Genomic DNA, 51,267 nt, shown 5'->3' with positions numbered 1-51,267 from the left:
AGCCTGCCGCCAGCGTTCAATCTGAGCCATGATCAAACTCTTCAGTTTAAAATCAATAGTACCTTAAAGGGTACCAATCTTGGCTCATCAATTACTGACAAAAATTTGCTCAAATAAACTTCGAGTATTTTCCACCATTAATCAATGAAAATAATTTCGATCGATCAATCAGTAAAAATCCACACAAGTTGTTCTTCATAATCTCTTAATGATCTTTCTAACATCTCGTCAATGCTAGAAGCTGGACTTCGATAAACTTAACAATTCAACGCTTCGCGTTTCGTTCGTTTCCGTCTATCTCGTCGGTATGGTGCTCATTATAGGGCAATTTCTTACACGTGCAAGTGCTTTTCACTCACAAAGAACATGAGTGTTTCATTTTTATGCACCATTATGGTTCAAAAAACACACTTTATTCACATAAATACATGATATTTATTACAAATATCATGTAAAATATTTTTCCTATTTTGTGTGCTTAGTTTTTTACAGGTGCTGCTTTAATCACCACACTCTGTATAACCACTGGGTTTACAGGGACATTTTGGTGCATTCCATAGTTCGCAGTTGGAACTTTTACGATTTTATCGACGATATCCATCCCTTTAGTGACCTTACCAAAAACAGCATATCCCGCATTCATTGCACTTTTATTGAGAAAGTCATTGTCTGCAACATTAATAAAGAACTGACTACTTGCTGAATCAGGATGATTCATCCGTGCCATTGCCAATGTGCCGCGCTTATTGCTCAAGCCATTACTTGATTCATTCTTAATAGCCGCTTTTGTTGGCTTCTCCTGCATTTTGACATCCATGCCCCCACCCTGAACCATAAATCCAGGAATCACGCGATGAAAGATCGTGCCGTTATAAAATTTTTCTTTTGCATAGCTTTCAAAGTTTTTAGCTGAGATAGGTGCCTTGTCATTGAATAGCTCAATTTCAATATTGCCTTGAGAGGTTTTCATTTCGACAATAGTATTGGCAGCAAAACTGCTTAAGCTCACACAGCCAAGTGCTGCGGTAAATAAAATCTGTTTTAACATTTGCTAACTCTTCTGGTTGATCTCGTATTTGTTATTGACTGTATATTAGTCTTTGATGATTAAAAAGTAATTATTCTGCCATTATTAAAACGAGAACAATGATGACGCAAATAATACCGTCGGACACTGCATTGACACATTTACCGCCTTGGCAACTGCGTGGCGATGCTTTTATTTTGAATTATTGGATCTCTCCGAGTTTTATCCAACAAGCGCAGATGTTCCGTTTAGCGACATCGCCTTTAGGTCGTGTGGTTCAGGTGTTATTGGTCCGATACCATGATTCACCTGTGGGCCCTTATGACGAATTGCTAATTTTAGATCACCCTTTATGGAGTAAGAAAAGGTTAAGTTCGATTCCTAAGATTTATGTTTCGACAGATATCTCTGTCATTCATGGTCAAAAACTCTGGGGTATTCCTAAAGAGTTGGCAAAGTTTGAATGGCAACAACATGACAATGAAGTGGTCTGTACTATAGAAGTTGAACAACACAAAATGCAGATCCGTTTAAAAAAATCACGTTCACAGCGTTCTTTCTATATTAATAGTCATCATATCCCTGCAGCGATGTTGCAAATCAGACAAGCGTGGGAAGGTAAGCGTTATCAATTTTCACCGAAGTTTCGTGGACGGCTCTCTAAACTGAAACAGGTAGAATGGCACAACACACAGGACATTTTTCCAAATTTTTCTGAAGCACGATTATTGCAAAGCTTTTATATCCCAGAATTTAGCCTCGTTTTTCCTGCTGCAAAAATCCAAGATAAATAACCCAATAAATAAAAACCCAGTGTTTCACGTGAAACACTGGGTTTACTTTATATAAAGGAATGATTAGCTACGTTTATCCCAAAATTTACGGAACTTCGTACTGATCTCGATCACGTATTTTTTAGCTCGGTGCGAAACCGGGGTTAAATTGATAAAACCATGGGTTTGATCGGTATATTCTTGATAAAACACTTTCACCCCTTGCTGACGGAGTTTATGCGAATAAATTTCACCTTCGTCATGTAAAACATCATGCCCTGCCGTCACGATATACGCGGGTGCGATACCTGCCAATTTTCCATAGGTCGGTGAAATTAATGGATCATCCAAGGCCACTGCATGTTGTTCTGCATATAAAGCCGTTACGACATCAATATCTTTTTCAGTCAGAACTAGACCATCTTTATAAGCATAGAAAGATGGGTGGCGACTCTTGAAATCCACTACTGGGTAAATTAATAGTTGAGCTTGCGGGGCAAAAACTTTTTGAGCACTGCGCTGTGCAACCGCAGTAGCAATATTGCCGCCTGCACTATCCCCTGCCACCGCAATTCGATTTTTTAGAATTTTAAACTGACGACTATTTTGATAAGTCCAAGCCAATGCATCTTCACAACTTTGCATTAATTGAGCTGGGCTGGCTTCTGGTGTTAAAGGATAATCAATACTTAAAACTTGTGTTTTGGCATGCACAGCCAATAAACGACAAACTTCATCATGCGTGTCTAAACCACCCACCACAAAACCACCACCATGATAAAACACGATCATCGGTAATTTTTTATTTGGAGCAGGATGATAATGACGCGCAAACAGCGTTGCACTTTGTAAAGGTAGACGTATATCTTGCACTTGTTTCACAAAGGTCGGCTTGGTCTTGATCGACTCCATCTGTAAATCAAATAATTTACGAGACTTCACATAGTCTTCGGTCACAAAGCCTGACTTACCTTGCTTGAGTTGAGCCGCCATCATGCATTTCACCAGCGGATCTAATTCTGGAAAAATAAACGGATAATCGAGACGTTTTGCGAGGCTTTCTTTGGCAAAGTTAGGAAGACGATCAAGTAACCGAGCAGCCGTACCTTGGCCTTTATCTTTCATATTTTTAAGTGATTCATTCAATGCAAACATGCTCTATCCTTCGAATTATGCTCTTCATACTTTCTACATGATCTAGGTCAAATGTGACCATATTCACATATAAATCTCAACATCGACATACATAGTACAGACCTAGTTAAGCTAATCTTCTTTTATAGAGTTGTCATTGACAATTTACCCAAGTTTTATGGGTTGATTATGCTAACCCATTCTCGATAAAGGATACTCACCATGGCTAAAAAGATCATCCTTCTGTCTTTTGCGACTGCTTTTTTGGCTGTAGGCTGCGTAGCATTCCCTGAAGATGGTTACTACGATGGACGTTATGACCGCCGTTATGATAATAATGATCGACGCTATGACAATCGTTATGATCGCCGTTATGACAGTCGTTATGAACAAGACCGCCGTACATGGGAACGTCAGCAACAACAACGTAATCGTTTAGAGCTCGAACGTAGAAAGCAGCAACTTGACCAGCGTAACTGGGAACAAAATCGTAAAAATCAACAAGAGTGGGATCGTCGTAAAAACGAACTCGAACGTCAACGTCTAGAACAACAGCGTAAATACTCTGAAGCTGAACGTCGTAAACGTGCTGAACAAGATCGTCAAAAAGTCAGCAAAGAGCGTCAGCGCTTAGAAGAACAGCGCCGTAAAGCCAGTCAAGATCGTAGAAAACAAATTGAGCAAGAGCGCAAAAAAAATATTCAAGATTTAAGAAAGGCATCAGATCAACAACGTAAAGCGGCTGAAGAACGTCGTCGCGCGTGGGAAAATCGCCGTTAATTGATGTTTTTTTCAGATCGGTTAGAAGTAAAAAGCTCATCTACAGGATGGGCTTTTTTTTGCTCGCTAAAAATAGAAAAGGTCGTAAAAACAGCTATAGAAAAGAAAATAGACAGAAGAGGCATCCTATCTTCTGTCTATTCTTGACTGCCTGTTGTTACAGGTCAGAGAGCATTAAACAATCTTATTGCTGAACTGTAGGTTGTGGTGCAGGCGCAGATTGAACTTCAGCACCTTGAGCTGATGGATCTGCTTGAACCACAGCACCCGATTGCTCTGTCGTTACAGATGCTTCAGTTGCAGACGTTACTTGTGCGGTTTCTGGAGATTCTACAGTTTCTTGAGAAGTACAACCTACCGCAGCTAAACCAAAACCTAAAACTGCGACAGCGAATAAACCAATTTTTTTCATCTTCATTATTTCCTTCATTGAATCATTAAAAGCAAAGCTCAACTTTGCCCGAGTCATAATGGAAAATAATTCTGTGAAGTTCCCACCTTCTGAGTTGTACTTTGTACGAGGCACGGTACAGCTTATGAAATGTTTTATTAATCAGGCAGTTTTCTTTTATATTGAGGCTTTACATCATTTTTTTAACTCAAGTGCTTTGTTTTTTATTAAAAAAATAAATATAAATGATTTTTGAATAAAGCGTGATCACAGCTTTTGAATACAACAAAGTTCAACAAAACTTGCAACTCAGTTACTTAAGTGGCTGTTTTTATAAATTTCATGCAAAAAAAAGCCTGCTTATGAGAGAAGCAGGCCATGAAAAACACATTTGAAATAAATTAAGAAACTACAGCGATAGAATCTGAAACAAAGAATACTGTGCTGATCATTTTTTGTGAAATATTTAATAAAACTGATACTAAGAGTTTTTATGTATAAATATCAACCACTATTTTTGAGGCAAAAAAAAATGCTGATTCTTGGGAAATCAGCATGGAAAAGTGTTTCTAAAATCTAGAGGTAGTCACCATATCCCTCTCTCCAGTGGATATGGTCACTTCCGATAGATAAATTATGCAAATTTTCAGGCACAAAGAGAAACCGTTAAAATTTATGATGAAAATCTATAAATCCGATCAAAATATGATTATACATTCAAATCAATAATTTATATTTTCATAGAATTTAATTTTGCAGTCGATATTTGGCTGAAAAACCATTTATTTGAATAAAAAACTGCATTTAATCGCTGACTTCGCTTGAATTTTTATCCCCTGCCCCGATTTCTTTTATTAATCATGAATTCAAAACGCATGGCAGTTACGCATCGATGTCGTTTGAACGCACAGCTATAAGGACTGAACATGTTTAAGAACCCATTTAAACGGAGTAAATCAATGGCGACTGAGCAAAACCAAGACGCTCAAGATCTTCAACAAGAGCAAGCAGAACAGCAAACTCAAGCTGAAAACGAGCAAGCTGAAGTTTCAGTTGAAGATTTACAAGCACAAATCACCAATTTAGAAGAAAGCTTAAAACTTGAAAAAGCACGTACTGCAAATGCCGTATATGAAGCGCAAAAAAGTGTAGAGCGTATTCAACGCGAATCTGAAAAGCATAAAGATACTGTGCTGGAAAAATTTGCAAAACAATTGCTTGAGTCAGTTGATAACCTTGAACGCGCCATCGCTGCGGCAGGTGATGAAAAATCAGGTTTATCTGAAGGTGTAGAGCTTACGCTGAAATCATTGCTCAGCACTTTAGAAAAATTTGGTGTGGTTGCTGTGGATACTGCAAATGGTTTCAATGCAGATCTTCACCAAGCTGTGGGCATCGATCCAAATGCCAAATCGAATGAAATCGGGACAGTATTGCAAAAAGGCTATAGCTTAAACGGTCGTCTATTACGTCCAGCTATGGTTATGGTTGGTGCATAAACCCAAATTTTCTGAGACGAATTAAAAATTTTAACTAATATTACTTGAAAATTTTTGATTGGCTCTCATATCGGATAACAAGTAAATCCCTTTTTATTTCCCTTTGAGAAAGGGAAGAGTTTGGGAATAAAAGAATTTTAGAGGAAACATCCAAATGGCGAAAATCATTGGTATTGACTTAGGTACTACAAACTCTTGCGTAGCAGTACTTGAAGGCGACAAAGTAAAAGTAATCGACAACGCTGAAGGCGCTCGTACAACTCCATCTATTATTGCGTATAAAGATGGCGAGATCCTTGTCGGTCAATCTGCTAAGCGTCAAGCAGTGACTAACCCTAAAAACACATTATTTGCAATCAAACGTTTGATCGGTCGTAAGTACCAAGACCAAGCTGTGCAAAAAGATATCGGCCTTGTACCTTACAAAATCATCAAAGCTGACAATGGCGATGCTTGGGTTGATGTAAATGACAAGAAACTTGCACCACAACAAATCTCTGCTGAAATCTTGAAAAAGATGAAAAAAACAGCTGAAGACTACCTTGGTGAAACAGTAACTGAAGCGGTAATTACTGTTCCTGCGTACTTTAACGATGCTCAACGTCAAGCGACTAAAGATGCAGGTAAAATTGCTGGTTTAGATGTTAAACGTATCATCAACGAACCAACAGCTGCTGCACTTGCGTTCGGTATGGACAAAAAAGAAGGCGACCGTAAAGTTGCGGTTTACGACTTAGGTGGTGGTACTTTCGACGTATCAATCATTGAAATCGCTGACCTTGATGGCGACCAACAAATCGAAGTATTGTCTACAAACGGTGATACATTCCTTGGTGGTGAAGACTTCGATAATGCATTAATTGAATACTTGGTTGAAGAGTTCAAGAAAGAACAAAGCGTAAACTTGAAACAAGATCCGCTTGCACTTCAACGTTTAAAAGAAGCTGCTGAAAAAGCAAAAATCGAGCTTTCTTCTTCGAATGCAACAGAAATCAACCTTCCATACATCACAGCAGATGCGACTGGTCCTAAACACTTAGTGATCAACGTGACTCGCTCTAAACTTGAAGGTTTAGTTGCTGAATTGGTTGCTCGTACAATTGAACCATGTAAGATTGCACTTAAAGATGCAGGTCTTTCAACCTCTGACATCTCTGACGTAATCTTGGTGGGTGGTCAGTCTCGTATGCCACTTGTACAACAAAAAGTACAAGAGTTCTTCGGCCGTGAGCCACGTAAAGACGTGAACCCAGATGAAGCTGTAGCGATGGGTGCTGCGATTCAAGGTGCAGTACTTTCAGGTGATAAAACTGACGTACTTCTTCTTGACGTAACTCCGCTTACACTTGGTATTGAAACAATGGGTGGCGTGTTAACAGCGATCATTGAGAAAAACACGACGATTCCTGCGAAGAAATCTCAAGTGTTCTCAACTGCTGCAGACAACCAACCAGCTGTAGACATTTCAGTTTACCAAGGTGAACGTAAAATGGCTCAACAAAACAAATTGTTGGGTAACTTCCAATTGGGCGATATTCCACCTGCTCCACGTGGTGTACCACAAATTGAAGTATCATTTGACATCAACGCTGATGGTATCTTGAAAGTATCTGCAAAAGATAAGAGCACAGGTAAAGAGCAATCAATTCAAATTAAAGCTAACTCTGGTTTGAGCGATGCTGAAATTGAAGCGATGATCAAAGATGCTGAAGCGAATGCTGAAGAAGATCGTAAATTTGAAGAATTAGCGAAAGCACGTAACGAAGCTGATGCACTTGTTTCTTCTGCTCAAAAAGCAGTAAAAGATCTTGGTGAACAGGTAACTGCTGATGAGAAATCTGCAATCGATGCTGCTGTAGCTGAGCTCGAAGCAGCGACTAAAGATAACGATGTAGATGCAATCAAAGCGAAAACTGAAGCACTTCAAAACATCATTATGCCGATCACTCAACGTGCTTATGAAGCTGCACAAGGTCAAGGCGGTGCTGAAGGTTTTGATCCTAACGCTTTCCAAGGCGCTGAAGGTCAAGCTCAAAAAGCAGATGACGGCGTTGTAGATGCTGAGTTCACTGAAGTAAAAGATGACAAAAAATAATTTGTCGCTTTAACTGAGTTTTTCAAAGCTCAAAAAGACCGCGCGAAAGCGCGGTTTTTTATGTTATTTTTCATTATCTTTAAAATAAAACATAATTTACATGAAAAATTTTATCAAGCTTTTGCTCTTAGCTGCGGGAATGTCCGTGATGTTTCATTATCCGATGGGTAATCTATTAATCATTCTGCCTTCAAACATACTATTATCCCCTCTCAATTATCTACAATTTTTGGGGCTTGATGCGGCCTTCACACTTGGACTCCTCATAAGTTGCCTAATTTTATATATGTTTAATATTCAGCAGCGCTACACATGGAGCTTAGGATTTATCTCACTATTTATCGGCATTATTTTTTATACATTAGCTCAATGTTTTAAACTCGAAATATCGATCTATAGTTTGGAACACGTTAAAGAATATGGATTTAATTTCAAATATCTCATTGAATTGGTTTTTTTCATATTTATCTCTATAGGATTCATTCTTATTTATAAATCCAATTTACCAGCCAAATTAACTGGAAAAAAAGCGTAATGCTATTGTTAAGACAACGCTAAAATTTCAAGATGGTATATATTTGACTATGACGTGGACAAAATTCAAGCTAAATTAAACCCCTATTATTGTGTTCATTTACTATGCGCTTTGTCTCAGCACTCATAACAGTGGGGATACTGTATTTAGCTTATTTACAGTTTCAAGTTAAATCCCATCCACAGCTTCGCTTTAATTCTGCGTGGGATCGAATTTCCCATCCTTTTGACACACGATTACGCTTTCGTGTTGCAGACGTCGACCCACGCTTTGGTTTAACCCAGCAACAGGTGATCCAACTTAGCCAAGAGGCTGCAGAGATATGGCATAAAGGGACGCTCAAACCGTTATTTATCTATGACCCAGATGCACAACTGGCGATCCATCTAATTTATGATGACCGCCAAGAACAATACAATGCCTATAAGCAAGTCCAAAAGACCTTAGCCGCAGATAAAGCCCGTAATGATTTATATGCCGAGAACTTAGCAAATTCGAGAAAAGGTCTGGAGATGAATGAGCAACAGCTCCGATCAAAACAAGCCATGATCCGTGCTGAAATAGTACAACTGTCGCAAGAACGTATGGGTTGGAGCCGAATCGAGCATGCGCAAGGCCCCAATATGCAACGCGTTGAAAAAGAACTTGCGCAAGTCAAAGCACAAGCGATGCAATTAGACCAAGAAATAGATCGATTTAATCAGCAAAATGATCAATTTAACCAACAAGTCTCAAGTTATAACCAGCAAATCGATCAATATAATGCGGGCGTGATACAAGCCAGTCAGCGCTTTCCTGCACGAGAGTTTCATAAAGGCGTTTTTATGGGCGATCAGATTCAGATTTATCAATTTGATGCCGAAGATGATTTACGCCTCACCCTTGCCCACGAACTCGGACATGCTCTCGGCTTATCTCACCATAATGACCCTACTGCATTAATGTACCCAATCTTGGGCGCGCAACAATTAGAAAACTTTAAACTGATGCCAGCAGACCAAAGCTTACTGTATTATCGCTAGTGTGCCCTGATCATAAAAAACCATACAATTTATAAGGATATTGCAGGATTCACCAACAAAAATCAGCATTTCATGTTATTGTTGATATGCAATAATTTCCTTATATCAATGACATCTTCCGTGGAGAGCAATGTGAGTTACTACCATATCTTAATTGAAGTGAATGACCACATCAGCACGATTGAACAAACCCGTGATATTGAACTTTTTGATATTACCGAAATTCAACCTTATCTCCATGCAGTACTTTTACCATTTTTTAATGAGCAACTCATCGAACTCGAAGACGAAAATCTTGAGTTTAAAGATGTCTTGCATTTACAAGTCAAACAAACCCTATTGCCGATCCGTGACCTCATCGAAGAAGAACAACGCCTGCTTCCGAGTGATACCGATATCACCATTACGGCTTATGAAATTTTTAATAATTATCAATTGAGTCAAGACGTGACCACAGTGATTTTAGATCTGTTAGAAGCGCTAAAATTTGAAGCCTAATATCGATTTTAAACATTAAAAAAGCCCTCAAAATGAGGGCTTTTTTATGGCTCAATTCATCATCGTGATTAGATCGAGAATGAAGATCCACATCCACACGTGGTTGTCGCATTCGGGTTTTGTACCACAAAACGAGAACCCTCTAAACCTTCAATATAGTCGACTGTTGAACCAACTAAATATTGATAACTAAGTGAATCCACCAACATTTTCACGTCTTCATTGATAAATTCAGCATCATCTTCGTTTTGGCTTTCTGCAAAATTAAATCCATATGAGAAACCTGAACAACCACCACCAGTCACATATACACGTAACATGAGGTCTTGATTACCTTCACTGTCACGCAATTGGCGTACTTTATTGGCAGCATTGTCAGTCAGCACAAGTGCTTGAGCATTCATGATGGATTCCTCTGAGTCATTGGGGTGTCTTTAAAAAGAAAAGACCATGTTTCAAGTATAACATACTCAATATATGGTCAGTCTTCACAGTTTAAAGTTAAATCAGAGTATTTTTCTCAAGATTCATTTAAAACTTATTTATAGTTTTCGTCCTGTAATGCACATTCGAAGTTTTTCGGGTCTTGTTTACAGCGGAATTGCCATAATAATTTCATCATTCGCTTGTCGTAGATACCACGTTTAGTCAAATCAATACGCGCTTCACGCATCATTTTTTGATAACCAGCTTTGTCTGCAGTGGGAACATCCATCCAATATTTAGCTGGAATTTCTGACTTCATTTTGCCTAAAATCGTGAATGCACGAGGTAATTGTGTTTTGACCCAATCACGTGATTTTTGCCCATATCCCGCTGGGAATTTATCTGGGCGAATAATGATATTTCCCGTGACTTGTAAAATTGGATAATTGACGATTGCGCCTTTGCTGCCTAAACCTTTGTGTAATTCTAATGGTTTGAACACAGCTGCAGGAGCACCAATAATATCCACCTGACCATTGTTAAATTTAGCGCCAAAATTGGTTACATCGGCACTGACCGCTTGAGCCCCGACCTGCTGCACCATAATTTTCTGCGCTTCATCATAATCAAGCACCGCAATTTTTTTACCTGCGGCTTTAGCGACAGTATTGATACTACGATCATTCACCAACAGGTAGGCATCACCAACAGGTATCACACCTGCCACTTCATATTTACTATTGACCATGCTTTTAGCAAACGTTGGACTCGCAAGACCTTGCATAATTTTTACGGCCAATTTCAAATCTGGAATTGCACCAATCGCATCTAAAGAACCGGTAAAATTGTTGAATTGGCGGCCACGCATACCGGTGACGCTGATCCCATCACATTTCCCCGCTTTAAAGTCTTCCGCAATCACTGCTTCATTTTGACCGACGCGGAGCTCAATGTCTGCGCCCCAGTTTTTTGCCGCCAATTGGTAATCTCTCATCAGGGTAAAAACATCACCATTTTTACCAACCAAATCAAATACACACACCACTTGCTTTGCTTGAGCTACGCCATTCACCGCCATTAACGCAGCAGCAATACTCAATGCCTTTGTCCATTGTTTCATACTGACTTTCCTTGTTTTTTACTGTTTTTGTTTTAACCATTTTTTGATTTTTGGGTCATGCGGAGTATGATTAAATATACTCACAGCCCTCGATTTCAATTTAGATTACCTGAATATTTTGCTGACTCAATGGCGAAAATGACCTGTGCATTTGCAAAAAAAAGCCCGGATAAATCCAGGCTTTTTTCTTTAAATATCAGTTTATTCGCCGCTAAGTGAACATTCAAAATTGGCTTTATCGACAGAACAACGTGCCTTTTTCAATACTGACATCATGCCCGCATCATAAATGCCACGTTTCGTCATATCCATACGACCTTCACGCAATAATTTTTGATATTTGGTTTTATCTTCTGCACTTAAGTTAAGTTTATATTTCGCAGGAATACCCGCCTCTAAACGGTTAATCATCGCAATACTCTTCGGTAAATGTTTCACAAACCAATCACGAGATTTTTGACCAAAGCCTGCTGGGAACTGATCAGGACGAATAATAAAGTCCGCGGTCACTTGTAAAACTGGGAAGTTAAACATCGCACCATTGGTACCTAAACCCTTATAAATCTCTAATGGTTTGTAGGCATACGCAGGCGCACCCACCATATCGACCTGACCATTATTAAACTTCGCCACAAAGTTAGATACATCTGAAACCACAGCTTGAGCGCCGACACGTTGCACCATAATTTTTTGTGCTTCGTCATAGCCTAATACTGCAAACTTTTTACCTGCTGCTTTTTCAATTGAGTCAATTTTTTTGTCTTTGACAAAGATGAATGCTGAACCCAGTGGAGCAATACCCGCCACTTCGTATTTCTTACCACCTAGGTTGCTGACCATTTTTGCAGCATTACGTTGGTCTAATGCAAAGGTAATCGCACGTTGCGCAATTGCATTGCTCGGTGCGCCACCAAGCGCATCAATCGAACCTGCAAATTTATTGTATTGACGAGCACGCATTGCCGTCATAAATACGCCATCACATTTACCCGCTTTAAAATCATTGTCGGCTACTGCTTCATCTTGACGCGGAATTAAGTTAATTTCAGCACCCCAGCCTTTTGCTGCAAGCGCCCATTCCTGAGCCATTTGGTATGACTCACCTGACTTACCCAGTAAGTCAAATACACAGATATCTACTTTTGCTGCCTGAGCTGAACCAGCAAAGCCAATTGCAGCAAATGTAGCCAATGATAGGAGCGTTTTTTTCATTCTATTTTCCTTTCAAATCTTTTTATGGTTCAGAGGTGTCCTTACACAACGCCGATATTAAGCAAGTTAATTTAAAAAAAATAGAGCATTTACTCCATTTATTTATGTCATTTTGGCACATTCTGTTTTTTTGTGATTAATATCACTTTTTTATTTAAGGCAAAATTATAAATATAATCATCATGTTGTATGCAAAAAAGGCTTTTTGCATTTACAGCCTTTTTATGAAACTTTACAAAGAAATACAGAAAAAAGCTTATTCACCCGCCACTGAACACTCAAAATTGGTTCGCTCAATCGTACAACGTGCTTTTTTCAGTACCGTCATCATGGTGGAGTCGTAGATTCCTTGTTTGGTTAAATCCATCCGTCCTTCACGCAAAATTTTCTGATATTTCAACTGATCATCTTTGCTGAGATTCATCTTATATTTGGCAGGAATTTCAGCTTCCATGCGTTTTACCATGGCAAAACTTTTCGGTAATTGTTTAACGAACCATTGCCGAGAGGGTTCAGCAAAACCATCTGGGAATTTATTGTTACGAATAATCAGGTCTGCCGTGACATTCACCACAGGAAAATTAACCATCGCCCCAGTAGTGCCTAAGCCTTTTGAAATTTCGAGTGGCTTAAAGGCATAAGCCGGCGCAGCCACAATTTCAACTTCGGCCTGATTAAATTTGCGAATAAAATTGGAAATTTCCGACATGACTGGCACAGCGCCGACACGGTCGACCATCTCTTTTTGCGCATAGTCATAATGCAAAATGGCAAATTTTTTACCTTCAGCTTTTTCTAAATTATTGATATTGCGATCACGGACAAAAATATAGGCTGAACCAATTTGCCCAATCCCTGCCACTTCATAACTATCTTTACCTGAATTGGTAATCAGTCGCTTACTGTTCCGCTTATCTAAGACATAGGTAATGGCTTTTTGTGCGATGGTATTGTTCGGTACACCGCCAATGGCATCAATCGAACCAGCAAATTTGTTATACGCACGTGCCCGCATCGAGGTCATATAAAATGCGTCACATTTCCCTTCTTTAAAATCTTTATCGACTTTGGATTCATCTTGATATGAAATCAGTTGAACTTGTGCTCCCCATGCCTTACTGGCCAGAGACCACTCTTCCATTAGCTTATAAGATTCCCCCGCTTTTCCAAGTAAATCGAACACACAAACCTTCTGATTGGCATAGCTTTGTGCAGACATCACACCTGAAAGAAGCGATAAAATTAAAATTCCTTTTCTCATTTCTTATATTTCCAATATGTTTTATTAATCCATTTAAAACAACAACTTGAAATATTTTTTTAATACTAAAGCCCGTTCAATATACCTAAATACGTGGAATCTGTCACATTTTTTCAGATGGTTGCGATGCTTTGTTTTTTCTTTTGCAAAGCCATCCATTAGAATAGCCCCACATTCTTCTTGTTTAGTTAGTTCCATGATTCAGTTAGACCAACTTTCCATTCGTCGCGGTGGGCGTGTTTTATTTCAAAAAGCATCTATGCAATTGCATCCAGGCTGGAAAATCGGCTTAACTGGTGTAAATGGTGCGGGTAAATCGACTCTTTTTTCTGCGCTTTTAGGTGGAATGGAATCTGATGGTGGTTCATTAACACGTCCTGCAGTATGGACCGTCGCGCATATGGCGCAAGAAATCAAAGCGTTGGATATGAAAGCGATTGATTTCGTTCTATCAGGCGATGAAGAATATTGGGATATACAACATAAACTTGAACATCCAGAACAATTAGACAATGAAGCGCTGGCACACTTATATGGCCGATTTGATGAAATCCATGGCTATACAGCTCCATCAAAAGCCTCACAACTGATGGCCGGCCTGGGTTTCTTTGAACATCAGTCCCAACTCAATGTTTCAAGCTTTTCTGGTGGTTGGCGTATGCGTTTAAACCTTGCGCGTACCCTGATGAGCCGTTCTGACCTATTATTACTCGATGAACCAACCAACCACTTAGACTTAGATGCGATTTTGTGGTTAGAAGATTGGTTAAAAGCTTATGAAGGCACACTGATCTTGATTTCACATGACCGTGATTTCTTAGATGCGGTGACTGATCATATTTTACATATCGAAAATCAAGAGCTGACGCTTTACACCGGCAACTATTCGACCTTTGAACGCACCCGTTCTGAGCGCTTGGCACAACAGCAACAAGCCTATGAAAAACAACTCGAAACCCGTGCGCATCTCCAAAAATTTATTGACCGTTTTAAAGCCAAAGCCACTAAAGCTAAGCAGGCGCAAAGCCGTATTAAGCAATTAGAACGCATGCAAGAACTTTCTGCCGCACATGTCGATACGCCATTTACCTTTAGTTTCCGTGAGCCAACCAAAATGAGCTCACCACTGTTACAAATGGAACATGTCGATATTGGCTATGGTGACAAACTGATTGCCACCAATGTGAATTTACAGATTACCCCAAACAGTCGTATTGGTTTACTGGGAATGAATGGTGCAGGTAAATCAACCTTAATTAAATCCTTGGTTGGAGACCTTCCCTTATTACAAGGGACACGCAAAGCCTCGGAACTGTTGAATATTGGCTATTTTGCGCAGCATCAAATGGATGCTTTAGATGGCAATGCCAGCCCTATGTTGCAATTATCTCGAATTGCTGACAAAAAAATCAGTGAAGCTGCATTACGTTCATTCTTAGGTAGCTTTGGTTTTAGTGGCGAACGCATGGATACGCCAAGTGAAGGCTTTTCAGGCGGTGAACGAGCACGATTGGCTTTGGCTTTGATTGTTTGGCAGCGCCCCAATGTTTTAATTCTAGATGAACCGACCAACCATTTAGACCTTGATATGCGTCATGCCCTGACTATGGCATTACAAGACTTTGAAGGCGCTGTGGTTTTGGTTTCGCATGAACGTCAATTGATTGCTAGTGTTTGTGACGAATTATTGTTGGTACATCATGGAAAATGTCGTGAATTTGATGGCGACCTTGTGGCTTATGCCGATTGGCTGCGTCAAGCACGGATTGACATGATGAAAAATAGCCAACAAGCCCCTACTACCATCAAATCTCAAGTTGAAACTAAACAGACGATTTCTAAAGTCGATAAAGAAGCGCAACGTAAAGAAGCTGCACGTCAGCGTGAATTGACCCGCCCGATTCGTAAAAACATTGAAAAAAATGAAGCGCAAATCAGCAAAATTCAGCCACGCTTAAACGAAATCGAGGAATTATTGGCAGACAGTGCTTTATATGAAGCCAGTCGTAAAGATGACTTACTCAAACTAATGAATGAGCAAACAGAATTAAAAGCCAAACTTGAATCTGTCGAAGAGCAAATGCTTGAATTAATGATGGAATTAGAAGAAATGGAAAGTAGTTTTGAAGCTTAATTTAAAAAGCAAAACCCTAGATTTGCATTATTAAGAAAACCTAACTTAAGCTCAAAAAATCAATCGCCGTGAAGTTTAAATGTTCCACGGCGATTTTTTATTTATACTTCACAATAATAATCACACTATAAATCTAAAAAATATTTAAAAAATCGAATGTTCATATCCAACTGGTTATTGCATCGTTAGGCATTTCTATTCGGAAAGAATCTAAAAATTCAGCGATAGCTATTACCCTAATTTTGTAAATGAATTCAAAAAATATACTTCACATCAAACTCATTGCCGCAGTTATCCACAAAAGCCATTTTTAAATTCAAATCTTAGTTTTAAATTCATTTTTATTTTTTAAATTCAAAATATCGAACCACCTTTTTATGGATAAATATTTTTAAATGATGTTATCCACAATTATAAATGACTTTGATGTTGAACACTATTAAATGTGAAAATTCACAAAACTTATCCACATTTGCAAGATGGATGCATTTTATCTCCACTCACGACATCAATTTAAACTTTTTATTGTTTAAGATAAGGCAGAAGGATGGGTTTTTGCCTTTAAAAAACGTAATTCTTGTATTTTCCAGGTCTGATCAAAATGCCAGATTTCCTGTATTTGCTGCTGTGTTTCAGCTAAACCAATTAAAATTTTGCACTCAGTTTGGTCACGATTAAACTCATAATCTTCAAATTCTACGTCTGGTTTTTGTGGTTTCCAAACCCCATTTTTCACTGCATGTGCAATACGTTCATAGCGGACATAATTACTTTCGACACGCCCGTCTTGCTCATAAACCACCTTAAAGTGCTCATCTTCGTATTCGGCTAAAACAGTATAATTTCCGGTAAAAAATGCATTTACCCAGATGTCACGAATGTGTTCAAGTTGATTGTCCATCATATATAGACCTCTTATTTTTAGCTGCTAAGTTCAAATTGATTTGAGCTTAGCATCAGAATAAGTCAATTTAATAAAACACAAATTGGCGATTTAATATTCAATTTTATTTAAGATAGCACAAAAAAAAGCACTCCGAAGAGTGCTTTTTTGAATGATTCTGTAATCAGAATTTAGGCATCAATATCCGCATTTAACGCATTTTCTTCAATGAAAGCACGACGTGGTTCCACATCATCACCCATCAAGCAAGAGAACATACGATCAGCTTCAATCGCATCCTGTACCGTTACTTGCAGCATGTTACGGTTCTCAGGATCCATTGTAGTTTCCCAAAGCTGTTCAGCATTCATCTCACCCAAACCTTTATAGCGCTGAATCATCATGCCACGGCGTGAGTCTTGTAAGATGTTTTGCCAAACCTGATGGAAGCTGCTCACTGGAATTTTGCGCTCGCCTTTTTGTAGGTAAGCACCTTCTTCCAATAAGGTGAACCAACTCTTCGAATTTTTGAGTAAACGCGCATATTCACCTGAACCCAATAGACCTGAATCTAACAAGTATTGGTGCGGTAAATTATGAACATAGATGGTAATACGCGGGAAATAGGTCGCTGACTTATTGCCTTCAGTATCTTCATGCTCAAACGTTTCTAAGCTTAATTCAGGACGTAGGCTAGGTTGAGTTTTCTCAATATTGGCACGTAGTTGCTCACCCCAAGTCTGTACATAGTCTTGGTTATTTGCTTGATCTAACTTAAAGCCTTCTACTGCCAATAAACCATCCAACACACTTGCAGGATAACGTACAGTCAGACGATGCAAGCTCTTTTGAGAGGTTTGATAATCCGCAATCACGCCAGCTAAAGCCTCACCACGAATGGCAGGTGCTTCTGCACTGATGTGTAATTCAAGCTCATCAATTGCATTTGAAATCAGGTACGTCTCAAGCGCATCATTATCTTTGATGTACTGTTCTTGCTTGCCTTTTTTCAGCTTATACAACGGTGGCTGTGCAATATAAATATATCCACGTTCCACAAGTTCTGGCATTTGACGGAAGAAGAAGGTCAACAATAGCGTACGAATGTGCGAACCATCGACGTCAGCATCGGTCATGATGATGATTTTGTGATAACGCAGTTTATCTGGGTTGTACTCCTCACGGCCAATACCACAGCCTAAAGCAGTAATCAACGTTCCCACTTCTTGAGAAGAAATCATCTTGTCAAAACGTGCACGTTCCACGTTGAGGATTTTACCTTTCAGCGGCAAAATCGCTTGCATCTTACGGTTACGGCCCTGTTTAGCTGAACCGCCCGCAGAGTCACCTTCGACTAAGTAAAGTTCAGACAATGCAGGATCTTTTTCCTGACAATCGGCCAATTTACCTGGCAGGCCTGCAATATCAAGCGCACTCTTACGACGTGTCATTTCACGTGCTTTACGCGCTGCATCACGCGCACGTGCTGCATCAATAATTTTGCCTGCAATCGATTTAGCAGCTTGTGGGTTCTCTAAAAGATATTCAGAGAACGATTTATTCATGGCTTGCTCAACCGCAGTTTTCACTTCGCTCGACACCAATTTTTCTTTGGTTTGCGAAGAGAATTTTGGATCAGGCACTTTCACCGAAACAATTGCAGTTAAACCTTCACGGGCATCATCACCAGAAACCGCCACTTTCTCTTTTTTGAGTAGGTTTTCGCTTTCCATGTAGCTGTTTAAGCCACGGGTTAATGCAGCTCGGAAACCCGCTAAATGCGTACCACCATCTTTTTGTGGAATGTTGTTGGTAAAGCAACGAACATTTTCCTGATAAGAATCGTTCCACTGCAATGCAACTTCCACACCAATGCCGTTATCCGCTTGAGTAGTGAAGTGGAAGATCTCGTTCAGATGGGTTTTGCCTTGGTTGATATATTTTACAAACTCAGACAAACCACCTTCATAATCATAAACGTGCTCTAAATTGATACGTTCATCACGTAGGACAATTCGTACACCTGCATTCAGGAACGATAATTCACGTAAACGACGTGCCAAAATATCGACATTAAAAATCGTTTGACTGAAGGTTTCAGCACTTGGCCAGAAACGTACACGTGTACCGGTACGATCTGTCTCACCCACCACTTTTAATGGATACACGGAATCACCGTGTTTATATTCTTGCTGGTGGATTTGACCCGCACGATGAATGGTTAATTCGAGCTTGCTTGAAAGCGCATTCACCACGGATACACCTACACCGTGTAGACCGCCTGAAACTTTATAGCTGTTATCGTCAAATTTACCGCCCGCATGCAGAATCGTCAAAATCACTTCTGCAGCAGAAACACCTTCTTCTGGGTGAATGTCGGTAGGAATACCACGACCGTTATCCGATACGCTTACAGATTCATCTTCATGAATGGTTACATTGATCTCGTCACAATGACCTGCCAACGCTTCATCAATTGAGTTATCGACAACTTCAAACACCATGTGGTGTAGGCCAGTACCATCGTCAGTATCACCAATATACATGCCCGGACGCTTACGTACAGCGTCTAGACCACGTAATACTTTGATGCTAGAGGAATCATAAGCTTTTTCTATGGTTTGTTCTGTTTGAGAAGCAGCTTGATCTTCTGAACTCATGGTTTCTCCCTAGTGAAAAATAGGTCTATCCAAAGGTGGTATTTCATTGCACAACAGCCTGCACCGTACCATTTTCAACTTTGAATAATTGATAAGAAATAGATAAATCATGTAAGTGTTTTTGCACTGAATCATGGTCTAAAGTGGTAATAAAAACTTGACTACCAAGATGGCTTAAACGCTCAATTAAACGCTGTTGTGCGGTTAAATCTAATTCTGCTGTCAGATCATCTAATAATACCACAGTTTCCTTATTACAAGCATGTAGCATTGCAATCTGTGACAGTTTTAACGCCATGATCAATAACTTTTTTTGCCCACGAGAGAGCACAACATCTGCATCCCCCATAGCGGTTTTTAACCTTAAATCTGCACGGTGCGGACCATACTCAGTATAGCCACGTTCGCAGTCTTTAAAGTGCTGATTGGTCAGATCATTCAGCAGTCCTGTTTCAGCATGAAAGCCTGCACTATATTCCAATGTCACTGTTAAATGCGGCAATAATGCTTGGAGATCTTGTTGGAAATATCGCGTCCACTGTTCCACCACATTACTGCGCAGACTATGTAATATCTCACCATAATCACTGAGCATTTTGTTCCACGGTTCTAGGTCAGACAAACTCAAATGACGTCGTGATTTCAGCAAACTATTCCGCTGTTTTAATGCCCGCGCATAATATTGCCATGCATGGTAAAACTCCGGTTCCACGTGGAACATCAACCAATCTAAAAGTTGACGTCGTGGCTTCGCACCATGATCAATAATATCGGTACTTTGTGGGTCGATGAGTTGTAGTGGTAAAATCTTAGCCAACTGCCCTTGTGTCCCCACAAGGTCGCCATTGACTTTAATCACTTGCTCGCCCGACTGCATTTTTTGCATACCAATGCGGTCTGTTGCAGACTGCGCAAAGACAACAGCGTCAGGGCTATTATTTTGAATATAGTTTTTCGGAATATGGGTTCGAAAAGAACGGCCGGTTGCCAGCAAATGTACTGCTTCTAATACAGAAGTTTTGCCAGAACCATTTTGCCCATAAAAGACATTAAACGGCTGCAACCCAGAGAGTGCAACCGTCTTTAAATTTCGAACACGTTCTACATGTAAACGCGTGATATGCATAATAATTGAGACGTCAGTCCGAATTAAACACGCATTGGCATCACAACATAGGTTTGATCTTGTTGTTGTGGATCTTGTACCAATACAGATTGGTTGGCTTCTGTCATGGTCATTGCAACATCATCACCATCCAACACATTCAGAACTTCCAATAAGTACTGTGCATTGAATGACATTTCCATCGGTGCATCAGCATATTGAATCGCGAGATCTTCGATCGCTTCATCTTGTTCAGGGTTATTGGCACGAAGTTGTAAAGTGTCCGCATCAAACTTCAAGAATACGCCGCGCAATTTTTCATTACTTAAAATCGCCACACGTTGTAGTGATTGTTTAAATACATCATGTGCAATGCGCACATTTTTATCACCACCACGTGGAATCACACGGCGGTAGTCAGGGAATTTACCATCGATCAATTTTGTGGTGAAACGTACGGTAATATCACCCTGCTCTTTATCACGGCTGGCAATGGTAATCGTTACATTTAATAATTCACGACCAATCAACAACGATAATTGCTCGTCTTCAACACTCAATAGACGCTGCAATTCACCTACAGCTTTACGTGGAACAATCGCTTGCATTGCTTGTGTCGCATTCGAGCTTGCCGCTGTTTCACACATCGCCAAACGGTGACCATCGGTCGTTACTGCACGCAATTGATTTTCATCAATTTCAAGCAAAGTACCTGTCAAATAGAAACGCACATCTTGAACCGCCATGGCAAAAGATGTTTTCTCAAATAAATGCTTTAACTCACGCTGAGTCACACCGACTTGAGTGCCTTGAGTATTTTCAGTGGTTAATAATGGATAGTCTTCTGCAGGCAAAGTACCCAATACAAAACGACTGTTTCCAGATTTTAAAATACAACGTTGATCTTCAGTAATTTGCAAATCAATCAATGCCGCTGACGGTAATGATTTACAGATATCCATCAATTTACGTGCAGGAACAGTCGTCACACCTGCTTGTAAACATGCACCTTCAGTAAGTGATGTGCTTGCAACCAGTTCCACTTCAAGATCCGACCCCGTAATGGTCAAAGCTTGCTCTGTTACCTGTACTTTTACATTGGATAAAATATTTAAGGTATGGCGACGTTCAACCGCTCCTACGACATGTGATAGAACATTCAGTAAGCTTTCTTTCGCGATTTTTAAACGCACGATACATTCCTCTAAAAACTGAAGACAGACAAAATAAATTAATTTTTTAGCAGTGTACTATGCGGCAGAATATACCGCATTGCAAGAACAGAATTTGAACGAAAAGACTTAACTTTGCAGCAGACGTTGCAAGTTTTTATAGTCCTCATTGAAGATTGGATCTTCTTCACGCAGGCTTTGTACTTTTTCACAGGCATGCATCACAGTACTGTGGTCACGATTACCAAAAGCCATACCAATTTCAGGAAAACTATCCCCTGTCAGCTCACGTGCTAGCCCCATAGCCAACTGACGTGGACGTGCATAAATGCGTGTACGTTTTGGACCAATCAATTCTTTCAGTGGAATACGGAAATACTCGCTGACCACACGCTGAATATTTTCCGTGCTGATGGTGCGCGCACGAATTGCCAATACATCTTTTAACGATTCACGCACCACATCTAGATCGATTGGGGTGCCTTTAAAACGAGAAATGGCTACGACTTTATTCAGCGCACCTTCTAGTTCACGGACATTGGCAACCACTTGTTGAGCAATAAACAACGCACAATTCCGTGGAAGTTCCACCCCATTGCTTTCCGCTTTTTTCAGTAAAATTTCAATACGGGTTTCAATATCAGGCGGTTCAACACCCACCGATAAGCCCCACGAAAAACGTGAAACCAAACGTGGATCAAGTTCAGTCAGTTCTTTTGGATAACGATCTGAGGTTAAAATGATTTGCTTAGATTCATCCAATAAAGCGTTGAAGGTATAGAAAAACTCAACCAAGCTGGCCTCTTTACCCGCCAACAAATGAATATCATCCACCAATAACAAATCTAACGAACGACAGTTTTTCTTAAATTCCTCGACCTTACCTTGCTGTAACGAGCTCACAAAGTCTTGTACAAAACTTTCAGCCGTCATGTACATCACACGTGCATTCGGCTTCGCTTGCAATAATGCATTACCTACGGCTTGCATTAAATGGGTTTTACCTAAACCAGTCGGTCCATATAAAAATAACGGGTTATGCTGCGAAGCACCGGGCTGCGTCAAGACTTTACGACAGGTTTCTGCCGCCATCTGATTGGAACGGCCTTCAACAAACAAGGAAAAGGTAAATAATGGGTTAAGCTGACGCTTACGGTTATTCTTTGATGACGTCTCTTCTTTTTCTTTTTTAGGACGAGTCGGTGCCGACACTTGTGGTGTTGACTCTAAAGCTGCGGTGGTTGTTGCCGGTTGCTCAGCTGCAGATAAAATTGCACCAGGCCGTGAATCGACCAAAATCTCAACTTTACGTACCCGACCTTCAGACAACTGTTCCGCTAAAATTGAAATAAGTTCTAAATGGTGCTCTTGAATATAGCGTGTCCAATACGGATTCGGTGCATAGAGTTTTAGACTATCACCTGCATCTTCTGCCACCAGTGGGCGTATCCACATTGTATAGACATTTCCTGAAAGCTCTTGTCGCAAGCGAGTTAAGCAGTCTGTCCAAAGCATGTGAAACCCCTATTTCAGTCCATTGTACGTAAAAAAATAATTCAACCCCGCCTAAGCGGGCAGCCATTCTAACCATCTTATCCACATCTGTCATGAACAAATCAGTCGAAATCGATCAAAAAAACGCAAATTGAGTTTAAATTTAAATCACGTGTGGATAAGTTTATCCGCAAGCTGTGGATAAATTGTAGCACAAAGTTATCCACAAACTATCAAAATTATAAAAACATCGTTATCCACAATATAATTATTTGTTTTTTAAATCTAAAAATGCGTTTTCCACAGAAAATATCAACACTAATAGTAATAAATTTAAATTTTAAAATTTGAATTTATTTATAAGATCGACCCATTCTGGGGATAACTCGAGGGTTGGTTTAAATTCAAATTTAAATTCATAAAAACCAATTCACAAATTTGAGGTTGTGGATAAATCTGTGAGTAAACTTGAAGATAACTTAAATAATTAATATATACAATGATTTAGTTTGTGAATATTTTAATTTAAAACTTTCTGACTGATTTCTAATCCTTATATTATCTTGATATATCACAGCCTAGATTTTGAAAGAAAGCGTGTTTTTCATTGACAGCTCAAGCAATGAGCACTAAAATCGCGAACCTTTACTGAAAGATCATTTGTGGAGTTTCGATATGAAACGTACTTTCCAACCTTCTGAGTTGAAACGTAAACGCGTTCATGGTTTCCGTGCTCGCATGGCTACTAAAGCTGGCCGTCAAGTATTAGCGCGTCGTCGTGCAAAAGGTCGTCACAGCTTAACTGTTTAATTTCAGTTAAGACTGTCAAGACTTGGGTGTTATGACAACACTTTACGGCTTTAGCACAGATGTGCGAATACACTGTGCTGCCGATTATAAAAGTGTGTTCGATGGTGCGCTTTTTAAAGTGCATCAACCCCATTTCTTATTTCTAGCAAAAATCTCCGAACAGCCGAATAGCCGTTTGGGTATTGTTGTTGCTAAGAAAAAAGTGCGCCGCGCACATGAAAGAAATCGAGTAAAACGACTTGCACGCGAAAGTTTTCGCCTGCATCAACAGCAGTCTAATGTATTAGATATTGTCGTTATGCCAAAAATGGGCATAGAGGCGGTACCGAATGCAGAGTTGCATCAGCAATTACAATTTGCTTGGCAAAAATTGCAGCGCCTTGCAAATAAGCATAAAAAAATAGCTACCTCCCCACAAGCGTAGAGATGACCAATGGTTCGTTTACTGCATTGGCTCATTCGTTTCTATCAGATTGCGATTAGTCCTTTATTGGGACCACGCTGTCGTTATATTCCAACATGTTCTCAATATTCTTTGGAAGCAGTCCATCAACATGGTGCTGTACGTGGAGTGTGTCTAGCTGTTCAGCGTATTTGCCGTTGTCATCCTTGGGGCGGTTCAGGCTATGATCCTGTTCCATCAAAAGCAATTCGTTTTATTTCATTTCAGCAAATAGATTCTCAAACGCTTCACGTTGCTGTACCCTTTCGTGAACGTTTATTGAACCAAAATCACTCTAACCACTTGGGGTAATACCTATGCAACAATGGGCCAGGATTGCAATTCTAGGGGCCATGTTTGTTGTCGCATATTTGCTCATTTTGGCTTGGCAGAAAGATTATGGAAATGCGGAACAAAAACCTCAGCAAAATGCTGCGGTGGTAACGCATGAAGTATCTGCCGATTTGCCAAATGGCCAGACAGCTACGGCTGCTACTGATGTGCCGCAAGCAAATAATGCTGCTACACAACAAACAACAGATGCCACTGCACCTGTTAGTCAACAGTTAATTTCAGTACAAACTGACCTTTACCATCTTTGGATTAATCCAAAGGGTGGCGATATTGTTCGTATTGAATTACTCAATCATGACAAAAATAAAGACAGCGACGAACCGTTTGTAATGCTTGAAAGCGATGCGAAACGGACTTATGTTGCTCAGTCTGGCTTAATTGGTCTTAATGGCCCTGACAGCAATCCGAAAGGACGTCCAACCTATGAGATTGAAAAATCTTCATATACGTTGAATGACGCAAAAGCTGTGAAGGGTAAAGATGGCCAAACAGCAAAAGTTTTGTCAGTACCAATGGTTTATAAAACAGCAGATGGTGTAGAGGTTATTAAAACCTTTAACTTCACTGAAGGTGAATACCCTGTTGTCGTGAATCATAAAATCGTGAACCGCAGTGCTCAGAACTGGCAAGGTCAGATGTTTGGTCAGCTTAAACGCGACAACTCTGAAGATCCAGGTAAATCTGATCAAGGTATTTTCACTTTAGGTACATTCCTTGGTGGTGCATGGGGTTCGCCTGAAGAACATTACAACAAACTTAAATTTGCTAACTTCAATGAAGAAAAATTGAATGTTGAAGCAACTGGCGGTTGGGTTGCAATGGTTCAGCATTACTTCGTGAGTGCGTGGATTCCTGGACAGATCAAATTAACGCAAGCTAATGGTCAACCCTACGCTGCGAAATTTGAGTCACGTAAATCTACCGATGATATGAACATTATTCAGTTCACATCGCCTGCAATCAATGTTCCTGCAGGAACTGTGGCAGAAGTAGATGCAACGTTCTATTCAGGTCCAAAAATCCAATCTGAATTGAAAGATTTGGCTGTTGGTTTGAACCAAACTGTAGACTATGGTTGGTTATGGCCAATCGCGAAATTGTTGTTCTTAGGCCTACAATTCTTCCATGGTTTAGTGGGTAACTGGGGTTGGTCAATTATTTTATTGACGATTCTAGTGAAACTGATCTTGTGGCCATTGTCGTCGAAGAGCTACCGTTCTATGGCGAAAATGCGTGTGATTGCACCTGAAATGCAACGCATGAAAGAAGAGTTCGGTGAAGACCGTATGCGCTTCTCGCAAGAAATGATGGCATTGTATAAACGTGAACAAGTAAACCCACTATCAGGTTGCTTGCCGTTATTGCTCCAAATGCCGATCTTCCTTGCTTTGTACTGGGTGTTAATGGAGTCCGTTGAACTACGTCATGCGCCGTGGTTAGGTTGGATTCAAGATTTATCTGCGATGGATCCGTGGTTTATTTTGCCGTTATTAATGGGCTTAACCATGTTTATTCAGCAAAGTTTGAACCCACAACCGGCTGATCCAATGCAGGCGAAAGTCTTCAAAATCATGCCAGTGATCTTTACGGTATTTATGTTGTTCTTCCCTGCGGGCCTTGTGCTTTACTGGATCTGTAACAACAGTATTACTATTCTTCAACAAGGTTTGATTAACAAATCTGTTGAAAAAGAACGTTTAAAACGTGAAGCAGCTGACTCAGCAAACTAAGCATTGCTGATGGGCTGAATAAATCCGCTTAAGATGGTAATCTTAGGCGGATTTTTCTTTATCTGTCGTTTGAAAATTTTTAGGTAAATTTTATGTTAAACCGAACCACCATCGCAGCAATTGCCACACCGCCGGGTCGTGGTGGTGTCGGCGTGATTCGCCTGTCTGGTCCCAAATCTTATGCCATTGCAGAAGCATTAACGCAGCAATCCTTACCAGAAGCACGTTTTGCTGGTTTCCGTAAGTTTTATGATGCATCGAATGAAATCATGGATGAAGGTTTGGTGATTTGCTTTCCAAATCCGCACTCGTTTACGGGTGAGGATGTTGTTGAACTTCAAGGTCATGGCGGACCGGTTATTCAAAATGCATTATTGGCACGGTTACTTGAATTGGGTGCTATTGCTGCAAAAGCGGGCGAATTTTCGATGCGTGCCTTTGAAAATGGCAAAATGGACTTGGTGCAAGCCGAGGCGATTGCCGACCTGATTGATGCTACCTCTCAAGCGGCGGCACGTTCTGCGGTACGTTCATTACAAGGTGCTTTTTCGAGCAAGGTCAATACAGTGCTAGAAAAACTTATCCATTTGCGTTTGCATGTGGAAGCAGCGATTGATTTTCCTGAAGAAGAAATCGACTTTTTGGCGGATGGTAAGATTTTGGGTTTATTGGATGAAGTGGCAAGCTCGGTCCATGCTGTGCAGCAATCTGCCCGTCAAGGTCAGTTACTACGTGAAGGTTTACAAGTGGTGATTGCTGGTAAACCCAATGCAGGTAAGTCATCGCTACTCAATGCTTTAGCGGGTGTTGAACGTGCGATTGTGACGGATATTGCGGGTACGACACGTGATGTTTTACATGAAAAAATCAGCCTCAATGGTTTGCCGATTACCTTGACCGATACTGCAGGTTTACGTGAAACCGGTGATATCGTCGAAAAAGAAGGGATTCGCCGCGCAATTAAAGAAATTGAGCAAGCTGACTTGTTACTTTTGGTCTATGACTTAAGTCAGGGCGAAGATCCACTACAATTGGCTCAAGCGTACTTTGCCGATCATATTGAACCGAAGCGGTTGATGTTGATTGGTAACAAATGCGATTTGACGGGATCTACCGCGGAAATTACCGATTTAAACGGTTTTCGACATATTAGGGTTTCGGCTAAACAAGAAACTGGCGTTCAAGCGCTTATTGATGCGATTACAGCGCATGCAGGCTTTCAACCAGAAGAAGATACCTTTATTGCTCGAACACGCCATTTAGATGCAATGAAGCGCACTCAGCGCTATCTTGCAGAAGCACGTGAGCAGTTGGTAGTTTATCATGCGGGTGAGTTGGTAGCCGAGTCTCTACGGTTGGCGCAAAATGCTTTAGGTGAAATTACGGGTGACTTTAGTGCGGATGATTTACTCGGCAAGATCTTCGGATCGTTTTGTATTGGTAAATAAATGCGCTAAAAATATGAAAAAAATCATGATTTGTTTTGCATGGATGCTTGCCGCTTGTTCTCAGGAGGAAGCGGCTTTAACTTCTGTTGATGATGTTGCAACATCAACACAGATACAAACTCAGCATCAAATGGATATAGATCCTAATCTTGCTAACGCTACTAAAGATACAAATTCTGAATTAAAAGCATATTTTATTCATGTCAAAATTTTATCTTTAGATGGCAACCATGATCCACAAACATCTGATGGTGGTGTGGTTTATTTTCATGAAACAACCGAACAGAACCCCAAAGAATCCTTTTTAAAACAATGAGAAGAAGATCCTGAAATGCAGGTTGACTATAAAAAAATGACCGCAATATCAAAAACTAAAAATTTGATTTTTTACATTCAGGATCAAATAGATGAAATTCCTCCTGAACAGGCATGGATGTATAGAGAAGAAAATTAATCGTATCTAAGGGTTTCATACTGTAAATTTCTTCATCGATAAATTTTGATACAGTAAATATAAACACAGCAAGCCGACACCAATACAAAAGCCCAGTACCCCTGTGATTAAACCAAAATGATCAGATAAATAGCCGGCTGCAATAATTGGAATAATGGTGCCTAGATATCCAATAAATAAATAGGTCGAGATCACCGCAGCACGGTTTTGATTGTTGGTCATTTGATGAACTAAGCCAAATGCGCCTAAAAGCCCCAGGCCATGCCCTACACCGACTAGAATATCGCTAATAAAAAACAATGCACTCCAGTGTTGGGTCATACATAGCGCAAGGAGCGCATAGCTCAGTATTAATACCATTAAGCCGGCATTGACACATTTTGCAGAAGGAATCGATTTCGCCATAAATTGCACGACAGCGGAAACCAGCAAGATACTTGCAATGGCACTACCACTGACCAAAGGGCCATGCCATGGGATTGCATCTTTGACGAAAGAGGGTGCGAGTGATGCAAATAAGCTAAAAGAGCCAAAGGCACAAAAGGCAGTTAGTCCGGCGATATAAAATCGTGAATGATCACGCTTTTCAGGCAATTCCAAATGTGGTGCCACTGAAAAAGGCTGTGGCTCAAAATTCGGTGTGCGAATAAAAAATAACCCTATTAGACACGCCAAACCCCCAAAGATCACAGGGATATAAGGGGTGACTAAAGGCTGTTCCGAAAATTGGGCAATCACCCCACCAATAAATGGGCCAAGTCCAAAACCAATCACGGTAATGATTGAACTCAGCTGCGGTGCATTATTTTTATGCTGTTCAGGGATGGTATAGACTAGACCAAGCATGGCTGAGGTGCTGATTAAACCCGAGGCAATGCCGATAATAAAGCGCCCGATAGATAACCACAGCGCATTACTGGCAAACACCGACAAGCTTAAACCTAAGATGATGCACGCCATACCGATTTGCAGGGTTCTTAAAAAACCAAAACTGTTACTGGCACGACCTAAAAACAGCAAGGTCGCTAGGCAACCAAACATGTAGGCAACAAAGATATAGGTGATATGACTCGGCAGCAGTCCCCAAAGTTGCTGATAAATGGGATACAGAGGACTAGCTAGCGCTGTACCAATAGTGCCCATACAGAGTGCAAGGCTCACCATGATAAACGGTCGCCAAGAGGGAGATGTGGTCATTTTAAAGTCGCAGAGGTACAGTCAATAGGGTCAATATTGTGCTGTATGAGAAAGAAGAATATATGGACTCAGTTTAATGCCGATTGTTTTCCATGGTCAAATCACAGTTGTAACGTTATCCATAGCGTTTAAGCAGTTTTACAAAATCTTCCAGTTCTGCTTCATTGATTTCAACATCTTGAGGCAATACATGATGGCGTAAATGTGCTTCGATGAGTTCATTCATTAATCCATTTACAGCACCTTTGATGGCCGCAACCTGTTGTAAAACCTCGATACACCCTGCTTCGGGTTGCTGTAAAGCCAGTTCAACCGCATTGACCTGACCTTGTAGACGTTTAACCCGATTTAAAATCTTTTTGTCCTGATGTAAATAACTCAACACTTTCTCCCGAAAATAAATATACTATGGGGGAGTATATTTAAGCATAGAACCTAATGAAAACTTCCCCATCCATCCGAATTCATCATCATCAATTTGATGAAGGTAATCCACTCGCACAAAAACGGATCTTAATTGCCACCATTTTAACGGCAGTCATGATGTTGTTAGAAGTCATTGGCGGATGGATTTTTAATTCGATGGCATTATTGGCAGATGGCTGGCATATGAGTTCACATATGTTGGCATTAGGCTTGGCCTATTTTGCCTATCGTGCGGCACGCCACTATGCCAAAGACGCTCGTTTTAGCTTTGGAACTTGGAAAATTGAAATTTTAGCGGGCTATAGCAGCGCGATATTATTGATGGTCGTTGCTGTATTTATGGCTTTTCATTCGGTGGAACGCTTATTCAACCCGGTCCAAATTCATTATAACGAAGCAATCCCTATTGCGATTTTAGGTCTGGTGGTGAATTTAATCTGTGCTTGGTTATTGCATGATGACCATCACCATCACCATCACCATCACCATCACCAGCATAGCCATGAAGAGCAGCATGATCATCATCACGACCTCAATCAGAAAGCAGCCTTCATGCATGTGGTTGCTGATGCGGTGACTTCGGTGTTGGCGATTGTGGCTTTATTTGCTGGAAAATGGATGGGCTGGGGATTTTTAGATGCGCTATTGGGGATTGTTGGTGCGGTACTTGTTGGTAAGTGGGCCATTGGGCTGATGAAAGAAACAGGACAAACATTACTGGACGCAGAAATGGATCATCCTGTCGTTGATGAGATTCGAGAGATTTTAATGCAATTACCTGTCGACGTCGATGTAACTGATTTACATGTATGGAAAGTGGGTAAAGGTCAGTTTTCATGTATTGTGGCTTTAGAAACAAGTCAGGCATTGAGTGCAGATGAAGTGCGTCAAGCGCTGTCGATTCATGAAGAAATTGTACATGTGTCTGTTGAAATTAATTCACCTGATGCAGCTTAATATGTTCCACGTGAAACGGCATGTAGCTATTGCGTAATGAACTGAAAAATGCCCAAGACTTTCACGTGTTAAGGCTTAGAATGCTGAATCAATTAAATGTTGAAGTTGTTCGGTCTATGTTGAAAAAAATATGTGCGTTGGCGTTGAGTACCACCCTTTCGACTTTTGCTTTGGCAGATGCAGCACAGGTTCAAAAGCTCTTGGCAGAAAAGCACCCCAGTTTAAAAATTGAAAATATTCAAAGTACCGAAATGCCGGGCATATATAGCGGTTTTGTTGAAGATCAAGTTTTGTATTTGAGTGAAAATGCGGATTATGTGATCGCAGGTTCTATGATCCGTTTAAAAGATCAAAAGAATCTGACCAAACAATTGGTCCTCAGTCAGCAAAAAACTGAGTGGAATAAACTCCCATTACAAGATGCGATTAAAACAGTCAGGGGGAATGGGAAGCGCCAAATCGCGATCTTTTCTGACCCCAATTGCCCATATTGTAAGAAGCTTGAAGTAGAACTGGCAAAACTCAATGATGTGACCATTTATACTTTTGTCACAGCCATAAAACCGCAGTCGTTGGCGCCATCGAAGCAGATTTTTTGTGAGTCAAACCCTGCTATGGCCTGGGATAATTTAATCAATAAGGGAATTCAACCGAAGTCAGCGAAAAGCTGTGCAAACCCGATTGATCGAAATTTAAAATTAGCAAAAAGCTTAAAACTAAGTGGTACACCGGGAATCGTCTTTGCCAACGGTTCGATCTTAACCGGTGCTTACCCTGCTGCTGAATTAGAATCGATGTTAAAAGAGATCAAATAATTTCAGTTGTACGGTATGAATAAAATATAAATAAAAAAAATACCCGTCTACAGGCGGGTATTTTAATGGCGCTATAAAAATTAGACGCGGGTTTTTTTCGTTACAAGGTTATAGATAAACAACACGATGATCGCACCAATGACGGAAGCGATAAATCCAGCGGCAGAATTTTCTCCATACAAACCTAATAAACGTCCGCCATAGGTCGCAAGTAAGGAACCTGCAATCCCGAGAATGGTGGTCATGATGAAACCGGCTTTGTCATCTCCAGGATGGATCGCACGTGCAATTAAACCAGCAATAAAACCAACAACAATCGCAACAATGAGTGACCACATAGTAACTCTCCTTTTGTTATCATGTATTTGTTTTTTACGACTTGTTCAATCTTTATCTTTAATCAAAACTGCGCAGAGCTATAGCCTAAACATGCAAAAAACTGTTGTTTTTTTGTTCAAAAATAGCCCAAAAAATAAAAAAAAAAGTGGCCTTCGGCCACTCTTAAGTATCTGATCTGGCTTAGAGACCAATTTCGCCAATAAATGGAATATGACGATATTTTTGATCATAGTCCAAACCATAACCCACGATAAATTTATCTTCGACTTCAAAACCTAAAAATTTTACATCGAGGTCAATTTCACGACGTGAAGGCTTGCTGACCAAAGTACAAAGCTCGATTGAGTTTGGATTACGCGTCTGTAAAATTTCTAAAACTTTGCTTAAGGTATTTCCTGAATCGATAATATCTTCAACCACTAAGACATCTTTATCCTTAATGTCTCCGTCTAAATCTTTTAAGATTTTTACATCACGAGTAGATACGGTCCCACCGCCATAACTTGAAACGGTCATGAAGTCGAGTTCATGCGGTTTTGAAATTGCGCGGCAAAGGTCAGCCATAAAAATAACAGAACCGCGTAAAAGACCGATTAACACCAACTCTTTGTCGCTGTTAGCATAGTGTGCATCAATTTTTGCGCCAAGCTCTTTCACTTTAGCTTGAATTTCTTCAGTGGAAATCAGTACGCTCATTTGAACAGACATGGGTAGATACCTAAAAAAGCAAATCAAAAAATAAAAAAGGTGTTGACTTGCAACACCTCTAAAGATGAACCAATTTTAATACATCTGGCTCGCAGATGCATCTTTTTTGCCGTTGAAAATGTAATCAGTTTTTCTTGGAAGTGCTGTCACGCTTGAGTAAGCACAAACAAGCGACGGCAATCAGTCCAATTTTCAACGCTGTTTTTCGTCTCGGTCGAGCCGTTTTATGCTTTGACATACGCACATTGTCCAAACACATAGGTGGCATGGATATTACGATCATCACCCATCAGCATGAGGGCAAATAAAGCATCTTCCAGATTTTTGGTATGTTGTTGACGTAGGGCTTGTAGCGCAGTGGCTTTTAAATCGAGCACCACAAAATCTGCTTCTTTGCCCAAATCAAAGTTTCCAAGTTTGTCCTCTAGATCTAAGGCTTTTGCTCCACCTAAAGTGGCATGGTACAGCGCTTCAAATGCGGATAGTTTATCGCCTTGAAGTTGTTGAACTTTGTAGGCTTCATTGATGGTTTGTAGTTGGTTAAATGAGGTGCCTGCACCAATGTCTGTGCCTAAGCCGACTTTCACCTGTTTTTCCCATGTTTTCTTTAATGGAAATAAACCACTGCCTAAGAACAAATTCGAGGTTGGACAAAACGCAATGGCAGAGTTGGTCTGATGCATACAGTCCCATTCAGCATCTTCCAAATGCACACAGTGTGCAAACACGGAACGTGATCCGGTCAGACCATAATGATGATAAACGTCTAAATAGCCGTTTTGCTCAGGGAATAATGATTTGACCCACGCAATTTCATTTTTATTTTCACTCAAATGCGTATGTACATAAACATCAGGATACTCGGCTTTTAGCTCCCCTGCCCGTGCCAATTGTTCAGGCGTTGAGGTTGGGGCAAAGCGAGGCGTGATGGCATAAAGGTTACGGCCCTTGCCATGCCACTTTTCGATGAGTGCTTTGGAGTCGTTATAGCCACTCTCTGCAGTGTCACATAATGCTTCAGGTGCATGTCGATCCATCATCACTTTACCGGCAATTAAGCGCATCTGATGCTGTTCTGCAGCCTTAAATAAAGCATCGACTGATTGTGGATGAACGGTACAAAAAACCAAGGCTGTTGTGGTTCCGTTTTTGAGTAACTCGTTTACGAAGAACTGTGCAATTTGCTCTGCATAAGCCGGATCTTCAAATTGGATTTCGGTTGGGAAGGTATAAGTATCAAGCCATTCCAGCAGTTGTTCACCATAAGCCCCCATCATTTCCGTTTGTGGATAATGGATGTGGGTGTCGATGAAACCCGGAACAATCAATTGATCTGGATAATGCTGTACGTCAACCTGATCTGGGAGATGGTGTTGTCCCTCAGACCATGGACCGAACCATTGAATTTTTCCGGCTTGCGTAATCAGCAAACCATCTTCGAAATAGCGCACTTGGTCGTGAATTTCACGTGCTTGGGCAACTGTATTCTGAATATCTAGAAAGCGACCACGGATCGCTGTAGATGCGATAACAGAAGACATGACATACCTGCAGTTTAGAATTTTTTCGGTTGATTGTAGCCCAATTTGGTTCAAAATACCGTTAGAGTAATTGTGAAAATGTGTTCTAAAAAATAGAACAGCTGTTTATGAGTGATTCTGTTTTTTTGTTCATTGTATTTGATTTGAATAATACAAAAGCATTGAGCTGTATACATTGCATCGATGAATGAATAAAGACCATGAGTCGCAACGCTTGCTATATTGATCTCAAGAGCGCCCTTTAAAAAACGATAATGAACCCTTTAGTGAACATGAGCTATTCAGACCAATTAAAGCATAACCTGCTTCAGCATCAAGGCATCATGCAGATTTTACATGCCCTGTATGCCATAGATACACAGGCTTATTTGGCTGCAGGCGTAGTTCGTAATTTGATTTGGTCACAGCGACATCAACAACACTATGCACTGGAAGGCACAGAAGTGGATGTGATTTATTATGCGGAACATGATGATGGAACACAGGGTCAAAGAATTCAACAGCAGATGCAGTTGGATTTTCCTCACATTCATTGGGATGTCACCAACCAAGCGACAGTACACCAGTGGTATCGCTTGGAAAATGGTGAGCCGATACAGGCGCTCAAGTCGATTGAGCATGCCCTATCGTTGTGGCCAGAAACTGCTACTGCCATCGCTGTTAAATTGGATGATCAACAGCAAATACAGCTGATTGCTCCTTTGGGCTTAGATGATTTATTTGAGTTAAATGTCCGCTGGAACCCACGCTTAGTCAGTCAGGCGACTTTTTTGCAGCGTGTGCAGCAAAAACAATTTTTACAGCGCTGGGCGAAACTCAAACTCTTGATGACGCCTGAAGCTTAGTCCAAGTTTTCGTTGCAGAATAAAAAAGCCTTCTCGAAAGAAGGCTTTTAATCATCTAAGTGTTTTAAAGCGTGGTTTCATGGTACTTCTTGCTGTGTCGGATCGATAACCACGCAGTGATGGTTAAGGTCACCACAATAAAGCCGAGTGAAATCCAAATTGGCATGTGGAACACATCGAGCAACAGCATCTTAGCGCCAATAAACACCAGGATAATGCCCAGACCATACGGCAAGTAATGCATTTTCGATGCAGCACCAGACAAGAGGAAGAACATGGCACGTAGACCCAAAATCGCCATCAAGTTTGCCGTCAGTACGATGAATGGGTCAGAGGTAACCGCAAAGATTGCTGGGATTGAGTCAACTGCAAAAATCACGTCCGATGCTTCAACCAAGATCAACACTAAAAAGAGCGGCGTTGCCCACAAGACACCATTTTGACGAACGAAGAATTTATCTTCATGCATTTGAGGGGTAATACGCATGTGTTTACGTAGCCACTTCAAAATCGCCATATCTTTGATATCTTTGTCGTCTTCGTCTGAACCCTTAAGGAATTTAAAGCCGGTATACACCAAGAACGCACCGAAGAAGTACAGCACCCAAGAGAATTCTTGAACGAACCATGCCCCAATAAAAATAAAGATGGTACGCAGTACAATTGCGCCGAGGACACCGTAGAGCAACAGTTTACGCTGCAAAGCAGGTGGAATGGCAAAGGCAGCAAAGATCATGAGCCAGACAAAAACGTTATCAATTGCGAGTGATTTTTCGAGCAGATAACCAGCGAAATATTCCATGACTTTGGTGTTTGCAACAGCAACACCAGCGGTTTGCTGTAAGTAGAGCCACAGTGCACCACCGAATAAGGTAGCCACAGAGACCCATGCAATACTCCAATAGGCAGCGGTTTTGACTTTGATTTCTTGGCCTTTGTTATTTTTAAAGCCTAAAAAGTCGATGAGTAGCATGATGGTGACTAAACCGAAAAATGCCAGATATAGCCATAATGAGCCAATCGTTTCCATGTGTATTCTCCACATCTAACAACCAGCCATAAAAAAACCTCGACCAGTTGCCAGACGAAATAAAACGCCTGAGACAACATGATCAAGGTCTTGCCTACATCGTACTGTAATGATTTTCAGCAGCGATGCTCAGATACCGACTTTTTGCAAAGTGTAATGACGATATTCTGACACGTAAAACAAGGTTTACGTTTGGAGGAGGCTACTCCCCTTGTTCAAATTTTGTTTTGGACACTGTCCAAATATGCGGCAAAGCATGACAGTTTTTAGTTCAAAGTGCAATCAGCAATTTGCGAATTCATTTAATGTGCCATGGGAGGATTAAAATCACCACGTTGTACCAACGCTAAGGCTAAAAGTGTGCCGATCACCGCGATGATTCCTCCGATCACGCCAATATAGCTCAAACCGAAATGTACGCTGACCATGCCGCCCAAGAGTGCGCCACCGCCAATGCCGACATTATAAAGTCCTGAATAGATAGCCATGGCGACATCTGTGGCATCGGATGCGAGATGCAGCGTCTTTGACTGTAATGCGAGACTAAATCCAATGATACTCATGCCCCACAATAAGCACACCGCACTCACACCTGCAAAACTCAAAGAAACAGGAAGCAACAGCAGCATGGATAAAGCCAGTGTGGCTGTACTCAAAGGAATTGCAACTTTAGGATATTTCCCACCAAATTTCCCAAAGAGATAAGATCCCAGAAAGCCTGCAGCACCAAAGATTAATAACAACGTGGTAGTTTGCATGGAACTGAATGCAGCAATGTTGAGTGAGAACGGTTCGATATAGCTATATGCGGTAAATTGCGCGCTAATTACGATAATGGTTAATGCAAAGACCATTATTAAGCTTGGACGGCGAATAAACTGTTTTAGGCTGCTCAGCGAACCTGAGTTCAAACTCGGCAGTATTGGCAGCGTTTTGGCTAAAATCAGGCAAACGATACTGGCGCCAATGCCAATCAGAGCAAAGGTATTTCGCCAACCATAGACTTCTCCAACCATACGCCCAAACGGAATACCGAGAACCATCGCCAAAGCCGTGCCTGTGGCCAAAAGCCCCAAGGCTTGAAATTCTTTGCCTTTCGGTGCAACACGAACCGCCAGCGATGCAGTAATTGACCAAAAAAGTGCATGTGAGAAGGCAATGCCGATTCGACTGAGCAATAAGGTATTAAAGCTCCATGCGAAATACGACAGAACATGGCTGATAATAAACACTATAAATAAACAAATCAGGAGCGAGCGACGTTCAATATTTTTGGTCAATAACATGATCGGCAAAGAAATCGGCGCAACCACCCATGCATACAGCGTAATCATGATACCGACATCGGTTGCGGCTAAGCTAAAGGTTTTGCCAATATCGCTGAGCAACGCGACAGGTACAAATTCAGTGGTATTAAAAATAAATGCTGCGAAAGCCAAAGCAATCACAGCTGTCCAAGAGCCAGAAGAAGCCGTTTCGGAGGGAGAGGCAGACATGAGTGTCTTCAAATAAAAAAAGTGGCATATTTTACTATGCTGTATACACAAGCAGGAACCGATTTAAGCCCTGTACATGCGGTTTAAATTAATACAAAAACAACAGAGTTGACCTGCATTACATGCCAATTTATAAAAAATGGAGGAAATTTAAAATGTTTGTACAACAAGATGATGATCAAAAAAAAGGGGCTTTTTTTGTTGAGCAAGATGGGGAACGTTTGGCAGAGATGACTTACTCATGGGCAGGCGATGATAAATTTATTATTGATCATACCGATGTCAGTGACAGCTTGCGAGGACAAGGTGTTGGACGACATCTCCTCGATGCAGCAGTGAATTTTGCTCGGGAAAAGAACGTGAAAATTATTCCGCTCTGCCCTTTTGCAAAATCTGTATTTGATAAAGATGAATCGATTCGTGATGTTCTACGCTAATACGCTAAATTGTATAGCGTGATGTAGATTAATCATTTGGATAAATAAAAACAGCCTGATCGTATTGCGATCAGGCTGTTCTTTTATTTGAAATCTAATTGTGAAATTGAATTAAGATCGTGATTTATACAGCGATACAACCAAGCATGCTGCAGCAATGAGTAATACAAAGATGGCGACAAGATAAAGGTCCATAATAAAAATATCCGGCAAGTGTGATTTAATTGTTTTTTAATTAATGTGAAAGGTGTACGGATTTATTATCACCTACAGTTGAATATAGGTCGTTTAAGTTCTGTACCGATCACTTTCTCGTTTGTTACACGGTGTATTTTTTCATAAAAAGGAAGAAAAAACAGTGACTATGCAACATCAAGATAACGGTCAAAAAGGTGAATTTTTTCAGTTAAATGCTGAGGGTATACGCCTCGCAGAAATGAGTTACTTATGGCGTGATGAACACACTATTGTGGCAAATCACACGTGGGTAGATGATTCCTTACGTGGGCAAGGGGTTGCTCGTGTGTTATTGGATCATTTGGTGGAGTTCGCTCGTGAGAAACACTTAAAAATTATTCCAACCTGTTCTTATGTAGACGTGATGTTTCGTCGAGAAAAAAGTTTTATGGATGTTGCTGCATAAACAAAAGAAGCCCGCTTCGCGGGCTTCTTTCATTTTATCCAGTTGATTTAGGCTTTTAATGCACTGATCAATTTCTGATGTAACCCACCAAAACCGCCATTCGACATAATCACCACAGCATCGCCCTCGCCTGCCTCGCTTACGATGGTTTGAATGATGTCATCCAGTGAACGCGCCACGACAGCTTTATTCGCAGCAGCTTCAATCACAGGCTGTAGATCCCAATCTAAACCTTCAGGTTGATACCAAATCACTTCATCCGCTAAGCGTGCAGAATGTGCAAGGCCATCTTTATGACTACCCATGCGCATGGTATTAGAACGTGGCTCAATCACCGCCCAAAGCTTACGTTGACCTAGACGCTTACGCGCACCTTCTAACGTGGTATCAATCGCCGTTGGGTGATGTGCAAAGTCGTCATACACTTCAACGCCACGTACTGTGCCCAAAAGCTCCATACGACGTTTTACACCACCAAAGTTTGAAAGCGCTTCACACGCCGTTTCAATCGAAACACCGACATGTTCAGCCGCAGCAATGGTTGCCAAAGCATTGGCTACACTGTGTTGCCCAGTCATATTCCATTTGACTTCGCCTTTCACGACACCATGCTGTAGCACTTTGAAATGTGAACCGTCAGCAGACAATTGTTCTGCATACAATTCAGATTTGTCATTGGAATCTAAAGATGTACGCACCACAGGTGTCCAGCAGCCCATTTCCAAGACTTCATCAATATTTGTTTCAGTGATGGGCGCAATGATACGGCCTTCACTTGGAATAGTACGCACTAGATGATGGAATTGCTTTTGAATCGCAGCCAAGTCATCGAAGATGTCGGCATGATCAAATTCAAGGTTATTTAAAATCGCTGTTTTAGGATGGTAATGCACAAACTTAGAACGTTTGTCGAAAAATGCCGAATCATATTCATCGGCTTCTACACAGAAATATTCACCACCGCCTAAACGTGCGCTTTCACTAAAGCCTAAAGGTACTCCGCCAATCAAGAAACCTGGGTTTAAACCCGCTTGATCGAGCACCCATGCCAACATGGTTGTGGTTGTGGTTTTACCATGCGTGCCTGCAACGCCTAAGACATGTTTGCCTTGTAGGACGTGGTCTGCAAGGAACTGTGGGCCAGAAATATAAGGTAGGCCTTCGTTCAGCATGTATTCCACTGCATCAATGCCACGTTTCATGGCATTGCCGACAATCACGAGATCTGGGTGTGGTTGAAGGTGGCTACGGTCATAGCCTTGCATTAAGGTAATGCCTGCATTTTCCAATTGGGTAGACATTGGTGGGTAAACGTTTTGGTCTGAACCCGTCACCTTATGTCCTAAATCACGCGCCAAGAGCGCCAATGAACCCATAAAGGTGCCACAAATACCCAAGATATGCAGATGCATTCGTTCTAACTCCACTGCTTTTATCGACACATCACTTTGTTATTGTGGTGTTGTCATTATAGATTTGGTTGAAAAGGTTAATTTCATTTGAGAGCAACCATAGCAAGGGTCTTAGCGAAAAGATAGATTTTTTTGTATGAGATCGTGCAAAAAGATTGAGCACGTAACTGATCAAATGTACGCAATTTTCTTGAGGATAAAAACACGGAAAATAGGCGCGAAATTGTGATGAAAAACGTACAATAAGCGCAATTTTTTGCGATCTTGATTGCTTATGTCACTTGCCCTATTTTTATTGATTATCTCCAACTGTTTTATGACTTTGGCCTGGTATGGACATCTGAAATTTCTACATGATGCGCCGCTCTGGCAAGCGATTTTATTTGGATGGGCTATAGCATTACTCGAATATAGTTTTATGATCCCAGCAACGCGACTGTTGGCCAAACATGGGTGGTCTTTGGGTCAAATGAAAATCACACAAGAAGTCGTGACGCTATTGGTCTTCGTTCCATTTATGATTTTCCTTTTTAAACAACCCTTTAAGTTGGACTATTTGTGGGCAGGTTTATGCCTTTTTGGATGTGTCTATTTCGTGTTTCGCAGTGCTTAACTGATCCAATGCTGCATGGCTCTGATCATTTAAGTGAGGCGTGTTTGCAGGCATTTTTGAGGACTTTACTAAACTCACGGTCTCGTGGAGTGGGATCTTCATAGTCAAAGGTATAATCACTCTCATTGGTTAGTACAGTCTTTGACCGTCTGCTTCAAAGTCCATGAGTGCAAAACCAAAGCTTTGGTCATCACAATACACACGATATTCTGAAATTGAATACATGTTATCACGGCCATCATCTGCTTTGTAATAGCCTGTCATTTTGAACGACTCACGTTCATCAATGATCGATTTTCCGGTGACTAAAAATTTTTCGTGGATGTAGCCATTACTCTTAATTTGGCCGTTATAGTCTTTTTGTTGCTGTAAAAGGTTAAATTCTTTCACAAATTGGTTCGTATTGAGTTGAACGAGTTGGGCAAAACTTTGAGAGCTTAGGGCTAGAGTGAGCAGGATAAACATCTGTTTCATATTTAAAGTGTTGTTATAAATATTGATTTAATAAAAGTTTTTATAAAATTGAAAAAAATAAAAATATTTTCATCAAAATATTATGGAGTTTTCTCTTTAAAGACAACCGTTAAATTTTATTGAGATGAATTTTCAGTCTATAATACGGGGCTCTTATTAAAGCTTGGCTCTAGTCGAGATTTACTCTCTCTTACTTTAATCTCTGGAAACATTGCAATGAATGCGGCCGCTTCACAAGACACTCCTCTCGTTGGAATTATCATGGGTTCTCAATCGGATTGGGCAACGCTAGAAAACACTGCCAATATGCTCAAACAGCTTGGCGTCCCATTTGAAGCGGAAGTAGTATCTGCACACCGAACTCCAGATCGATTATTCGAATATGCCGAAACCGCACGTGATCGTGGTATTCAAGTGATTATTGCCGGTGCTGGCGGTGCTGCACATTTGCCAGGCATGTGCGCAGCGAAGACTGACCTGCCTGTACTTGGTGTACCGGTAAAATCATCGATTTTAAACGGCGTGGATTCATTGCTGTCTATCGTGCAAATGCCAGCAGGTATTGCAGTTGGTACTTTGGCGATTGGCCCAGCGGGTGCAACCAATGCAGCGATCATGGCGGCACAAATTTTAGGTTTAACGCGTCCTGATATCGCAAAAAATGTTGCAGATTTCCGCGCTGCGCAAACCGATAAAGTGGCGAGTAAAAATATTCCGGGTCAAGCTTAATTAAGGGGCATTTCTCATGGATAAAACCATTGGTATTTTTGGTGGTGGCCAGCTTGGTCGTATGATGGCGCAAGCGGCATTACCTTTAAACATTCAATGCACCTTCTTTGAAGCGAGTACCGACTGCCCTTCTGCAGCCCTAGGTCCAGTGATTTCGACCCAAGCTGAAAATGGCTTGCAAGATTTCATTCAGAGTGCAGATGTTTTCAGCTTAGAGTTTGAAAATACCCCGTTAGCAGATGTTGATGTGTTGACCAAGAACAAAGCACTGCACCCGCCGCGTCAAGCTTTAGCGATTGCACAGCATCGTTTGTCTGAAAAAGCCTTGTTTGATGAATTAGCTATTCCAGTTGCACCCTATAAGGCTGTGACGTCTTTAGAGAGTTTGGAAGCCGCTGTTGCTGAGCTGGGTTTACCCATCGTACTGAAAACATCGCGTGGCGGTTATGATGGTAAAGGCCAATTCGTGCTACGTAGCGCTGAGCAAATGGATCAAGCATGGGCTGAACTGGGCCCTGCTGGTGAATTGATTGCGGAAAGCTTTGTAACCTTCTCACGTGAAGTCTCAATTATTGCGGTGCGTGGTCAAGACGGTGATGTGAAAACATGGCCATTGGCGGAAAACCACCACCACAACGGCATTTTGTCGCATTCGATTGTGCCTGCGCCAAACAGCGCAGACTTACAACCAGTTGCGCAAGACTACATTACTCGCCTGCTCAATCATTTGAATTATGTCGGTGTTTTGACGCTAGAGCTGTTTGTGACAGATAAAGGCTTATATGCCAATGAGATGGCGCCACGTGTGCATAACTCTGGGCATTGGTCGATTGAAGGCGCAGTGTGTTCACAGTTTGAAAACCACATTCGTGCTGTAGCAGGTCTACCTTTGGGTTCGACTGAAGTTGTTCGTCCAACGGTCATGGTAAACATCATTGGTCAACATCCGAAATCTGAAGATGTATTGGCACTGAATGGCGCGCATTTGCATCTGTATAACAAAACAGAGCGTGAAGGTCGCAAAATTGGTCACATCACTTTAATGCCGAACGATACCGCTGAATTAACAGCTTTATGTCGTGCTTTGGCGAAAATTTTGCCGAATCCATTGGCACTTAGCGAAGATATGACCATTTAAACCTGAGTTTGAATGATAAAAAAGCGGTCATGCACATGGCCGCTTTTTTTATTGCTGTAGTTCGGGCATCATTGCGCCTCTTTGCAAAATCACACCGTTTATCGGTGAAACGATAAGAAACTATTGATCATAAAGTGTTCGTTCGTTTATAAATATTCTGCGCTAATCTTCGTATGGTTTTTTCTGTATCAATGGCCTGCGATGTATGTGAATCAAAATCAAAAATAACTAATGCGTTTTGAATTCAAACTGTGTTTTTAAATTTAAACTATGAATTTGAATTCAAAAAATCCTATGCCAAAAACAATGAATTCAAAGTTTATGAATTTAAATTTCAAAAAATGAATTCATTTCGCTGTGTTTAAATTTAAAAAATTTGAATTTAAAAGTTGATCAGACTTATTGGATCTGTAGAAAGTGCTTTTAAAATCTATAATATTTTGATTATTAAAAATAAAAATGAATTATCACGCTATTTTGAATTTGTGGATAACTTTTTCTACATGCAGTTTATTTTTAAATTTAAAAGTTTTGAATTTAAATTTAAACCGCTGTTTGGTTTGTAGTGAATTTAAAACTGGGTTGTGGATAACTGCTTTTGAATTCAAATTTCAAAAATGAATTTAAATAAGTAGAAATTATGAATTTAAATTTACGTTTTGAACCTTTAACTTTTGCTTTGAGCTGCTATTGTTAAAGCAACAATTTAAATTCAAAAAAAGATCAAGGGTATGAAGCATCACTTAGGATTTGTTTTCGGGACTGCTTTTTTGGCAATAACTCAGGCAAATGCCGAGTTGATTATTAATGGTCAGTCTGTCAATGCGTCGAGCATGCCTGCAACGAGCAGCATTTCACCACAAAATAACTTTCAAGGCTGCTTAGCTAATTTGCGCTCGCAAGCAATGAATGCTGGTGTGAGTGCGTCCACTTATGATCGCTATACACAAAATTTAACACCAGATTATTCTGTGATTGAAAAGCTCAACTATCAGCCTGAGTTTTCAACACCGATTTGGGACTATTTGTCAGGACTGGTGGATGAAGAGCGTGTACAACTGGGTCGGCAGAAATTGGCGCAGCATCGTGATGTTTTAAACCGTGTCGCAGCGGCTTATGGTGTACCTGCTGAAACCGTGGTTGCGGTTTGGGGTGTGGAGAGTAATTTTGGTGATATTGCGGGTAGCTATCCGTTATTACAGTCATTGGGCACTTTAAGTTGTGAAGGACGCCGTCAAAGCTATTTCCGTGGCGAGTTTTTTGCAGCCATGCGGATTTTGCAGCGTGGTGATTTAAATGAATCACAATTGAAAGGTTCGTGGGCAGGTGCATTTGGTCATACCCAATTTATGCCGAGCACTTATGAAGAACTGGCCGTCGATTTTGATGGTGATGGCCGCCGTGATTTGGTATCGAGCACCACGGATGCTTTGGCATCTACGGCTAACTTCCTGAAAAAGCGTGGTTGGAAAACTGGTCAACCGTGGGGTTTTGAAGTAAAAATTCCCGAAGGAATGTCGATCAGTGGTGAAAGTCGCCGTAATAAAAAGTCATTAGATAGCTGGATGAATCGTGGTTTGCAGCGTGCCGATGGTACACCGTTAATACAAGGTAACCTTTCTAGATCGAGCCAAGCAGGTTTAATGGCACCGGCTGGGGCAAGTGGGCCTGTGTTCTTGGTGTTTAAAAATTTCGATGCAATCTATAGCTACAATGCCGCAGAGAGTTATGCATTAGCGATTGCGCATTTATCCGATCGCTTGCAAGGCAAGGGTGGCTTTAGTACGACATGGCCAACCGATGATCCTGGGACTTCACGTGCGGAACGACGTGAGATTCAACAATTTTTACTTAACCGTGGCTATGACATTGGTAAAGTGGATGGATTAATTGGAGATAAAACCCGTCAAGCCATTCGACAAGAGCAAAATCGACTGGGTTTAAGCCCAACAGGTCGGGCGGGACAGCAGATTTTACAGGCTTTCCGTAATGAACATGCCAAGGCAATGATGAATTAAGTTTGAGCTATGCTTTTATATAGTAGTTAATCTATATAAAAGCTTGTCTATATAAAAAAGGTCTGCAATTGCAGACCTTTTTTATATGTTTTTGACTCTTAAACCGCAGTGATTGTACCTAAGATACGATAGCCAGCAGCACCCGTCACACTTGGTAAATTTGCACTAAGCTGATTGACAAAGCGCATCGCCAACCAAGCAAAGGCCGTCGCTTCCACCCATGTTGGGCTTAAGCCTAAATCTGCGGTACTTTGCACCGTCCATTCATGTTTACGTAGACGCCAGCGCAGTTGTTCTAAAAGGTGTGAATTATATGCACCACCACCACAGACATAGACTTCACCGGTATCCATATCAGAACGGTAAATGGCTTTTTTAATGGCACGTGTGGTGAGTTTCATTAAGGTTGCTTGAATGTTTTCTGGCGTATCTTCGAGTTCGTCATATTCGAGATCTCCACGCCAATCGAGAATCTGTTCATCTAACCATTCTAGATTGAAGTCTTCACGACCTGTACTTTTTGGCGGTTCCTTAGAGAAAAACTCATGCGCTTGTAAGCGGTCGAGCAGGCTGCGAATAGGCTGACCATAAGCTGCCCAGTTGCCATTTTCATCATAGGGCTGACCAGTATAACGTTCGCACCAAGCATCCATTAAAATGTTGGCAGGGCCTGTATCAAAGCCATAGACATCTTCAGGTTTGCCTGCAGGTAACATGCTGACATTGGCAATTCCGCCCAAGTTTAAAATCACACGGTGAATAGTATCATGTTGGAAAAGCGCTTGATGAAACGCAGGAACTAAAGGTGCGCCTTGACCGCCTGCAGCCATATCACGGCGGCGGAAGTCTGAAATCACCGGGATTTTAGTGAGTTCGGTGATAATGTTTGGGTCGCCAATTTGCAGGGTAAAACCATGTTCAGGGCGGTGGCGAATGGTTTGTCCATGTGAGCCAATCGCCTTGATTTGACTACGATCTAGCTGATTCTTCTCGATCAACTCATTGATGCCATGACCGATCATTTGAGCTAAAGCAACGTCTGCCTTACCCATACGATCAATTTCGTTGTCATCAGGCAAGGTGAGAGCCATTAGTTCATCACGAAGGTCTGGGTCAAAGGGAAGTGTGAGCGTCGCATGAATCTCTAAAGGATCAAAAGAAGCAGCAACAATATCGACACCATCCATGCTTGTGCCGGTCATTACCCCAATGTAGATCGCTGTCATGATGATTCTTAAGCCTGCAATGTGCTGAAAAAGTGTTAGTATATCGCACAAATTGTATAACTGATCTATTTGGATTTTGTGATGTCAAATTTCCTGCCGGCTGAAGAACAACTTGCCCTCATTCAACGAGGCACACATGAGATTATTTCTGAAGAAGATCTTCTTAAGAAATTAAAGCAGAATCGCCCATTAAAAATTAAAGCGGGTTTTGACCCGACTGCACCTGATTTACATTTAGGTCATACGGTTCTGATTAATAAATTAAAAGTTTTCCAAGATTTAGGTCATGAAGTTTACTTCCTGATTGGTGACTATACAGCCATGATCGGTGACCCAACGGGTAAGAGCGCTACGCGTCCGCCGTTGTCTCGTGAAAAAGTTTTAGAAAATGCTAAAACGTATCAAGAACAAGTATTTAAGATTCTTGACCCTGCGAAAACTAAAGTTGTGTTTAACTCAGAGTGGTTTGGTCAAAAAACTGCTGCTGACTTGATTCAGTTGGCTTCACAGCAAACTGTGGCACGTATGTTGGAACGTGATGACTTCACTAAACGTTATAACAGTCATCAACCGATTGCGATTCACGAGTTTTTATATCCATTGGTACAAGGTTATGACTCAGTTGCACTAGAAGCGGATGTAGAGTTGGGGGGTACAGACCAAACCTTTAACTTGCTGATGGGTCGTACATTACAAAGCCGTTATGACCAAGAATCTCAAGTGTGCATTACTGTGCCAATTCTTGAAGGTTTAGACGGCGTAAATAAAATGTCTAAATCTTTGGGTAACTATATTGCAGTCTTTGATGCACCGGGTGCGATGTACCAAAAAGTGCTGTCAATGCCAGATGATTTGATCGAACGTTACTTTGACTTATTGAGCTTTAAATCGATTGAAGAAATTCAACAGTTGCTCAAAGAAGTGGCTGAAGGCCGTAACCCACAAGAAGTGAAGAAAATTCTTGCACTTGAATTGGTTGAGCGTTTCCATGGCGCAGAAGCTGCAGCAAATGCGCACAAAGGCGCAGGTAACTTGATTACTGAAGGTGAACTTCCAGAAGGTACACCAGAAGTGACGATTTCTCGTGGCGCATTTGGTGGTGAGATTTTCATTACTTCTATTTTGCGTGAAGCGGGTTTGACTAAAAATGCAGCTCAAGCAAAAGATGCAATTGGTCGTGGCGCGGTGAAAGTGGATTGGGAAGTGGTTGATGCAGGTTATGCTGTGTCAGAAAACAAAACTTTGATTATCCAAGCGAGCAAAAAAGCGATCGCAAAAGTAACTTTTACCGACTAATAAATTCTTGAATTTTTAGTTAAGTTATTGAATTAAAAGCAGGCTTCGGCCTGCTTTTTTTTACCAATTAATATATTAATAATATAAATAAGCAAATTCAAAAAAAACCTTATAAAAACAACACTTAAATTTTGCCAAATGTGTTGCATTTCTCGAATTTTATGTATAAGATTTATTCATCTAGAGAGATATATATACCATCTAGAGGGTACATAATCATAACTCCACTTTTTATAAGTCTCTTCCCCAAGGGACTCTTTTTTTAGTGAGTTAACAAATAACTATAATAACTACACGATGGATCGACTAAAGATTCAATTCTAAGGGAAAGATTTTGGGAGAGATCTTTCCCTTTTTTATTTGTAAAATTGAGCTATTCCTTTCAAAAATCACATTCATTTCTGTATTAAAGATTTTAATCGAGCCAGAAAAAAAGCCCGATTCAATCGAGCTTTAAAATGTCTCTCTACTAAGACCGATGTTCATGGAATTTTGTTTTAGGGCTTAGAGCCAAATTGAATGAAGCTTAATTTAGGTAAGATCCGCTTGACTAAAGTCCCGACTAAAAGTGCGGTAATAATGGTGCCTTCACGGACTCCGATGACTTGATGTAAGACTAGCCCGCTACTGATAACTGCAATACTGACCAAGAGGATGTCGCCATAGGTTTTACAGTTGCCAAAATCAAGGTGATAACGAACAGCAATAGCTTGATAGAGGCCTTCTGCGGCCAAGAGGACTAGACTGGCTTTGACCACTAAGCTCACACCTAAAGCAGTGATCAGGCAACTTGCCAAGCAAGCCAGGAGTTGAAGTGGGTAACTTTCTAGGCTCCAGCCTTGGGTCAGCCACATTAAACCGTCAATAAATGCACCAAATAAAATTCCCACAGGTAATTGCAACCACTGTATCCACTGAAAGCGTGATTTTAAGATCAGCATTTGCAGCAGAATCATGACGATGTGCATTAATATTGTTAATGTGCCGACGGTGAGTGGAAAGATATAGCTAAAGCTGTAGGGCACCGAAGAAATAGGGGATGTCCCTAAATTTGAATGTATAGAGAGTACGACACCAAAAGCTAATAATCCTAATCCGCTTAATAGTAAGAATAAGCGTGGAAAAAACTGTGTCGGCATCCTGCACCTAAAAAATAAAAAGAGTCTACTTAAAACGCAGCCTGCGCTCTATGCGTCTAAAGCCCAAAAATAGTGGCTTTTTATGACTGTGATCGTTAATAGTGATTATTCAAATAAAATAGGCTGTATTTTTTATCAGCAAAAATGACTAAGCATGTAATTAAAATGATTTTTGCAAAAACAGGCCTTATGGAACAATGGTCAAAAATCAAAAAAGAGCAACAACATGGCGTATTACAATACCGATAATCATGATGAACAGATTGATCGAATCTTGAGATATTTATTTGATCACCAAACCACACAGTATAAGCGAGCATTATTTTGTGAGGCGCAGCAACAATTACATGATTTGGATATCGCAGCACAGTACCAACTATTTGCATTGGTACGAGAACAACTCCCTCGACGTGCCAAGCTGCTATTTTCTGCCGAGGATTTCCGTGGAAAGCAACAAGTCATCTTGGAAGTCATGCAACATTTAGCATTTGAACGTTAAAAAATGCTTGGAAATATAAAAATGCACGCAAAAAAATGTCTATAAAGCTTGAATCGGTGTGATGACAGAAAAAAATGATGTGCTTTGAGGAAGAAAAGTAGATTAATGATCAATAAATAATCAAAGCTACTTTTATTAGATTTAAAAGCGCTGAAAAAGATTTGCTAGATATAAGAAATTTACTTAATTAAATATCGACTATTTGCTAAAAATTTATAAAAAATGCCTCTGTACACGACAAATTTCATAGGATCCTTGTCCTATCAGGCTTTTTCTTTCTTAAAATTGCTAGCACTTTCTTAAATTCTTCTTTTTTTCCAAAACCAATCAAACGTAGAATAGCCATTTGAACATAGTCCAAACCGTAGCGAAATAAACTTACTGAAAGTCGTCCATGCTTCTTTATTTTTATCGCTTTTTTCCGATCATGTTGCCATTCACCTGTTAAATAGCACCAACAGAAACCGATAGCTAGCACTGCTATCAATTTCTTGACTCGTCTAGGGTCTGTTAAACGAGTATTTTCAAGATTGAATTCACGTCCTTTGAGACAACTAAATAACGTTTCGATTTCCCAGCGTAATGCATAATCACGAATAGCAGAAGCATTAAACATAGGAGAAACAACAAGTAAAAGTTCTCCATCTTCTAATCGTAGCGCACTAATATACAGTTTCACTCGACCAACCCAAATACGTCGTTTACGACATTCAGTTTGACCAACTTGAAGATGACGAAATAAATCACTAATTTTATGATTCTTGGCTAAGTAATTGGTCACAATAAAGTTTTTTTAACACGTATACAGAAGTTAATGTCATTTTCAATTAACCATGTAAACCATTTCTCACCGATAAATTCTCTGTCTGCAAACACATTCACAATACGATCTTTACCAAAAATGGAGATAAAGCGTTGAATCAAAGCAATACGCTCTTTTGTATCTGAATTTCCACGTTTATTGAGCAATGTCCAAACAATAGGTATCGCTATTCCACGATAGACGATGGCTAACATCAAGATATTAATATCTCGTTTTCCCCATTTCCAATTAGTTCTATCCAAAGTTAATTGGACTTTATCGAATGAAAATATATTGAAAATTAACTGAGAAATTTGACGATAATCGAAATACTGATCTGCAAAGAAGCGTTGTATACGTCGGTAAAATGATTGTGGTAAGCACTTGATGGGTAAGGCTTTAGATGCAGAAGAAAGATTACATGTCTGTTTTACAATTAATGCAAGCATAATCAGTGTAAAACATTTTGCATGTGACTTGTTCCACTTTAGATATTTGTTTAAGATGAGATGTAACTCATTGAAATGTGTCATCATATTCGTCGTCAGAAAACAAGTACTATGCCATTATTTCAATGAGTTATCTTTTTTTGTCGTGTACAAAGAAAAAATGCTTAAAAAATAGGTAAAAGTGCAATTTTTTTAGCAAAAACGCTTATAAAAAATACATACGTGAAAAATATAGTGAATTGGGGGTTGCAATGATTCTGAAATGCTCTAGAATGCACCCCATACCGACGAGATAGACGGAAACGAACAAAACGCGAAGCGTTGAGTTGTTAAGTTTATCGAAGTCCGGCTTCTAGCATTGATGAGATGTTAGAAAGATCATTAAGAGATTATGAAGAACAACTTGTGTGGATTTTTACTGGTTGATCGATCGAAATTATTTTCATTGATTAATGGTAGAAATTACTCGAAGTTTATTTGAGCAAATTTTTGTCAGTAATTGATGAGCCAAGATTGGTACACTATATGTACTATTGATTTTAAACTGAAGAGTTTGATCATGGCTCAGATTGAACGCTG

General features: G+C 40.5%; 48 protein-coding genes. 24 read left to right on the top strand and 24 right to left on the bottom strand.

Annotation, left to right across the window (positions count from 1 at the left end; translation table 11 throughout):
- Positions 1-478: 478 nt before the first annotated feature.
- On the bottom strand, positions 479-1,048 hold the full coding sequence (locus FTU64_RS13480; protein ID WP_180005529.1) for a peptidylprolyl isomerase: 570 nt from the start codon (positions 1,046-1,048) through the stop codon (positions 479-481).
- Between the two features lie 101 nt (positions 1,049-1,149).
- On the opposite strand from FTU64_RS13480, the gene FTU64_RS13475 reads away from it, so the two are divergent.
- Complete coding sequence (locus tag FTU64_RS13475) at positions 1,150-1,821, top strand: acetoacetate decarboxylase family protein (RefSeq protein ID WP_180027167.1); 672 nt, start codon at positions 1,150-1,152, stop codon at positions 1,819-1,821.
- Positions 1,822-1,884: 63 nt separating this feature from the next.
- Here the strand turns inward: FTU64_RS13475 and FTU64_RS13470 are convergent, their stop codons facing one another.
- The gene (locus FTU64_RS13470; protein ID WP_180027164.1) at positions 1,885-2,955 is read right to left on the bottom strand and encodes an alpha/beta hydrolase; all 1,071 of its coding nucleotides are present in this window, start codon (positions 2,953-2,955) and stop codon (positions 1,885-1,887) included.
- A 201-nt stretch (positions 2,956-3,156) separates the two neighbouring features.
- Here FTU64_RS13470 and FTU64_RS13465 point away from each other — a divergent pair, with 201 nt between their 5' ends.
- Positions 3,157-3,714 (top strand): hypothetical protein, encoded by a 558-nt coding sequence (locus tag FTU64_RS13465; RefSeq protein WP_180022965.1) that lies wholly within the window; start codon positions 3,157-3,159, stop codon positions 3,712-3,714.
- Between the two features lie 184 nt (positions 3,715-3,898).
- Here FTU64_RS13465 and FTU64_RS13460 read toward each other — a convergent pair whose 3' ends face one another.
- The gene (locus FTU64_RS13460; RefSeq protein WP_228144800.1) at positions 3,899-4,126 is read right to left on the bottom strand and encodes a hypothetical protein; all 228 of its coding nucleotides are present in this window, start codon (positions 4,124-4,126) and stop codon (positions 3,899-3,901) included.
- A 938-nt stretch (positions 4,127-5,064) separates the two neighbouring features.
- On the opposite strand from FTU64_RS13460, the gene grpE reads away from it, so the two are divergent.
- The 4 genes from grpE to FTU64_RS13440 all read left to right on the top strand — a co-directional run bounded on the left by grpE (position 5,065) and on the right by FTU64_RS13440 (position 9,754).
- On the top strand, positions 5,065-5,604 hold the full coding sequence (gene grpE / locus FTU64_RS13455) for a nucleotide exchange factor GrpE (RefSeq protein ID WP_111885723.1): 540 nt from the start codon (positions 5,065-5,067) through the stop codon (positions 5,602-5,604).
- A 154-nt stretch (positions 5,605-5,758) separates the two neighbouring features.
- Positions 5,759-7,699: a molecular chaperone DnaK gene (gene dnaK / locus FTU64_RS13450; RefSeq protein WP_180009109.1), complete on the top strand. Its 1,941-nt coding sequence runs from the start codon at positions 5,759-5,761 to the stop codon at positions 7,697-7,699.
- A gap of 666 nt (positions 7,700-8,365) precedes the next feature.
- Complete coding sequence (locus FTU64_RS13445) at positions 8,366-9,256, top strand: matrixin family metalloprotease (RefSeq protein ID WP_373886580.1); 891 nt, start codon at positions 8,366-8,368, stop codon at positions 9,254-9,256.
- 120 nt (positions 9,257-9,376) lie between these two features.
- On the top strand, positions 9,377-9,754 hold the full coding sequence (locus tag FTU64_RS13440; protein ID WP_180005534.1) for a hypothetical protein: 378 nt from the start codon (positions 9,377-9,379) through the stop codon (positions 9,752-9,754).
- Positions 9,755-9,822: 68 nt separating this feature from the next.
- Here FTU64_RS13440 and erpA read toward each other — a convergent pair whose 3' ends face one another.
- From erpA to FTU64_RS13420, 4 genes are all read right to left on the bottom strand, one after another.
- A complete protein-coding gene (gene erpA / locus FTU64_RS13435) occupies positions 9,823-10,158 on the bottom strand; it encodes an iron-sulfur cluster insertion protein ErpA (RefSeq protein WP_078189499.1) in 336 nt (111 codons plus the stop codon).
- Between the two features lie 134 nt (positions 10,159-10,292).
- Positions 10,293-11,300 (bottom strand): putative solute-binding protein, encoded by a 1,008-nt coding sequence (locus FTU64_RS13430; protein WP_180056039.1) that lies wholly within the window; start codon positions 11,298-11,300, stop codon positions 10,293-10,295.
- A gap of 201 nt (positions 11,301-11,501) precedes the next feature.
- A complete protein-coding gene (locus FTU64_RS13425; RefSeq protein WP_180005536.1) occupies positions 11,502-12,512 on the bottom strand; it encodes a putative solute-binding protein in 1,011 nt (336 codons plus the stop codon).
- Between the two features lie 256 nt (positions 12,513-12,768).
- Positions 12,769-13,773, bottom strand: coding sequence for a putative solute-binding protein (locus FTU64_RS13420; protein WP_180022815.1), 1,005 nt, complete (start codon positions 13,771-13,773; stop codon positions 12,769-12,771).
- Between the two features lie 196 nt (positions 13,774-13,969).
- Here FTU64_RS13420 and FTU64_RS13415 point away from each other — a divergent pair, with 196 nt between their 5' ends.
- The gene (locus tag FTU64_RS13415) at positions 13,970-15,907 is read left to right on the top strand and encodes an ATP-binding cassette domain-containing protein (protein WP_180060018.1); all 1,938 of its coding nucleotides are present in this window, start codon (positions 13,970-13,972) and stop codon (positions 15,905-15,907) included.
- Positions 15,908-16,436: 529 nt separating this feature from the next.
- Here the strand turns inward: FTU64_RS13415 and FTU64_RS13410 are convergent.
- From FTU64_RS13410 to dnaA, 5 genes are all read right to left on the bottom strand, one after another.
- Positions 16,437-16,811 (bottom strand): hypothetical protein, encoded by a 375-nt coding sequence (locus tag FTU64_RS13410; RefSeq protein ID WP_180036050.1) that lies wholly within the window; start codon positions 16,809-16,811, stop codon positions 16,437-16,439.
- Between the two features lie 170 nt (positions 16,812-16,981).
- Entirely contained in the window at positions 16,982-19,450 is a 2,469-nt protein-coding gene (gene gyrB / locus FTU64_RS13405) for a DNA topoisomerase (ATP-hydrolyzing) subunit B (RefSeq protein WP_180027161.1), read from the bottom strand.
- Positions 19,451-19,493: 43 nt separating this feature from the next.
- Positions 19,494-20,576, bottom strand: coding sequence for a DNA replication/repair protein RecF (recF, locus tag FTU64_RS13400; RefSeq protein ID WP_180009130.1), 1,083 nt, complete (start codon positions 20,574-20,576; stop codon positions 19,494-19,496).
- Positions 20,577-20,599: 23 nt separating this feature from the next.
- Positions 20,600-21,748, bottom strand: a complete 1,149-nt coding sequence (gene dnaN, locus FTU64_RS13395; RefSeq protein WP_180060016.1) for a DNA polymerase III subunit beta — start codon at positions 21,746-21,748, stop codon at positions 20,600-20,602.
- A 108-nt stretch (positions 21,749-21,856) separates the two neighbouring features.
- Positions 21,857-23,242 (bottom strand): chromosomal replication initiator protein DnaA, encoded by a 1,386-nt coding sequence (dnaA, locus tag FTU64_RS13390; RefSeq protein WP_168379515.1) that lies wholly within the window; start codon positions 23,240-23,242, stop codon positions 21,857-21,859.
- Positions 23,243-23,896: 654 nt separating this feature from the next.
- Here dnaA and rpmH point away from each other — a divergent pair.
- The 6 genes from rpmH (at position 23,897) to FTU64_RS13360 (ending at position 28,321) form a co-directional block, all read left to right on the top strand.
- Positions 23,897-24,031 carry a 50S ribosomal protein L34 gene (rpmH, locus tag FTU64_RS13385; protein ID WP_000831329.1) on the top strand — a complete coding sequence of 45 codons (135 nt, stop codon included), beginning with the start codon at positions 23,897-23,899 and terminating at the stop codon, positions 24,029-24,031.
- A gap of 31 nt (positions 24,032-24,062) precedes the next feature.
- Positions 24,063-24,455, top strand: a complete 393-nt coding sequence (gene rnpA, locus FTU64_RS13380) for a ribonuclease P protein component (RefSeq protein WP_078189509.1) — start codon at positions 24,063-24,065, stop codon at positions 24,453-24,455.
- Positions 24,456-24,464: 9 nt separating this feature from the next.
- Positions 24,465-24,785 carry a membrane protein insertion efficiency factor YidD gene (gene yidD / locus FTU64_RS13375; RefSeq protein WP_078189510.1) on the top strand — a complete coding sequence of 107 codons (321 nt, stop codon included), beginning with the start codon at positions 24,465-24,467 and terminating at the stop codon, positions 24,783-24,785.
- 5 nt (positions 24,786-24,790) lie between these two features.
- Entirely contained in the window at positions 24,791-26,557 is a 1,767-nt protein-coding gene (gene yidC, locus FTU64_RS13370; protein WP_180060014.1) for a membrane protein insertase YidC, read from the top strand.
- 92 nt (positions 26,558-26,649) lie between these two features.
- On the top strand, positions 26,650-28,005 hold the full coding sequence (mnmE, locus tag FTU64_RS13365) for a tRNA uridine-5-carboxymethylaminomethyl(34) synthesis GTPase MnmE (protein ID WP_180036053.1): 1,356 nt from the start codon (positions 26,650-26,652) through the stop codon (positions 28,003-28,005).
- Positions 28,006-28,018: 13 nt separating this feature from the next.
- Positions 28,019-28,321, top strand: coding sequence for a hypothetical protein (locus FTU64_RS13360; protein WP_180060012.1), 303 nt, complete (start codon positions 28,019-28,021; stop codon positions 28,319-28,321).
- Positions 28,322-28,474: 153 nt separating this feature from the next.
- Here FTU64_RS13360 and FTU64_RS13355 read toward each other — a convergent pair whose 3' ends face one another.
- Both FTU64_RS13355 and FTU64_RS13350 read right to left on the bottom strand, forming a co-directional pair.
- Positions 28,475-29,656, bottom strand: a complete 1,182-nt coding sequence (locus tag FTU64_RS13355; protein WP_257222263.1) for an MFS transporter — start codon at positions 29,654-29,656, stop codon at positions 28,475-28,477.
- A gap of 115 nt (positions 29,657-29,771) precedes the next feature.
- A complete protein-coding gene (locus FTU64_RS13350) occupies positions 29,772-30,038 on the bottom strand; it encodes a metal/formaldehyde-sensitive transcriptional repressor (RefSeq protein WP_180036055.1) in 267 nt (88 codons plus the stop codon).
- Between the two features lie 56 nt (positions 30,039-30,094).
- Here FTU64_RS13350 and dmeF point away from each other — a divergent pair, with 56 nt between their 5' ends.
- Together dmeF and FTU64_RS13340 are read left to right on the top strand one after the other, a co-directional pair.
- Positions 30,095-31,039, top strand: a complete 945-nt coding sequence (gene dmeF / locus FTU64_RS13345; RefSeq protein ID WP_180060010.1) for a CDF family Co(II)/Ni(II) efflux transporter DmeF — start codon at positions 30,095-30,097, stop codon at positions 31,037-31,039.
- 116 nt (positions 31,040-31,155) lie between these two features.
- On the top strand, positions 31,156-31,854 hold the full coding sequence (locus tag FTU64_RS13340; protein WP_180060024.1) for a DsbC family protein: 699 nt from the start codon (positions 31,156-31,158) through the stop codon (positions 31,852-31,854).
- An 80-nt stretch (positions 31,855-31,934) separates the two neighbouring features.
- On the opposite strand, the gene FTU64_RS13335 is transcribed toward FTU64_RS13340, so the two are convergent.
- The 3 genes from FTU64_RS13335 to guaD form a co-directional block, all read right to left on the bottom strand.
- The gene (locus FTU64_RS13335) at positions 31,935-32,192 is read right to left on the bottom strand and encodes a GlsB/YeaQ/YmgE family stress response membrane protein (RefSeq protein WP_078189516.1); all 258 of its coding nucleotides are present in this window, start codon (positions 32,190-32,192) and stop codon (positions 31,935-31,937) included.
- Between the two features lie 181 nt (positions 32,193-32,373).
- Complete coding sequence (gene hpt, locus FTU64_RS13330) at positions 32,374-32,901, bottom strand: hypoxanthine phosphoribosyltransferase (protein ID WP_078189517.1); 528 nt, start codon at positions 32,899-32,901, stop codon at positions 32,374-32,376.
- Positions 32,902-33,125: 224 nt separating this feature from the next.
- Positions 33,126-34,442 carry a guanine deaminase gene (gene guaD / locus FTU64_RS13325; RefSeq protein ID WP_180060008.1) on the bottom strand — a complete coding sequence of 439 codons (1,317 nt, stop codon included), beginning with the start codon at positions 34,440-34,442 and terminating at the stop codon, positions 33,126-33,128.
- Positions 34,443-34,714: 272 nt separating this feature from the next.
- On the opposite strand from guaD, the gene FTU64_RS13320 reads away from it, so the two are divergent.
- Positions 34,715-35,287: a nucleotidyltransferase family protein gene (locus FTU64_RS13320; protein ID WP_257222262.1), complete on the top strand. Its 573-nt coding sequence runs from the start codon at positions 34,715-34,717 to the stop codon at positions 35,285-35,287.
- 64 nt (positions 35,288-35,351) lie between these two features.
- Here the strand turns inward: FTU64_RS13320 and FTU64_RS13315 are convergent, their stop codons facing one another.
- Together FTU64_RS13315 and FTU64_RS13310 are read right to left on the bottom strand one after the other, a co-directional pair.
- Positions 35,352-36,317, bottom strand: coding sequence for a TerC family protein (locus tag FTU64_RS13315; protein ID WP_180056029.1), 966 nt, complete (start codon positions 36,315-36,317; stop codon positions 35,352-35,354).
- 302 nt (positions 36,318-36,619) lie between these two features.
- Positions 36,620-37,813: a sugar transporter gene (locus FTU64_RS13310; RefSeq protein ID WP_180060004.1), complete on the bottom strand. Its 1,194-nt coding sequence runs from the start codon at positions 37,811-37,813 to the stop codon at positions 36,620-36,622.
- Positions 37,814-37,935: 122 nt separating this feature from the next.
- Here FTU64_RS13310 and FTU64_RS13305 point away from each other — a divergent pair, with 122 nt between their 5' ends.
- Entirely contained in the window at positions 37,936-38,250 is a 315-nt protein-coding gene (locus FTU64_RS13305) for a GNAT family N-acetyltransferase (protein WP_373886579.1), read from the top strand.
- A 358-nt stretch (positions 38,251-38,608) separates the two neighbouring features.
- Entirely contained in the window at positions 38,609-38,893 is a 285-nt protein-coding gene (locus tag FTU64_RS13300; protein WP_180056027.1) for a GNAT family N-acetyltransferase, read from the top strand.
- Between the two features lie 47 nt (positions 38,894-38,940).
- On the opposite strand, the gene mpl is transcribed toward FTU64_RS13300, so the two are convergent.
- On the bottom strand, positions 38,941-40,305 hold the full coding sequence (gene mpl / locus FTU64_RS13295; protein WP_180060002.1) for a UDP-N-acetylmuramate:L-alanyl-gamma-D-glutamyl-meso-diaminopimelate ligase: 1,365 nt from the start codon (positions 40,303-40,305) through the stop codon (positions 38,941-38,943).
- Between the two features lie 274 nt (positions 40,306-40,579).
- On the opposite strand from mpl, the gene FTU64_RS13290 reads away from it, so the two are divergent.
- Positions 40,580-40,918, top strand: a complete 339-nt coding sequence (locus FTU64_RS13290) for a DMT family protein (protein ID WP_078189529.1) — start codon at positions 40,580-40,582, stop codon at positions 40,916-40,918.
- 129 nt (positions 40,919-41,047) lie between these two features.
- Here FTU64_RS13290 and FTU64_RS13285 read toward each other — a convergent pair whose 3' ends face one another.
- A complete protein-coding gene (locus FTU64_RS13285; RefSeq protein WP_257222261.1) occupies positions 41,048-41,392 on the bottom strand; it encodes a hypothetical protein in 345 nt (114 codons plus the stop codon).
- Between the two features lie 216 nt (positions 41,393-41,608).
- On the opposite strand from FTU64_RS13285, the gene purE reads away from it, so the two are divergent.
- From purE to FTU64_RS13270, 3 genes are all read left to right on the top strand, one after another.
- Positions 41,609-42,121, top strand: a complete 513-nt coding sequence (purE, locus tag FTU64_RS13280) for a 5-(carboxyamino)imidazole ribonucleotide mutase (RefSeq protein WP_180027345.1) — start codon at positions 41,609-41,611, stop codon at positions 42,119-42,121.
- Positions 42,122-42,137: 16 nt separating this feature from the next.
- On the top strand, positions 42,138-43,259 hold the full coding sequence (locus tag FTU64_RS13275; protein ID WP_168379845.1) for a 5-(carboxyamino)imidazole ribonucleotide synthase: 1,122 nt from the start codon (positions 42,138-42,140) through the stop codon (positions 43,257-43,259).
- Between the two features lie 731 nt (positions 43,260-43,990).
- Positions 43,991-45,277 carry a lytic murein transglycosylase gene (locus FTU64_RS13270; protein ID WP_180059999.1) on the top strand — a complete coding sequence of 429 codons (1,287 nt, stop codon included), beginning with the start codon at positions 43,991-43,993 and terminating at the stop codon, positions 45,275-45,277.
- A gap of 98 nt (positions 45,278-45,375) precedes the next feature.
- Here FTU64_RS13270 and FTU64_RS13265 read toward each other — a convergent pair whose 3' ends face one another.
- Positions 45,376-46,503 carry an anhydro-N-acetylmuramic acid kinase gene (locus FTU64_RS13265; RefSeq protein WP_078189534.1) on the bottom strand — a complete coding sequence of 376 codons (1,128 nt, stop codon included), beginning with the start codon at positions 46,501-46,503 and terminating at the stop codon, positions 45,376-45,378.
- A gap of 63 nt (positions 46,504-46,566) precedes the next feature.
- Between FTU64_RS13265 and tyrS the strand changes: the two genes are divergently transcribed.
- Positions 46,567-47,799, top strand: a complete 1,233-nt coding sequence (gene tyrS, locus FTU64_RS13260; RefSeq protein ID WP_171262600.1) for a tyrosine--tRNA ligase — start codon at positions 46,567-46,569, stop codon at positions 47,797-47,799.
- A gap of 497 nt (positions 47,800-48,296) precedes the next feature.
- Here the strand turns inward: tyrS and FTU64_RS13255 are convergent, their stop codons facing one another.
- Entirely contained in the window at positions 48,297-48,938 is a 642-nt protein-coding gene (locus FTU64_RS13255; protein ID WP_180059997.1) for a YitT family protein, read from the bottom strand.
- Between the two features lie 226 nt (positions 48,939-49,164).
- Here FTU64_RS13255 and FTU64_RS13250 point away from each other — a divergent pair, with 226 nt between their 5' ends.
- Positions 49,165-49,437, top strand: a complete 273-nt coding sequence (locus tag FTU64_RS13250; RefSeq protein WP_111886092.1) for a hypothetical protein — start codon at positions 49,165-49,167, stop codon at positions 49,435-49,437.
- 244 nt (positions 49,438-49,681) lie between these two features.
- Here the strand turns inward: FTU64_RS13250 and FTU64_RS13245 are convergent.
- A protein-coding gene (locus tag FTU64_RS13245) for an IS4-like element ISAba33 family transposase (RefSeq protein ID WP_180060022.1) occupies positions 49,682-50,772 on the bottom strand; the annotation gives its coding sequence in 2 pieces (ribosomal slippage) (positions 49,682-50,232 and positions 50,232-50,772; 1,092 coding nt in all).
- Positions 50,773-51,267 lie beyond the last annotated feature (495 nt).

Origin of the sequence: Acinetobacter sp. YH12128, from assembly GCF_013418655.1 — a bacterium.
Taxonomy (GTDB): domain Bacteria; phylum Pseudomonadota; class Gammaproteobacteria; order Pseudomonadales; family Moraxellaceae; genus Acinetobacter; species Acinetobacter amyesii.
This window is presented reverse-complemented; position numbering and strand designations above follow the sequence as displayed.

Bases quoted from the DNA above. Each gene is read 5' to 3' on its own strand.
- guaD (WP_180060008.1), bottom strand. From the start codon at position 34,442: ATGTCTTCTGTTATCGCATCTACAGCGATCCGTGGTCGCTTTCTAGAT.
- FTU64_RS13335 (WP_078189516.1), bottom strand. From the start codon at position 32,192: ATGTGGTCACTCATTGTTGCGATTGTTGTTGGTTTTATTGCTGGTTTA.
- purE (WP_180027345.1), top strand. From the start codon at position 41,609: ATGAATGCGGCCGCTTCACAAGACACTCCTCTCGTTGGAATTATCATG.
- rnpA (WP_078189509.1), top strand. From the start codon at position 24,063: ATGACAACACTTTACGGCTTTAGCACAGATGTGCGAATACACTGTGCT.
- dnaA (WP_168379515.1), bottom strand. From the start codon at position 23,242: ATGCTTTGGACAGACTGCTTAACTCGCTTGCGACAAGAGCTTTCAGGA.
- FTU64_RS13460 (WP_228144800.1), bottom strand. From the start codon at position 4,126: ATGAAAAAAATTGGTTTATTCGCTGTCGCAGTTTTAGGTTTTGGTTTA.
- FTU64_RS13415 (WP_180060018.1), top strand. From the start codon at position 13,970: ATGATTCAGTTAGACCAACTTTCCATTCGTCGCGGTGGGCGTGTTTTA.
- dnaK (WP_180009109.1), top strand. From the start codon at position 5,759: ATGGCGAAAATCATTGGTATTGACTTAGGTACTACAAACTCTTGCGTA.
- FTU64_RS13310 (WP_180060004.1), bottom strand. From the start codon at position 37,813: ATGTCTGCCTCTCCCTCCGAAACGGCTTCTTCTGGCTCTTGGACAGCT.
- FTU64_RS13255 (WP_180059997.1), bottom strand. From the start codon at position 48,938: ATGCCGACACAGTTTTTTCCACGCTTATTCTTACTATTAAGCGGATTA.
- FTU64_RS13315 (WP_180056029.1), bottom strand. From the start codon at position 36,317: ATGGAAACGATTGGCTCATTATGGCTATATCTGGCATTTTTCGGTTTA.
- FTU64_RS13275 (WP_168379845.1), top strand. From the start codon at position 42,138: ATGGATAAAACCATTGGTATTTTTGGTGGTGGCCAGCTTGGTCGTATG.
- grpE (WP_111885723.1), top strand. From the start codon at position 5,065: ATGGCGACTGAGCAAAACCAAGACGCTCAAGATCTTCAACAAGAGCAA.
- yidC (WP_180060014.1), top strand. From the start codon at position 24,791: ATGCAACAATGGGCCAGGATTGCAATTCTAGGGGCCATGTTTGTTGTC.
- mpl (WP_180060002.1), bottom strand. From the start codon at position 40,305: ATGCATCTGCATATCTTGGGTATTTGTGGCACCTTTATGGGTTCATTG.
- FTU64_RS13425 (WP_180005536.1), bottom strand. From the start codon at position 12,512: ATGAAAAAAACGCTCCTATCATTGGCTACATTTGCTGCAATTGGCTTT.
- recF (WP_180009130.1), bottom strand. From the start codon at position 20,576: ATGCATATCACGCGTTTACATGTAGAACGTGTTCGAAATTTAAAGACG.
- rpmH (WP_000831329.1), top strand. From the start codon at position 23,897: ATGAAACGTACTTTCCAACCTTCTGAGTTGAAACGTAAACGCGTTCAT.
- FTU64_RS13250 (WP_111886092.1), top strand. From the start codon at position 49,165: ATGGCGTATTACAATACCGATAATCATGATGAACAGATTGATCGAATC.
- FTU64_RS13265 (WP_078189534.1), bottom strand. From the start codon at position 46,503: ATGACAGCGATCTACATTGGGGTAATGACCGGCACAAGCATGGATGGT.
- mnmE (WP_180036053.1), top strand. From the start codon at position 26,650: ATGTTAAACCGAACCACCATCGCAGCAATTGCCACACCGCCGGGTCGT.
- FTU64_RS13290 (WP_078189529.1), top strand. From the start codon at position 40,580: ATGTCACTTGCCCTATTTTTATTGATTATCTCCAACTGTTTTATGACT.
- FTU64_RS13320 (WP_257222262.1), top strand. From the start codon at position 34,715: ATGAGCTATTCAGACCAATTAAAGCATAACCTGCTTCAGCATCAAGGC.
- FTU64_RS13465 (WP_180022965.1), top strand. From the start codon at position 3,157: ATGGCTAAAAAGATCATCCTTCTGTCTTTTGCGACTGCTTTTTTGGCT.
- FTU64_RS13420 (WP_180022815.1), bottom strand. From the start codon at position 13,773: ATGAGAAAAGGAATTTTAATTTTATCGCTTCTTTCAGGTGTGATGTCT.
- gyrB (WP_180027161.1), bottom strand. From the start codon at position 19,450: ATGAGTTCAGAAGATCAAGCTGCTTCTCAAACAGAACAAACCATAGAA.
- yidD (WP_078189510.1), top strand. From the start codon at position 24,465: ATGGTTCGTTTACTGCATTGGCTCATTCGTTTCTATCAGATTGCGATT.
- FTU64_RS13480 (WP_180005529.1), bottom strand. From the start codon at position 1,048: ATGTTAAAACAGATTTTATTTACCGCAGCACTTGGCTGTGTGAGCTTA.
- FTU64_RS13285 (WP_257222261.1), bottom strand. From the start codon at position 41,392: ATGAAACAGATGTTTATCCTGCTCACTCTAGCCCTAAGCTCTCAAAGT.
- FTU64_RS13430 (WP_180056039.1), bottom strand. From the start codon at position 11,300: ATGAAACAATGGACAAAGGCATTGAGTATTGCTGCTGCGTTAATGGCG.
- dmeF (WP_180060010.1), top strand. From the start codon at position 30,095: ATGAAAACTTCCCCATCCATCCGAATTCATCATCATCAATTTGATGAA.
- FTU64_RS13470 (WP_180027164.1), bottom strand. From the start codon at position 2,955: ATGTTTGCATTGAATGAATCACTTAAAAATATGAAAGATAAAGGCCAA.
- FTU64_RS13410 (WP_180036050.1), bottom strand. From the start codon at position 16,811: ATGATGGACAATCAACTTGAACACATTCGTGACATCTGGGTAAATGCA.
- FTU64_RS13355 (WP_257222263.1), bottom strand. From the start codon at position 29,656: ATGACCACATCTCCCTCTTGGCGACCGTTTATCATGGTGAGCCTTGCA.
- FTU64_RS13305 (WP_373886579.1), top strand. From the start codon at position 37,936: ATGCCAATTTATAAAAAATGGAGGAAATTTAAAATGTTTGTACAACAA.
- FTU64_RS13475 (WP_180027167.1), top strand. From the start codon at position 1,150: ATGACGCAAATAATACCGTCGGACACTGCATTGACACATTTACCGCCT.
- FTU64_RS13270 (WP_180059999.1), top strand. From the start codon at position 43,991: ATGAAGCATCACTTAGGATTTGTTTTCGGGACTGCTTTTTTGGCAATA.
- hpt (WP_078189517.1), bottom strand. From the start codon at position 32,901: ATGTCTGTTCAAATGAGCGTACTGATTTCCACTGAAGAAATTCAAGCT.
- FTU64_RS13360 (WP_180060012.1), top strand. From the start codon at position 28,019: ATGAAAAAAATCATGATTTGTTTTGCATGGATGCTTGCCGCTTGTTCT.
- erpA (WP_078189499.1), bottom strand. From the start codon at position 10,158: ATGAATGCTCAAGCACTTGTGCTGACTGACAATGCTGCCAATAAAGTA.
- FTU64_RS13340 (WP_180060024.1), top strand. From the start codon at position 31,156: ATGTTGAAAAAAATATGTGCGTTGGCGTTGAGTACCACCCTTTCGACT.